Genomic DNA, 57,671 nt, shown 5'->3' with positions numbered 1-57,671 from the left:
TTCGATGAATTCGGGGAAGACCGGGCTACATTGCTGGCAAGCCTGGACGTCGCGATAAGCCATACTGAATTGGTCAATCCGGACGATGATCTATTCGATATGTTTTCGGATGGCGAATTTTCCCTCAAGCCTAAGTACAATCATGTCGACCCCATCCCGATCGAAGACAAACTGGCATTGGAAAAAAACGCATTGGGACTTTACCTATCGAATCATCCCGTGACCGGCTACAGGGAGCTTTTCCAATACTTCGGCTGTTTGAGCATAGATGAAGCGACCAATAAGAAGGAATCGAAAATCTTGCTTGGCGCCTATATTACATCGGTAAAAACGATAAGGACGAAAAAGGGCGATGTGATGGCATTTTTGAGCGTAAGTGATGAAGAGGGGGATATCGAAGCGGTCGCTTTCCCGAATGTGTATAAACTCCATTCTGCGGAATTGAGCCACGGACAAGTCATCATGCTGCAAGGAACGCTGGAAGAGCGTGATGGAAAAAACCAGCTTCTGATCAAAAGTGTATACCCGCTCGAAAAAGTGAAGCAAATGAAGGAAGAAAAAAATGGAACGATCTTCCTGAAGGTGGAAGCTGACAAGCAAACGAATGACACGCTGCAAAAAATAAAAAAAATTTTACTGCAGCACGGCGGCGAAACGAAGGTCATGCTTTTTTACGAAAGGGAAAACCGCTATGTACAGCTATCTTATTGGGATTGGGTCAATCCTACCGACAGTTTGTTGCAGGCATTAATTGACATGGTCGGAAAAGGGAATGTGGTTTACAAGAAAGAATAACTGTTTTACAACTTTAATAGATATGTTATATTGAAAACAGGCCGCTGTGGTCTGACCACTAGATTTCAGCATATAATATCCGGGTTGCCCAATTCGTTTTAGGAGTGAAAATATGTCATTAAGAGAAGAAGCTTTACATATGCATCGCTTGAATCAAGGGAAATTAGAAACAGTTTCGAAAGTGCCTGTTAGGAATGCAGTGGATTTAAGCCTCGCTTACTCTCCTGGCGTTGCAGAACCTTGTAAAGAAATTTACGATAAGCCGGAAACCGTTTATGATTACACGATGAAAGGGAATACCGTCGCAGTGATTTCCGATGGGACGGCTGTGCTGGGGCTTGGGAACATAGGTCCGGAGGCCGCTTTACCAGTCATGGAAGGTAAAGCCGTTTTATTTAAAAGCTTTGCGGGAGTGGACTCTTTTCCAATTTGTTTAAAAACGACGGATGTGGATAAAATTGTAGAGACCGTTAAATTACTCGAGCCAACATTCGGAGGAGTCAATCTAGAGGACATCGCTGCACCGAATTGCTTTGAAATCGAAGAACGGCTCAAGAAAGAAATGAACATCCCTGTTTTTCATGATGATCAGCACGGTACAGCGATTGTAACTGTTGCCGGTCTTGTAAATGCATTACGTCTTGTCAATAAATCGATATCAGAAATAAAAGTGGTGGCGAATGGGGCTGGAGCTGCCGGCATCGCCATCATTAAATTGCTTTATAGCTATGGCGTTCGTGACATCATCATGTGTGATACGAAAGGTGCCATTTATGAGGGCCGTTCGACAGGCATGAATGATATCAAGGAACAAGTGGCCAAAGTGACCAATCGAAATAAGGTTTCAGGACCTTTGGAAGCGGTCATCCATGACGCTGATGTGTTTATCGGCGTTTCTGCCGCAGGTGCATTGACTAAAGAAATGGTTTCAACGATGAACCGGGATGCGATCATCTTTGCGATGGCCAATCCGGATCCGGAAATCATGCCTGAAGATGCGAAAGCTGCAGGTGCAAGAGTGGTAGGTACGGGTCGTTCGGATTTCCCGAATCAGGTTAATAACGTTCTTGCATTCCCGGGGATTTTCCGCGGAGCATTGGATGTACGTGCGACACATATCAATGAAAAGATGAAGGTGGCGGCTGTAAAGGCTATTGCCGGTTTAATACAAGAACATGAGCTGAATGAAGATTATGTGATTCCTGCTCCTTTTGATGAGAGGGTGGCTCCTGCCGTTGCCTCTGCTGTTGCGAAGGCAGCAATGGAAACGGGAGTGGCCAGAATTCATGTCGATCCTGAGGAAATTAAAGAAAAAACAAGGAAATTAGCGATCATTGGAAAAAGTGAGGAATAATTAATTTGAAGGATCGTACTTCTTCATCCAAAATTTATCTCGATGTCGTTGAGAGCCTTCGTAGAATGATTGAAGCGGACAGCCTCTTGCCAGGGGATAAAATCCCCTCGGAAAGGGAGCTGTCGGATCGTTTGAATGTCGGCCGTTCCTCAGTCCGTGAGGCATTGCGTGCCTTGGAGCTATTAGGATTGATAGAGACGAGGCGTGGTGAAGGGACGTTTATCAGGGATTTCCAGGAGCATAAGCTAGTCGAGCTTCTGGGAACCTTTTTTTTGCAAGACAAAAAGGTACAAGAAGATTTGGCTGAGACGAAACGGTTGATTGAAATCGACTGTTTGAGGATCGTCGCTTTCTTCACAACGGCCGAAGAAATCAAGCGGCTGGTGAGCTGGGTCAAAGCGGAGGAGTTCCGTGATGACGACTTCTTCTTAAGAATTGCGATATTGAACCGAAACCGATTACTGGAAAGAATCTGGCGCATTGTCAACAGCTATGCTAGAACATCAGAGATGGTGCTGGGTAATGTGGAAAAAGAAGATTATCTGTCACTTCTTACATATTTGCTCGAACGGGATGAAGAAAAAGCTATCGAAACGTATCTTATTAGAATCAGAAATATGTCGAAGGACGAGTGACACCTTTTTACACGATACTGATTTCATTTCTGATATAGTTTGTACCAAGTATCATAAAACAGATAATTGGTGGTAAAGGGAGGATTAAGCTTGCTTAAAGAGCTATTTGCGAAGTCTAAGAAGAAATATGCAACGGTTCCTTTAGATCGGGAGAAACAAGATGTACCAGAAGGAATTATGACTAAATGCCCCGGCTGTAAAAAAATCATGTATACAAAAGAATTATTGAAAAACAAGAAAGTCTGCCTCCACTGCGGGTTCCATCATTCGATGTCTTCACATGAACGAATCGAATGTTTATTTGATGCCGGCAGTTTCAAGGAATTCGATAAAGAAATGATATCCGTCAATCCGCTTGGATTCCCGGATTACTTGGACAAATTGGAGAAGGATAAAAAGAAGGCCAAAATTAACGAGGCGGTCGTTACAGGAGTGGGGACCATCAATGGGTACCAAGTGTCGACAGCCATCATGGATTCCAATTTCCGGATGGGAAGCATGGGGTCGGTCGTTGGCGAAAAAATTACCCGTGCCATCGAACGCGCAGGTGAATTGAAGATCCCGTTCATCATATTTACAGCATCTGGCGGCGCCCGGATGCAGGAAGGCGTACTGAGCTTGATGCAGATGGCCAAGACAAGCGCTGCCCTCAAGATGTTCAGCAATGAAGGCGGCTTGATCGTATCGATGATGACCCACCCAACTACGGGCGGTGTTTCGGCAAGCTTCGCTTCACTTGGTGATATTAACCTAGCTGAACCGGGTGCCTTGATCGGTTTTGCCGGGCGCAGGATCATTGAACAGACGATCCATGAAGAACTTCCAGAAGACTTCCAAACGGCCGAGTTTCTGATGAAGCACGGCCAATTGGATGCGGTCGTTAAGCGTACTGAATTGAAAGAAACCTTGACGACGATCCTAAAAATCCATGCCCCGGGTGGTGAATGGTCATGATATATGAATTAGAGTTCGAGCGTCCCGTTACGGAACTGAGAAATAAAATTAAAGAGCTGAAGGCACTTACGAAAAATGCTGACGTGGATCTTACGGTTGAGATCGAAACCCTGGAAAAACGTTTGGAAAAGCTGGAAGCGGATATTTATGATCATTTAAAACCGTGGGATCGAGTGCAGATTGCCCGTCATCCGGCCCGCCCGACAACGCTTGATTACATCCCGTTATTATTCAATGACTTCATCGAGTTTCATGGTGACCGTTATTATGGGGACGATGAGGCGATTGTCGCTGGCATCGCCCAGTTCGATGGGCGGTCCGTGACCGTCATCGGTCATCAGCGCGGCAAGGATACGAAGGAGAATATCCGTCGTAACTTTGGCATGCCCCATCCAGAGGGCTATCGAAAAGCGCTGCGCTTGATGAAACAGGCGGAAAAATTCAATCGGCCGATCATTTGCTTCATCGACACGAAGGGAGCATTCCCTGGGAAGGCTGCAGAAGAACGCGGTCAAAGCGAAGCCATTGCTAAAAACCTTTTTGAAATGGCCGGGCTGAAGGTGCCGGTCATCAGCATCGTCATCGGCGAAGGCGGAAGTGGCGGTGCCTTGGCACTTGGAGTTGGAGATCGGATTTTCATGCTTGAGAATTCAACATACTCGGTCATTTCTCCTGAAGGGGCTGCTGCGTTATTATGGAAGGATGCTTCCCAGGCTAAAAGAGCTGCTGAATCGATGCAGATTACGGCTCCTGACCTGAATCGCTTAGGGGTCATCGATGAAATCATCCCGGAAGTAAAAGGCGGCGCCCACCGGAATGCAAATGTTCAGGCAGAAGCCATAAAGGAAACCTTGAAACGTTCATTTAATGAGCTCCTCCCATTGAAAAGTGAAGATCTCATCAACCAACGTTACATGAAATTCAAGAAAATCGGTGAATATGAATTCGCAAAACAATCTGAGGGGAAACCTGAGGACGTAAAACAGCATTCATAAACATCTGTAAAGGAAAAAACGTGCTGCCTGGGGCAACACGTTTTTTCAGCCTTTCCAACGGAGTGGTACGTCGGTGGCCAACCCTAAAGCTATGATTGTATGAAGAATGTAAAGATTTGCGCCATATTACTTCAATTTCTGAACAGAATCGGTTAGTCTAATAACATCAAGTGACCATAAGTTGAAATAGTTACTGCTTATTGAAGCTTGAAAAAGGGTACAATGGTATATAAGGGCTTAAATTTGATTAGTGTTGTAGAGAGGTGACATTTATGAAAAGAATAGGTGTATTGACAAGCGGAGGAGATTCTCCAGGCATGAATGCGGCAGTCCGAGCGGTTGTCCGGAAAGCCATTTTTCATGAAATGGAGGTCTTTGGGATTTATCATGGCTATCAGGGGCTGATTAATGGGGATATAAGGCAGCTTGAACTTGGATCTGTCGGTGATATCATCCATCGCGGGGGTACGATGCTACATACAGCTCGCTGTCTCGATTTCAAGACAGAGGAGGGCCAGCTAAAGGGAATAGAACAATTGAATAAATTTGGGATCGAGGGCCTTGTCGTAATAGGCGGCGATGGTTCTTACATGGGAGCCAAGGCATTGACTGAAAGGGGCTTTCCTTGTATAGGGGTTCCAGGAACGATTGATAATGACATACCTGGGACAGACTTTACGATCGGCTTCGATACGGCTCTGAATACCGTCATTGATGCCATCGATAAAATCCGTGATACGGCGACTTCTCATGAACGCACTTATGTCGTTGAAGTAATGGGAAGAAATGCTGGGGATATCGCACTTTGGGCCGGACTGGCCGGAGGGGCGGAAACGATCCTTTGCCCGGAGTATGATTACGATATGGATGATTTGGTCGGGAAGTTGAATCGCGGGCATGAACGCGGCAAAAAACATAGTATCATCATCGTTGCGGAAGGTGTCGGGAGTGCTGTCGATGTTTCCAGGAAAATTGAGGAAAAGGCAGGAGTCGAAACACGCGTGACGGTTCTTGGCCATGTTCAGCGGGGCGGATCTCCTTCCGCAAACGACCGTGTCCTGGCAAGCAGACTCGGTGCCAGAGCCGTGGAATTGCTTTTGGAGGGCAAAGGGGGCCGGGCTGTCGGGATAGAACAGAATCGACTTGTCGACCATGGTATCATCGATGTCCTAGGTAAACAGCATACAATCGACAAGAAAATGTATGATTTATCGTCCGAACTATCCATCTAGGCAATCAGTATCGTCCAATGAACAGATTGAAGAATTCCGTAAAAAAGTAGAGACACATTACACTACGCCCCTGTCTCCATAAGTTGGACAGGCGGCGAGTTTTCAAGGAGGAGCACACCATGCGAAAAACCAAGATTGTTTGTACGATCGGCCCCGCAAGTGAAAGCATCGAAAAGCTGGTTCAATTAATAGAAGCGGGGATGAATGTGGCTAGGCTTAACTTTTCTCATGGCAATCATGAAGAACATGCCGCCAGAATCAGCAACATAAGGGAAGCTAGCGAAAAATCAGGGAAACAGGTAGCGATCCTGCTGGACACAAAAGGACCTGAAATACGCACCAATAACATGGAGAACGATTCCATGGAGCTAGTAGCCGGTAACGAAGTCATCATTTCCATGACGGAAGTGCTTGGAACGCCAGAGAAATTTTCCATTACTTATGAAGGACTTCTTCATGATGTCCACACCGGATCGAAAATCCTGTTGGATGATGGATTGATCGGTCTTGAAGTATTGAAGATTGATGAAGCAAGAAAAGAAATCCATACAAAAATATTGAATAGCGGTACCCTGAAGAACAAAAAAGGTGTCAATGTGCCGGGTGTCTCGGTCAATCTGCCAGGCATCACGGAAAAAGACGAACAGGATATCTTGTTTGGGATAGGACAGGGTATCGATTTTGTCGCGGCATCATTTGTACGGAGAGCCTCCGACGTCCTTGAAGTGCGTGAATTACTGCAGCAAAATGGAGCGGAGCATATTCAAATCATCCCTAAAATCGAAAACCAGGAAGGCGTCGACCGTCTTGATGAAATCCTCGAAGTTTCAGATGGCTTGATGGTGGCTCGCGGAGACTTGGGTGTGGAAATTCCTGCTGAAGAAGTGCCGCTAGTCCAAAAGCAAATGATCAAAAAGTGCAACAACGCCGGAAAACCGGTCATTACGGCTACACAAATGCTTGATTCCATGCAGCGTAACCCAAGGCCGACACGGGCTGAAGCAAGTGACGTCGCCAACGCCATCTTTGATGGAACGGATGCCATCATGCTGTCAGGAGAAACAGCTGCGGGAACTTATCCTGTAGAAGCGGTGCAAACGATGCACAACATAGCATCACGTGCTGAATCAGCGCTTAATTATCGGGATATATTATCAATCAGAAGTAAAGTGAACCGTCATAATGTCACGGATGCCATCGGTCAGTCGGTTGCCCATACTGCACTTAATCTTAATGCCGGAGCGATCATCACGCCTACCGAAAGCGGTCATACGGCAAGGATGATTTCTAAATATCGCCCTAAAGCACCAATCATTGCGGTTACGTCCAATGACCATGTTTCTAGAAGCCTTGCGTTAGCTTGGGGAGTTTATCCGCAAATCGGACCTAAGGCGACAACTACGGATGAAATGCTTCAAACGGCGATCGATGAAAGCCTGCACTCAGGTTTAGTATCACATGGAGACTTAGTGGTCATAACTGCCGGCGTCCCTGTCGGTGAAACGGGTACGACTAACCTGATGAAGATTCATGTATTGGGAGAGGTTCTTTTGAAGGCGCAAGGAATCGGCAGGAAATCCGCAAAAGGCCAAGTGGTCATAGCGAAGAATGCCAAGGAAGCTTTGGAAAAAGTAACGGAAGGATCCGTATTGGTTACGATCGGTTCCGATCGGGATATGATGCCGGCCATTGAAAAATGTGCAGCATTGATTACCGAAGAAGGCGGATTGACAAGTCATGCCGCTGTCGTGGGCGTCACTCTGGGCATTCCTGTCATCGTGGGCGCTGAAGACGCGACCAAAGCCTTCAAGGATGGACAAAGAGTAACTGTCGATTCAGGCCGTGGCGTCATTTATGATGGACATGCCAACGTTTTATAGAATGAAATTTTTGGCTCATTCCAGCCGATGAGGTAAGATGGGTGTACCGTACCAGAAATGGGCTGTGCAGGAGGAAAGTAAATGAGATATTTTTTATTCTTTATCATTGCGATGCCGGTCGTTGAAATCATTGTCCTATTGCTGTCAGGAAAGGTGATTGGCTTTTGGCCTACGTTGTTCCTGATCATAGCCACTGGTTTAATCGGAGCCTATCTTGCTAAAAAGCAAGGGATGGAAACCTGGAGAAAGGCACAGGAACAGATCCGTTATGGAATGATGCCTGGAAATGAAATCATTGATGGGATCTGTATTTTTATCGGAGCTGCCCTGCTGCTGTCCCCAGGTCTCATCTCGGATATCATGGGATTGATCCTTGTGTTTCCGCCAACCCGGAATCTCCTCAAACCGATTGTTATCCGTTTTTTTATGAACAGGATGAACAAAGGAAAAGTCACCGTCATCCGGCATAAGTAATATAAGGCTGTTTAAGGGCTCACGCTTTTAAACAGCCTTTTTATTTTTGGGAAAGGAAATCAATGAAAGCATCCCGGAGTATCTCCAGGGATGTTTTTTTATTTCATGGGAGGAATCGCGCTCTGTTTTCACCGCTAAAGAATGACATGGAATGGCTGAATAGTGGGGAAACGCCTAGTGGAAACGTTGATAAAAGAGGCTTTTTTTACCTTGTTCTCATTTTTCTGAATTTTTTAGAAAAAACTGGTGACAAATTTATACAACGTGTTATATAATACAAACAGGAAATGAAACAACTGTATTATAACATAGGGGAATTGGAAAGGAAGTGGAGAGGCAACATGATTACGGAAGCAAAAGGCTTACAAATTACAGGCAACGTTAAGCCGGGATATGAACAAATACTTACAGCGGAAGCTCTACAATTCATTGAAAGGATCGAGCGGCATTTCGGTGAAAGAAGAAAGGAACTTCTAGAACGGCGCCTTAGCGTTCAAGAAGACTTGAATCAAGGCAAGCTCCCTGATTTCCTTGAAGAAACGAAGCATGTTCGCGAAAGTGATTGGACCATTGCCCCACTCCCGCACGACCTGCAAGACCGCAGGGTTGAAATTACCGGGCCAGTCGACCGTAAGATGATCATCAATGCGATGAATTCCGGTGCCAATGTTTTTATGGCCGACTTTGAAGACGCCAACTCACCCACTTGGGAAAATTGCCTGGATGGTCAGCTGAATTTGCGCGATGCAATCAGGGGTACCATTTCATTCGATAATCAAAATGGGAAAGTATATGAATTAAAGGGAAAAACAGCTGTACTGAAGATAAGGCCCCGCGGCTGGCATTTAGAAGAAAAACATGTTCTTTTGGATGGACAGCCAATATCAGCTAGCATTTTTGACTTTGGCCTTTACTTCTACCATAACGCTAAAGCATTGATGGAAAAACAAAGCGGCCCATATTTCTACCTGCCCAAAATGGAAAGCCATCTGGAAGCAAGACTATGGAATGATATTTTCGTATATGCACAGAACGATTTGAGAATCCCGCAAGGAACCATCAAGGCTACGGTGTTGATTGAAACGATTCTTGCCGCATTTGAAATGGACGAAATTCTGTACGAGCTGAAAGAGCATTCGGCTGGCCTGAACTGTGGACGCTGGGATTATATCTTTAGTTTCCTGAAAAAATTCCGTCACTCGGATGATGTCATATTCCCTGATCGCCTTCAGGTCACGATGACTGTACCGAACATGAGGGCATATTCTTTATTGGCTATCAAAACATGCCACACTCGAAATGCTCCGGCTATCGGCGGAATGGCCGCACAAATCCCGGTGAAAAATGATCCGGTCAAGAATGACGAGGCTTTTGCGAAAGTCCGTGCCGATAAGGAGCGCGAGGCAAGGGACGGGCACGATGGAACCTGGGTGGCGCATCCAGGTATGGTAAGTACGGCGAAAGAAGTATTTGACCTGCTTGTACCGAAACCGAACCAAATTTACCGGAAACGTGAAGATGTCCATGTAACGGCGCAAGAGTTACTCGCAGTACCCGAAGGAACCATCACTGAAGCAGGATTGAGGACGAACATTAATGTAGGCATCCAATATATTGCCTCTTGGTTAAGCGGCAGAGGGGCAGCTCCGATTAATAACTTAATGGAAGATGCAGCGACGGCTGAAATTTCAAGAGCTCAAGTTTGGCAATGGATCCGCCATCCAAAAGGGATTCTCGATGATGGCAGGAACATAGACGAGGCATTATTCCACCAAATCAAAGCAGAGGAATTGGCGGCCATTAAAACGGAGGTAGGGGAAGAAACCTTCCAAACAGGAAAGTTCGCAGAAGCTACTAAACTATTTGAAGAATTGATTGTAGCTGATGAGTTTGCTGATTTCTTAACCAATCCGGCATACGAGCAATTATCTTAATTTTTAAAATACTCATATAAAACAGGGGGAAATGACAATGACGAATGAAAGAGTGCAACAATTACAACAAAGCTGGGAAAACGACTCACGGTGGACTGGGATCAAACGACCTTATACGGCTGAAGAAGTGATTAAATTAAGAGGTTCGATCGATATCGAACAAACATTGGCCCGTCGTGGTTCCGAAAAATTATGGAATCTTTTGAAAACGGAGGATTTCATCAATGCATTGGGAGCGTTGACTGGCAACCAGGCCATGCAACAGGTGAAGGCCGGTTTAAAAGCGATTTACCTTAGTGGCTGGCAAGTGGCAGCCGATGCTAACATTGCCGGGCAAATGTACCCGGATCAAAGTCTATATCCGGCCAACTCCGTGCCGCAAGTGGTTAAACGCATTAATCAGACACTTCAGCGTGCAGATCAAATCAGCTTTGCTGAAGGGAAAAATGATATTGATTGGTTCGCTCCAATCGTGGCGGATGCTGAGGCTGGCTTTGGCGGCTCGCTTAATGTTTTTGAATTAATGAAAGGCATGATCGAAGCCGGAGCAGCTGGCGTTCACTTTGAAGACCAACTTTCCTCCGAGAAAAAATGCGGTCACTTAGGCGGCAAGGTTCTTCTTCCGACCCAAACGGCCGTGCGTAATTTGGTTTCCGCCCGTTTGGCAGCCGACGTAATGGGGACACCGACGATTTTGATTGCTCGTACGGATGCAGATGCTGCCGATTTGATTACCGATGATATCGATCCGGTGGATGCGCCTTTCATTACAGGTGAAAGGACTCCAGAAGGGTTCTACCGTACGAATGCAGGTCTGGACCAAGCCATTGCACGCGGTTTGGCATATGCACCGTATGCCGACCTGATCTGGTGCGAGACTTCGGAACCTAATCTGGCTGATGCCCGCCGTTTTGCGGAAGCGATCCATGCAGAGTTCCCTGGGAAACTGCTAGCTTACAATTGTTCACCATCATTCAACTGGAAAGCGAAATTAAGCGATGAAGAAATTGCCACCTACCAAGTCGAATTAGGTAAATTGGGTTACAAATTCCAATTCGTTACACTTGCAGGCTTCCACTCATTGAATCACAGCATGTTCAATCTTGCTCTAGGTTACAAAGAGCGCGGCATGGCTGCATACTCTGAACTGCAGCAGGCTGAGTTCGCCAGTGAAGCGGAAGGGTATACGGCAACACGTCATCAACGTGAAGTGGGAACGGGTTATTTCGATGAAGTGGCACAAGTCGTTTCAGGAGGAACCTCGTCCACGACGGCACTTGCCGGTTCTACTGAAGCAGAGCAATTCGAGACTTCGAAATAAGCTTGATATATAAAAAATCCGCCTCGATCCGAGGCGGATTTTTATATGATATCAGGAGAATGCTATCTATATATTGGTGATGTACTTATGTGGGTTTTTTTGTATCCGCGCCGATGATGAAGGTCCAAATGGCCTGGAAGACATGGGCCCGCTGAAGTGTATTGAAGATCACGAGTACGACAGGGCCCGCTATCAGTCCTAGGAACCCGATCAATTTGAAGCCGATGAACAGGGCGATGAGAGTGGCAAGCGGATCGAGTCCGATACTGGAAGAGAGGACCTTGGGCTCTATCAACTGACGTTGGACGACCACGATTATGTAAAGCACCGACAAACCGATTGCAAGACTCGTATTTCCGACGATGAACTCGAAAATGATCCATGGAATGAAGATCGTGCCCGTCCCTAAATAAGGAATGATATCGACCAAGCCGCAAATGAGGGCAATCGTAATTGAATAATTAACCCCTAAAATGAGAAACCCGATCAAAATCGTGACAGTCGTCAATGAGACAAGCGTGAATTGTGCACGGATGAAGCCGAATAAGGCCCGTTTCAAGTCCCTGAACAAACGCTTGGCACCTGAAAAAATCTTATCGGGCAGCACACTGCTGGTCATCCTGCCAAAGGTGTCCCAATCCTTGCTGATGAAGAAAGTGCCCAGCAGCGTAAAAAGGAGTGCTGTTGCAGTGGTTGGGAACCAGCCGATGATTGTGGGAATGTTCTTCAAGAACGCTTGAATGAACCCGCTTACTCCTGTAGTGATGGATTCGCCGATGTTTTGGATATTCTTGAGGACGGTATCCTGCTGGTCGACATCCAAATTATTGAACATCGCCGCGATTTGGTTGTATAAAGGGATGATGGTGGTGGCGATGTAGGACTCTACATAGTCCACGATCGTTTCGATATGTTCAGGGATGACTCCTGCAAGGTAATTGGTACCGGAGATGATTTCGGTTACCAGCAGGGTGATGAGCCCCGCAAATATCAGAAAAATGAGTAAGAGGGAAACGAATACGGCAAACCCCCGTGGTAACCTGCCTTTCTTTTCGAAGAAAGTGACAAGCGGATTCATCAAGAATGCAATTACCATGGCGATGATGAATGGATATGTATATTTGGATAAATAAAACAAGGCAATCCCACCTAAGATCACCCCGCCGATGACGAGCAAAGAACGAATGAAGCGATACATATAAACTGGATTCAAGACATATCCTCCTTCAATCATAAAGTTTGTATTATAATTGTAACGAGAATGGAAATGAAAGGAAAGATTCTTTCGTCCTTCGATGTAACTTTTTACACAAATTGTCCTCTCCATTAACAAGGAAAGAAGGAAATTTGCTATGTTAAAATAATAAAATATAAAAAAGAATGGAGTCGAAGGCATAATGGTAAACGGACCTATCGCATTTTTAATATTGCTTGCAGCGATCGGCTGGTTCGGGAAAAATACATCGCTGATCATGGCTGCAGGTTTTCTGCTGATCATGAAAGTGGTTGGTCTTGACGCTAAGGTTTTCCCCTATCTCGAGGCGAAAGGAATCAATTTGGGGGTCACGATCATCACCATTTCCGTACTGATACCGATCGCGAATGGGGCAATCGGGTTCAAGGAGCTCGGAGATGCGGTTAAATCCCCGTATGCCTGGATCGCGCTTGCATCCGGAATAGCGGTTGCGCTTATAGCAAAAAATGGGATTACACTATTATCACATGATCCCCACATCACCACGGCCCTTGTTTTTGGGACGATTCTTGCGGTAGCCTTATTCAAGGGCGTTGCCGTTGGTCCGTTAATCGGGGCTGGCATTGCTTATTTATGCATGCAAATCTTCAATTTTTTCAAATGAAGAAGGAGGCGGATGACCAATAACCGCGACCGTCATGGAAATGGAATTATTCTATTTAATGTTTCATTTATTCTGCTTTGTAACGGAATTCTGGAAAAAACGTTAGAGGCCTTCTTTGAAAATGCAAGAGAATATGTAGCTAATTCTTCTGATAAAATAATAATTTTTTCACATTTTAAGTGCTTTTCATTCCCAAAAAAGTGTTTATTGTTTATAATAATGTTGTAACTGCTCAGGATTATTAAAATTGGGATTCAGAATATCCATGATATTTTGAGGAATCTTAAAAAAGATGTAGTTATTGAGCAAGCGCTCACTAGGAATGGCTACAAGCATTAAATTTTTAGATCTTATCTTAAGGTTTAGCGTACATTTTACTATTGTGGGGTTTTATTTCTGTGAACGCTTCCAACATTAAGATGTATGTCTTCTGCTAAAAAATAGATGGTTGTATTCAATAGCTAATCTCTTGGAAGCGCTATATTTATACGCAATGAGCAAGGACATAGGGGAATATTCAGGAAAAGGAGAGATTTAGTATGACAGCAACAAAAGGTCTTGAAGGTGTGGTAGCAACAACTTCATCAGTAAGCTCCATCATCGATGATACATTAACGTATGTAGGTTATGACATCGACGATTTGGCTGTAAATGCATCATTCGAAGAAGTAATCTATCTATTATGGCACGGAGCTCTTCCGACCAAAAGCCAATTAGAAGAATTGACTAAACAACTTGCTGAAAATGCTGAAATTCCAGCTGAAGTGGTTAATCATTTCAAAACTTACCCAATTGATAAAGTGCACCCAATGGGAGCTCTTCGCACAGCCGTTTCCCTACTTGGTCTATATGATGAAGAGGCAGACGTAATGAGTGAAGAAGCTAACTATCGTAAAGCCATCCGCATCCAAGCTAAAATCCCTACATTGGTAACAACTTTCGCTCGTATCCGTCAAGGAAAAGAATCGATTGCACCGCGTACAGATTTAAGCTTTGCTGCTAACTTCTTATATATGTTAAGCGGCAATGAACCAACGGCAATCGAAGAAGAAGCATTCAACAAAGCGTTGGTCCTTCATGCTGACCATGAATTGAACGCTTCTACATTCACGGCACGTGTTTGTGTGGCTACATTATCCGATATCTATTCCGGTGTTACTTCTGCCCTTGGCGCTTTAAAAGGCCCACTTCACGGCGGAGCTAACGAACAAGTCATGAAAATGCTTACGGAAATCGGTTCCGTTGAAAATGTAGAGCCTTACATCAACGAAAAATTAGCCAATAAAGAAAAAATCATGGGCTTTGGCCACCGTGTATACCGTAAAGGCGATCCGCGTGCCAAGCACCTTAAGGAAATGTCCCAAAAATTGACGGAGCTTACTGGACAACCTCAATATTATGATATGTCCATTAAAATCAATGACATCGTAACGGGTCAAAAAAATCTTCCGCCAAACGTGGATTTCTATTCCGCTTCGGTATACCATAGTTTAGGTATCGAGCACGACCTATTTACACCAATCTTTGCTGTGAGCCGTGCTTCAGGCTGGATCGCTCATATCCTTGAGCAATATTCCAACAACCGTTTGATCCGTCCGCGTGCAGACTATGTTGGACCAGGTATGCAAAAATACGTACCGATTGAAAAACGCTAAGTAAAAGTTTTTCGAAACTTATTTTTATTTCAACGGATTTGTAGTAAATTAATAGATGTGAGTAAAATGGGTTAGTGGTGCTGCCTGCTTTAAAGGTGGACCATCTAACCTTTGAATTTGAATCGGAGGTAAGAGACATGACACAAAGCCAAAAAATCACAGTTACTAACGGTGCTCTTAACGTGCCAAACAACCCAATCGTTCCTTATATCGAGGGAGACGGAATCGGTCCTGATATCTGGGCAGCAGCTTCTCGCGTTTTGGACGCAGCAGTTGAAAAAGCCTACAATGGCGAAAAGAAAATCGAATGGAAAGAAGTTTTAGCTGGACAAAAAGCATTTGACCAAACAGGCGAATGGCTTCCGCAAGAAACTTTAGATGTCATTAACGAATATCTGATCGCGATTAAAGGACCTCTTACAACTCCAATCGGTGGCGGTATCCGTTCATTGAACGTTGCATTGCGTCAAGTATTGGACTTATTCGTATGTCTTCGCCCAGTACGTTACTTTGAAGGTGTACCTTCTCCAGTAAAACGTCCGGAAGACACTGATATGGTCATCTTCCGTGAAAACACTGAAGATATCTATGCAGGCATCGAGTATGCAAAAGGTTCTGATGAAGCGAAGAAATTAATCGATTTCCTACAAACTGAATTCGGTGTGACAAACATCCGTTTCCCAGAAACTTCTGGTATCGGGATCAAACCGATTTCCGAAGAAGGAACAAAACGTCTTGTTCGCTCTGCGCTTAACTATGCGATCAAAGAAGGCCGTAAATCATTAACGCTTGTTCATAAAGGCAACATCATGAAATTCACGGAAGGCGCATTCAAAACTTGGGGCTATGAAGTTGCTGAACAAGAATTCGCCGACAAAGTGTTCACATGGAACCAATATGACAAAATTAAAGACGCAGAAGGCACTGAAGCTGCTAACCAAGCACAATCTGCTGCTGAAGCTGAAGGCAAAATCATCGTTAAGGATTCCATTGCTGATATCTTCTTACAACAAATCCTGACTCGTCCTAAAGAGTTTGATGTTGTTGCAACAATGAACTTGAACGGAGATTACATCTCAGATGCATTGGCTGCACAAGTTGGCGGAATCGGTATCGCTCCAGGAGCAAACATCAACTACGAAACTGGACATGCCATCTTCGAAGCAACTCACGGAACGGCTCCGAAATATGCTGGCCTTGATAAAGTTAACCCATCTTCCGTTCTTCTTTCAGGCGTTCTTTTACTTGAACACCTTGGCTGGAACGAAGCTGCTAACAGCATCACGAAATCAGTTGAACAAACGATCGCTTCTAAAGTTGTTACATATGACTTTGCCCGCCTAATGGAAGGTGCAACAGAAGTTAAATGTTCCGAGTTCGCTGACGAGCTTATCAAAAACCTTAAATAATAATCTTTGCTTATGATGCTTTCCGGAAAAGTTCCTCTGCGGGTTCTTTTCCGGAAGGCTTATATGTGTACATGAGGACGTTGTGAGTATTCCGAAAATTTAGTCAATTCAAGGAGGAAATGATATGTCTAAGCGTAAAAAGATCACAGTGGTCGGTGCAGGCTTCACGGGTGCCACGGCAGCATTCCTGGCAGCCCAAAAAGAACTTGGCGATATCGTGTTAGTCGATATTCCGCAAGCTGAAGGCCCTACAAAGGGTAAAGCGCTTGATATGGCGGAAGCAGGTCCCGTCCTGGGCTTCGACGCTAACATCACCGGCACTTCCGATTATGCCGATTCAAAGGATTCCGACGTAGTCATCATCACTGCCGGTATTGCTCGTAAGCCAGGTATGAGCCGTGACGACTTAGTTCAAACCAACCAAAAAGTTATGATATCCGTAACCAAAGAAGTGGTTAAACATTCTCCGAATACAACCATCATCGTTTTGACCAACCCAGTAGATGCCATGACGTATACCGTTTATAAAGAATCAGGTTTCCCAAAGGAGCGTGTTATTGGGCAATCAGGTGTTCTTGATACAGCCCGATTCCGAACATTCGTAGCACAGGAATTGAACTTGTCCGTTAAGGACGTGACTGGTTTCGTACTTGGCGGACACGGGGATGATATGGTTCCCCTTGTACGTTATTCTTATGCTGGCGGTATTCCTTTGGAAACATTGATCCCCCAAGAACGTTTGGATGCAATCGTGGCACGTACCCGTACTGGCGGCGGGGAAATCGTGAACCTTCTTGGAAACGGCAGCGCCTATTATGCACCTGCTGCGTCCCTGGTGGAAATGGCTGAAGCGATCCTCAAAGACCAACGCCGTGTTCTTCCGTCAATCGCCTATCTTGAAGGTGAATACGGATTCGAAGGAATTTACCTCGGTGTGCCGGCTGTATTAGGTGCTAACGGCATTGAAAGAATCATTGAACTTGAATTGACTGACGACGAAAAAGCGGCGCTTTCCAAATCGGTTGACTCAGTTAAAGCAGTCATGCAAGTCCTTCAGTAAGGGAGACTTGTAGGTTCCCTTGATATCAAATGCCCGGACATGGGGGGTAGGCCAATGCCTATCTCCCCATATTCGGGCTGTTTTTTTACCCGACTGATTGGGGACAATGAAAAAGTGGAATCGGATCGATGATTTTTTTTATGTGTAAATTTCAGATAATATTCTTTATAATGGAATTGGATGAGTAGACTGAAGAATTTGGTCTATGGGGTAATACATATTGCAGGAGGATCTAATGTCAAAGAAAATTCTCGTAGTGGATGATGAACAATCAATCGTTACCTTACTTCAGTACAACCTAGAACAAGCAGGCTATTCGGTGATCACGGCTTTGGATGGAGAAGAAGGCCTTCAGGCTGCTGTGGATGTACGTCCCGATTTGGTCGTATTGGATTTGATGCTGCCGAAAATGGATGGGCTTGAGGTATGTAAACAGCTCCGCCAGCAGAAAATCAATATACCGATCCTGATGCTGACAGCCAAGGACGATGAATTTGACAAAGTGCTGGGACTTGAACTTGGAGCTGATGATTACTTAACCAAGCCATTTAGTCCACGTGAGGTTGTGGCAAGAATTAAAGCCATACTAAGAAGGTCGCAGCTGCAATCCAATGGAAGTGAGGCAGGTCAGGATCAGGAAGATGGTCTCTTGGAGTTGGGGGAATTGAAAGTGTTTCCTGATCGATACGAAGCATTCTTTGATGAACAGCAATTGGAATTGACACCAAAGGAATTTGAATTACTATTATATTTGGCGAAGAATAAAGGAAGGGTATTAACGAGGGACCAGCTGCTCAGTGCAGTATGGAATTATGATTTTGCGGGGGATTCCCGGATCGTCGATGTGCATATTAGCCACCTTCGTGAAAAAATCGAGAAAGATACAAAAAAACCTTTATATATCAAAACGATCAGGGGCTTGGGCTATAAGCTTGAGGAGCCGAAAAAGGAATGACAACCTATCGTAAAAAGCTCCTGTTTACCCTCATCACGCTTGTGATGGTCGTCCTGATGGCCGTGGGCTTTTTATTGGGACATTTGTTCAAAAGCTATTATATTAAAACTTTTAATGAGCGTATACAGAATGAAACATTTTTCATATCTACATATATTCAAGAACATGGGGGGATCGACTCCTTTTTGGAAAAAGGGAAAACGGCAAAGCTGACGCCCCTCCTGGATTCGAACTTAACCATTCTCTCAACGAACGGGGAGATATTATACGATTCGACTTCATCCAATGAGATACTCAAGAACCACGCAAATGTCCTTCGTGAAATTACGTTGGAAAAAGGGCGTAAGCATGGGGAAGGGTATGAAGTGGTTGAAGGGGACTCGGACCTTCATTATTATTGGAAGACGATTGAAAAGGATGGCAAGATTGAAGGTTTTGTCGTACATAGCAACGAAATCGAAGCCATTCATCAGGTGAATAAGCAAATGTGGCAAATTTTGATCATTTGTTTAGGTGTGGCCTTGATCATCATTCTCATGCTTGCCAGTAAAATCACTTCTTATTATACCCGGCCGATCGAGGAAGCGACGATGGCAGCCATTGAATTGGCCAAAGGGAATTATGGGACTCGGACATTGGAACGGCATTCGGATGAAACGGGGATGCTGACGACGTCCTTGAACATATTGGCAAGGAACCTGCAAGAAACCGAGATAGCGAGGGAAATGAATCAGGATCGCTTGGAAACGCTTGTTGAAAATATCGGAAGCGGCGTCCTGCTTATAGACAGTAAGGGCTATACCACCGTAATCAACCGAGAATTCAAAAAAAGCTTCCGTGTGGATGCCGCTACGTTTTTGTTTCAGGAATATTATTCGGTCATTAAAGATCAGGAAGTCATCTCGATCATCGAAGAGATTTTCCGAACCGAAAAAACGATAAAACGCCAGGTGAAGATACCGCTTGCCATCGAGCGCAAGCACTTTGAAATATATGGGGCGCCTATCATCGGGAATCATGACGAATGGAAGGGGATCCTGCTCATTTTCCATGATATCACCGAATTGAAGCGGCTCGAGCAAATGCGCAAGGATTTCGTCGCCAACGTTTCCCATGAATTGAGGACTCCGATCACTTCCATCAAAGGCTTTTCGGAAACCTTATTGGATGGGGCCCTAAAAGACGAAAAAACCTTGAAGCACTTTTTATCGATCATCTTGAAAGAAAGCGACCGGCTGCAGGAACTCATTCAGGAGCTTTTGAATTTATCCAAGATGGAGCAGCAGGAATTCGTTCTGAAAGCAGGCGTCGTTGACATGACGAAAGTCCTTGGTGAAATACAGGAGATGCTTATAGGAAAGCTGAAGCAAAAAGAAGTAATGCTTCAGATCAATTCATCACAGAACCCGGTATTCGTTGAAGGGGAATCGGACAGGATCAAACAGGTGTTCATTAATTTGATAACGAATGCACTGACCTACACGCCAAATGGCGGAAGGGTATCCGTCAATGTCATTGAACATGAACAGACTGTGGACATCACCGTTCAAGATAATGGAATCGGAATCGACGAAAAGGAATTGCCGAGGATTTTTGAACGGTTTTACCGCATTGATAAGGCGAGGAGCCGTGATTCGGGCGGAACGGGAATTGGGCTGGCGATCGTCAAGCATATCATTGAAGTCCATAAAGGGAAAATCAAAGTGGAAAGCACACCTGGCGCGGGAACGACATTTACGGTTACGCTAAATAAAAGCTTAAAAGGAAAAATGTAATTCGCGGTAATTTACATAGCGTTTACAATTCCTTAAAATGGACTTCATAATGGCGGGGTACAATGATTGTACAACCCCTCATCCAAGGAGTTAAGCACGGACAGAGACAAAGCGTCTCTGTCTTTTATTTTGGGCATTTGCGACTGGAGTTATCTCACGGCAATTTAATTAGGCAAATATTTCATTTTCATGAAACTTTAGACCCTTCTTTGCGTAAATAAGATATAACGGCAAAGAAGGGGTGATACCTATCATTAGCTTAAAAAGGATCTATACGATCACAGGACTTGTTTTTCTTATTATAATTTTGGGGGTTGTTGCGATAACGACCTGGTACACGGTTGATGAGTCCGATCAAGCTGTCATCATGACGTTCGGTAAGGTGGAGGAGACGATCACGGAACCAGGTCTTCACGTTAAACTGCCTTGGCCGATCCAATCGGTTGAGAAGCTATCGAAAGAAACATTCAGCCTTAAGTTCGGATATAAGGAAGAGGACGGAGAAGTGAAGGACTACCCGAGTGAGACGAAAATGATTACGGGTGATGAAAACATCGTGCTGGCCGACCTGGTTGTTCAGTGGAAAATCACCGACCCTCCAAAATATCTATACAATGCAGATGATCCGGAAAAAATATTGTATGACACCACTTCCGCTGCATTAAGGAGCATCATCGGCAGCACGAAAATCGATGATGCACTCACTTCCGGGAAAGCGAAAATCGAAGCGGATGTACGGGAATTATTGACCCAGCTAATGGAGAAGTATGATGTTGGGATTTCCATTTCAGCAGTTAAGCTCCAGGATGTGGAGTTACCGAATGAAGAAGTGCGGAAAGCGTTTACGAATGTGACGGATGCCCGTGAAACGGCCAATACGAAAAGAAACGAAGCCGATAAATATGAAAATAAACGGATGAATGAAGCGGTAGGGGAAAAAGACGCCATCCTTTCGCAGGCCAATGGGGATAAAGCTGCCCGTACCGAGGCCGCTCGCGGGGATGTGGCGGTTTTTGAAAAACTATATAGTGAGTATAAAGGCAATAAGGGAATTACGAAGGACCGTCTTATTATTGAGACCCTAGAGGGAGTATTGCCGAATGCCGAGATTTATATCATGAATGATGATGGAAATACGATGAAATATTTACCGCTTCGTTCCCTTGAAAAAGAGGAAACGAAAAAAGCGCCGGCTCCTGAAGAGGATGCTGCCGATATGGAAGCGAAGAAGGAGAATCCATCGGAGGAAAAAGCGACAGCGGAAGGGGGCGCACAACGATGAGCGGGAAAATAATCGATTTCACTGAGCTGAAAAAAGGCGATTTTCATTGGAGGGGCTATTTCAGGATCGGCATCTTCCTCATTATCTTCATCGTCCTGCTGCTGATCGTCTTCACCAATGTCTATATCGTCAAAGAAGGGGAATATAAAGTCGTCCGTCAATTCGGTGAGGTTGTTAGGATCGATAAGACCCCGGGATTAAAGGCGAAAGTGCCATTCATCCAAAGTGTCATGACCTTGCCGAAGTACCAAATGAGTTCGGATGTATCCGAGGCGGAAATCAATACGAAAGATAAAAAACGGATGCTGATCGATAACTATGCAGTTTGGAGAATCGAAGACCCGAAGAAGCTGATTACAAATGCAAGGACGTTTGAAAATGCGGAAACGAAAATGGAGGAGTTCATCTATTCAGCCGTTCGTTCAGAGCTGGGCCAATTGAATTATGATGAAATCATCAATGATGAGAAGTCGTCCAGAGGAAGTTTAAATGACCGCATAACGGAAAAGGTCAACGAGCTGCTCCAAAATGACAATTATGGCATCAGCTTGACGGATGTCCGGATAAAAAGGACGGATTTGCCTGCTGAAAATGAAGCGTCCGTTTTCAAGAGAATGATTTCCGAACGTGAATCGAAAGCGCAAGAGTACCTTTCCAAAGGTGACGCGACGAAGAACCGGATCGTTGCGGATACGGATCGGAAGGTGAAGGAGTTGCTCTCGACTGCGGAGGCGAATGCCGAAGTGATCAGGGCAGAAGGAGAAGGGGAAGCAGCGAAAATCTATAATAAATCATTTTCCAAGGATCCGGAATTCTATAAACTATACCGGACTCTTGAATCCTACAAAAAGACGATTGGCGATCAAACGGTCATCGTTCTCCCCTCGGATTCCCCCTATGCAAGCTTGTTAATGGGAAATACAAAATAACCGCATAGCCGTCATTTTTCTTTCCGCTTCTACTCATGGTAGAATAGAGGGAGAAAATGAACGGCTTTTTTTGCGATATAAATAGAAGCTGAAAATACATAAACCTGTTGGTCTGGAGGTAGACGGATATGGATAAAAAATTAGTACTCATAGATGGAAACAGCATTGCTTACCGTGCATTTTTTGCGCTTCCGCTCCTGAATAATGATAAAGGGGTGCATACGAATTCCGTTTACGGATTCACGATGATGCTCAACCGCATACTCGCAGAGGAAAAACCAACGCACATACTGGTAGCCTTTGATGCGGGCAAGACGACATTCAGACATGCGACATTCAAGGAATATAAGGGCGGACGCCAAAAAACGCCCCCGGAATTGTCCGAGCAATTCCCCTTCATTCGCGAGCTGCTCGATTGTTTTCAAATAAAAAGGTATGAGCTGGAGAATTATGAGGCAGATGATATCATCGGTACACTGTCGTTACAAGCAGAAAAAGACGGCTTCGAGGTCAAGGTCATTTCCGGTGATAAGGATTTGACGCAACTATCCTCCCCTAGTACGACGGTTTCGATCACGAAAAAGGGAATTACTGAAATCGAGGAATATACACCAAAGCATATACACGAAAAATACGGACTATCCCCATTGCAGATCATAGATTTAAAGGGGCTGATGGGAGACGCTTCCGACAATATCCCCGGGATACCGGGCGTTGGCGAGAAAACCGCACTTAAGCTCTTGCATCAATTTGAAACGGTAGAAAACCTTCTTCAGTCGATTGAAGAGGTAAGCGGACAAAAATTGAAAGAGAAGATAGAAGAACATAAAGATCTGGCCCTTTTAAGCAAGGAGCTTGCCACGATAACGAGGGAAGCGCCGATTGAAGTTTCCCTGAACGAGACCGAGTACAGCGGGATCGATCAGGATCGGGTCATTTCATTTTATAAAGAGCTGGGCTTTTCGACCTTGCTCGATAAATTGGATGTTGCGGAAACTGTCCCGCTTGAGCAGGAAAAGATCGAGGTCAAGACGGCGGAAATGACGGAAGGCATGTATGCGGATGAAAGTGCTCTATATGTGGAAATTCTAGAGGATAATTATCATCGTGCCGACATCATCGGGATTGCCATCAGTAATGAGCTTGGTCATTTCTATTTCCATGGTGATAGTGCTTTGAACTCCGCGGCATTCAAATCCTGGGCCGAGGATGGAACGAAAAAGAAAACGGTTTTCGATGCGAAACGAACTGTCGTGGCACTCCGCCATCGGGGAGTCGAAATAAAGGGCATCGATTTTGATGTATTTTTGGCCTCTTACATCCTGGATCCTGCGGAGTCAGTGGATGAAGTGGCGGAAATCACGAAAACCCAAGGCGCGATCCGTCTTGAAACCGATGACGTGTTCTATGGAAAAGGCGCAAAACGCATGATTCCTGGTGAAGCTGAATTAAGCGAGCATATTGCCAGAAAATCGAAGGCGATCCTTTCTTTGAAAGGACCGATGATTGATAGGCTTCATGATTTTGAGCAATTTCATTTATTGACGGACCTTGAGCTGCCATTATCGATCATCCTGGCAAACATGGAATGGCAAGGCATAAAGGTGGATATTGGCCGTCTGAAAAATATGGGGCAGGAATTGGCTGGACGCTTAAGAACGATCGAAGCGAGGATTTTTGATTTGGCTGGCGAAGCTTTCAATATCAATTCACCTAAACAGCTTGGAGCCATCCTTTTTGAAAAATTGGAGCTCCCGGTCATGAAGAAAACGAAAACAGGCTACTCCACTTCCGCTGATGTGCTGGAAAAACTGGAGAGCAAGCATGATATCGTGAAGGAAATATTGCTGTACCGCCAGCTTGGGAAGCTTCAATCCACATATATCGAAGGCTTGCTTAAAGTGGTCAATGGCAAATCGGATAAGGTGCACACCCGTTTCAACCAAGCCTTGACCCAGACAGGCCGCTTAAGCTCGACAGATCCCAACCTGCAAAATATCCCGATCAGGCTGGAAGAAGGCAGGAAAATCAGGCAGGCCTTCATTCCTTCCGAGAAGGATTGGATCATTTTCGCGGCTGACTATTCGCAAATCGAATTACGCGTGCTGGCACACATCGCCAATGACAGCGGACTTGTGGAAGCATTCCAGGCTGGGATGGACATCCATACAAGAACGGCGATGGATGTCTTCCATGTATCGGCGGAGGAAGTCACATCGAACATGAGACGCCAAGCCAAAGCGGTCAACTTCGGAATTGTTTATGGAATAAGCGATTACGGGTTATCACAAAGCCTGGGCATTACGAGAAAAGAAGCTGGGGAGTTCATCGAGAAGTATTTAAGAAGCTTTCCAGGTGTACAGGAATATATGGAAGAAAGCATCCATGAAGCCCGCCAAAAAGGATATAGCACCACCCTCATGCAAAGAAGGCGCTATATACCGGAGATTACGAGCAGGAACTTCAACATCAGGAGCTTTGCGGAACGTACGGCGATGAACACGCCGATCCAGGGAAGTGCCGCGGATATCATCAAGCTTGCGATGATCAACATGAACAAGCGCCTGATCAAGGAGGGGCTCAAGACGAGGATGCTCTTACAGGTGCATGATGAATTGATTTTTGAAGCTCCGCCGGAGGAGCTCGAAATCCTGAAGGTGATCGTTCCAGAGGAAATGGAAAATGCCATCGGATTGAACGTGCCTCTTAAAGTGGATTATGCCTTCGGGCCAACATGGTTTGATGCCAAATAAGAAAAGATAGGTGATAGTAATGCCAGAACTTCCAGAAGTGGAAACAGTCAGAAGAACGTTAGAGCAGCTTGTCCTTGGAAAAGAAATCAAGGAAGTCTCCGTCTTCTGGCCAAAAATCATTAAAGCACCCGAGCCGATCGAACAGTTTCAGCATGCCTTAAAGGGACAGACGATTCATCAAATCGGCAGGCGGGGCAAATTCCTGATTTTCACCTTGGATGAATATTCGATGGTTTCGCATTTAAGGATGGAAGGCAAATACGGGGTGCATCAAAAGGAAGAACCTTATGATAAGCATACACATGTGATTTTCACGTTCACCGACGACAGTGAGCTTCGCTACCGCGATGTTCGTAAATTCGGCACGATGCACCTGTTTGCCAAAGGCGAGGAATTGGAGCGGTTGCCTTTGCTGCATTTGGGGCCTGAACCGTTATCCGAGGATTTCACCGTCGAGGGACTTCGGGCTAAATTGGCCAGGACGAACAGGAAAATCAAGCCTGTGCTCCTTGACCAAACGGTTGTCGTGGGAATCGGGAATATATATGTGGACGAGTCGTTATTCCGTTCCGGCATCCATCCGGAGAGGATAGCCTCCTCACTCTCCTTGGAAGAAATCGAAAAACTGCATGCTGAAATCATTGCCACACTTGGTGAAGCTGTCGAAAAGGGAGGAAGCACGATTCGTTCATATGTCAATTCCCAAGGGCAAATCGGCATGTTTCAGTTGGAATTGAATGTCTACGGGCGAAAGGGCGAGGACTGCAAAACATGCGGCACACCGCTTGAAAAGCTGGTTGTAGCAGGGCGCGGCACACATATTTGCCCACGATGCCAGCCGTTAATTTAGCTCATGCATTTCACACACATCGGATGGGCTCCTTCCATATACTAGGGTAGCAACGAGTAAGGAAGGAGTAATATTCCGATGTGGCTACAAATTATCTTTCTTGCATTTGCAGTTAGTATCGACGGTTTTGGTGTAGGCATGACATTTGGTATGCGGAAAATGAAAATCCCGCTTAAGTCAATAGCGGTCATCTCATTTTGTTCTGCTTTAAGTTTAGGCATAGCGATGGTCATCGGGCAATTCATCAGTCAGCTCATATCCATAGATGCGGCTGAAAAAACGGGGGGCATCATTCTCATTTTCCTTGGTGCCTGGATGGTATACCAATATTTCAAGCCTGATAAAGATCAGAAGGATGATAGATATCACGAAAAGATCATCTTCAATTTTGAAATTAAATCACTTGGGGTCGTCATCAATATTTTACAAAAACCCTTGAATGCCGATTTTGATAAATCAGGTACGATCACCGGTGTCGAAGCGCTCGTATTGGGGTTTGCGTTATCATTGGATGCATTCGGGGCTGGTGTCGGCGCGGCCATGATCGGGATTTCCCCCATCATCCTCGCCGCATGCATCGCCGTCATGAGTTCAATCTTCATATGGAGCGGGATTCAAAGCGGAAAATTACTTTCAAATAATAAAGTGGTTCAGCATTTGACCTTTCTTCCGGGTGTGCTCTTGATATTAATCGGATTATTCAAGTTATGAAATAGGATGTGAGAGGGGGAGCTTATGGGACAAATCATCGGAATCACCGGGGGCATCGCCAGCGGGAAAAGCAGTGTCAGCCTCTACTTACAGGAGCTCGGTTTCACGATCATAGATGCAGATCTGGCTTCCCGTGCTGTCGTTGAGCCTGGTGAAGAAGCCTTTCATCAAGTGGTTCGTGCATTTGGTGAAGATATTTTATTAGCGGATGGGACCATCGATCGTGCCAAGTTAGGATCGATAATCTTTCATGATCAGGAAAAAAGACTGCTGTTGAATAGCATCGTGCATCCAGCGGTAAGGAAGTGGATGCGCCTCAAAACGGAAGAGGCGCTTGCTGCAGGCAAAGAAACGGTATTCATGGACATTCCGCTATTATTCGAGAGTAAGCTGACCTACATGGTCGAAAAAACGCTTTTGATCTATGCGGATGAACGGGTTCAATTGGAGCGCTTGATGAACAGGAACGGTCTATCGGAGGCGGAGGCCCTGGCCCGAATCCATTCACAGATGCCTTTAGCTGATAAGAAAGCTCTAGCGGATGCGATCATTGATAATAATGGAGAACTGAGGGAAACGAAGAAGCAAGTCAGGGCCATACTCAACGAGTGGCACGTCATATAGTTGTCATTAAAGGAAGGAACCAGTAGGTTTCTTCCTTTTGTGTTGAAAAAACAGGATTAATCCGCATTTTTATTAGCACAATTAATCTTAATTATGTTATACTAATTACATAAGAGGGGTAATAAGTATAACATTAATATTTTTCAGGAGGGTCCGAACAATGAATTCAAGAATAGCGATTAACGGATTTGGGAGAATCGGGAGAATGGTTTTCCGAAAGGCCATATTAGATGAGAGTTTGGACATTATTGCAATCAATGCAAGCTATCCTGCTGAAACGTTAGCCCATTTACTAAAGTATGATACGATACATGGTAAATTCGACGGAATCATTGTAGCGGAGGATGATTCACTTGTTGTGAATGGCCGCCGGGTACAACTTATCAATAACCGCGATCCAAAGCAATTGCCTTGGAAAGAGATGAACATAGATATCGTAATCGAAGCTACAGGCAAATTCAATGAACGTTCCAAAGCGGCTCTTCATTTGGAGGCAGGGGCAAAACGGGTGATCTTATCTGCACCGGGGAAAAATGAAGACGTTACCATTGTCATGGGCGTCAATGAGGAAGTGCTCGAAATCGACAAGCATTTTATCATATCCAATGCATCCTGTACGACTAATTGTCTTGGGCCTGTTGCAAAAGTGCTTGATGAGAAATTCGGCATAAATAACGGTTTGATGACGACGATCCATTCTTATACAAATGATCAAAATAATATCGATAACCCGCATAAAGACTTAAGACGCGCCCGTGCCGCTGCGGAAAGCATCATTCCTACGACGACAGGAGCTGCAAAAGCCATCTCCCTCGTGCTGCCTCAATTAAAAGGCAAGCTTCACGGAATGGCCATCCGCGTACCTACACCTAACGTGTCCTTGGTCGACCTTGTTGTGGACTTAAACCAAGATGTCACCATCGATGACGTGAACCAAGCATTCATCGATGCCTCGGAAAATGAACTGAAAGGGATTTTGGAGTTCACGACGGAACCACTGGTTTCCTGTGACTTCAAAACCAATCCGCATTCCGCCATCATCGATGGGCTGACAACGATGATGATCGGCGATAGGAAAGTGAAGGTCCTAGCTTGGTATGACAATGAATGGGGTTACTCCAACCGCGTAGTCGACCTGGTGAAATTGGTGGCATCCGAATTGAAAAAAACAGCGGAAGTTGAATTATCCGTAAAATGATCCTGCTCGGATATTATCGTGTACCTTTTGTGAAGGACCTATAAAATGGGCTAAGCAACTTGAAGGAGGTGCTGTCTGCAATTTGCAGGCGGCATCTTTTTTTAGGTTCCGCTGTCTTTCGATCATGGATGGAACGATCGAGGTACAGTTACTCCCGAGTTTATTCCTTGCATTGAATTTGAACCGGAGTTTTCATCTAGAGTGGGAGGGGGAGCGATACTCCTGCGGCTACATAGTCAAGGGGAGATGCCGAAAGCGTAAACGCCGAAGATAGGGAGCGCCTGCGGTGTAATGGGACGTTCTTAAGCGATAGGTAATAGAGGTTTTACTTAACGTTACGGTCCCCATTAGTACTCTCCATGATCGACTTTTTTTGCCCTTTTTTCTCAACAGTTTCATGGATTTCCTAGCAGCTATGAGCAACAGCAATAAACGGGAGTGAAGGCAATCTGGCTTTCTTGAACTTCGATTTGGCCATTCGGAAAAGCAGTTTATCTTTCCAAAACTTCAAATTTGCAGTTGCAAAAAAAATTCAAACCATATATACTATGAATCGTGAACTTCTTCAAATGCGGTTTGCATGATGGCTACTTAAAGGGTTAGGACCTCTTTGGACTAACTTTCCCCCGTGGTAGTTATCAGAACTAATTTTAACTATTGTAAGGGGGAAGCTTAATATGGAAACAGCTTACACTATGGAAACAATGGGTAGACATGTCATTTCTGAACTTTGGGGTTGTGACTTTGAAAAACTGAACAATATCGATTTGATTGAAAAGATTTTTGTTGATGCTGCTTTGAAATCAGGTGCAGAGGTACGTGAAGTTGCCTTTCACAAGTTTGCTCCACAAGGAGTCAGCGGGGTTGTCATCATTTCTGAATCACATTTGACGATTCACAGTTTTCCAGAACACGGCTATGCGAGCATCGATGTCTATACATGCGGTAACTTGGATCCGAATATTGCAGCAGATTATATTGCAGAAGCTTTAAATGCGCAAACACGTGAAAATATCGAATTACCACGTGGATTAGGTCCGGTACAAATTAAAAAAACCAATATAAGTGCCCTATAAAAAACACGTATACACAGAGATGCCATGGGTGCATCTCTTTTTTAATTGCCATGATCCAGCCGTTTCTGACGGTGTGAAAAATAAAGGCAAGAAGTGGCTGCAGCCTTCAAGTTACACTTTTTACTTGTACTGGCCGTTCCTTTTAATATAAGATTGAGCTAGAAGATAATTTTACTTGGGGAACATTTAGATAGGGGAGTCCTACATAAAATACGGAGCTGATAATGATGAAATGCCCATCATGTCAATATAACGGAACAAGAGTGCTCGATTCCAGGCCTGTCGATGAAAGCAAATCGATTCGACGTCGCCGTGAATGCGAGGCATGCGGTTTTCGATTCACGACATTTGAAAAGGTGGAGGAAACACCGCTTATTGTAGTCAAAAAGGGCGGGACACGGGAAGAGTTCAGTCGTGATAAAATCCTGCGTGGCTTGATCAGGGCTTGCGAAAAACGGCCGGTTCCCTTGAAAGAGCTAGAGCAAATTACCAGTTATGTAGAGAAGGAACTACGCAACCAGGGCATATCGGAAGTGAAGAGCGACAATGTCGGCGAAATGGTGATGGACAAGCTGGCTGAAGTCGATGAGGTTGCCTATGTAAGGTTCGCATCCGTCTATCGGCAATTTAAAGATATCAATGTCTTTATCGATGAACTGAAGGATTTGATTAATAAAGAAAGAAAGCAGAGCTGAAGATTCACTTTGGCTCTTTTTTCACTACATCTTTTGAAAGGTTTGAATGGAGATGTCAATGCATTGGCAAGAATTGCTCCCAGCGGATTCATACTTGGTCTCATCTGCGGGGCTGCTTCATGATTATGATCGGAAAATACTGACCCGACTATATCAACCTCTTATTGGACCTATTTGCATTAGCCTATACATGACGCTGTGGAGTGAGCTGGAGGAAAACAGGCTATGGGCGGAAACCTCCTCTCATTATCAATTGATGAATACCACCGGACTGAAGTTAGGTGACATTTACGAAGCGCGTTTATTACTTGAGGGAATCGGTTTGCTGAATGTATATAAGCAAACGAAAAACGATTCGAAGGAATTCATCTATGAATTGAACCCGCCGCTGTCCCCGCAGCAGTTTTTCACGGACGGGATGCTGAATATCTACCTATACAAAAAAATCGGCAAAGCGCAATTCAATCGGTTAAAGCGATTCTTTTGTGATGATCAGATCCTGACAGATCAATATGACAGGGTGACAAAGTCTTTTGCGGAGGTCTTCTCATCGGATCATTTGGACTCTTTATATGTAACGGATGAAGCGAAAAATGAATGGAAACCGATGCCCGAACAGCGTTTCATCGACCGGGCGGAGGGGGTCGAGCCTTCGGGGTTCGATAGCCTATTTGATTTTGAGCTGTTATTTGCCGGGATGAAATCCTCGATCGTGCCCAAAAAGGCCTTTACGCCGAAAATTAAAAGCACGATTGCCAAACTTGCTTTTTTATATGGCATCGATCCGCTCGAAATGCAAAAACTAGTGATGGATGCCGTTTCATTGGATGATGAGATCGATGAGGAGAGTCTCCGAAAAGCGGCAAGGGATTGGTATCAAATCGAACGGCAGGCTGATATGCCATCCCTTGTCAATCGGGTGCAGCCGGTTCGTGAACGGACGCAAAAAGCGGAACCGAAAACGCAGGAACAAGAGCTGATCCGCCATTTGGAAACCATTTCACCACGCGAGCGCCTTATGCAATTGTCCGGCGGTGCGGAACCATCAAGCGGGGATTTGAAGGTGGTGGAAGGCGTGATGATCAATCAAAAGCTCAATCCGGGTGTCGTCAATGTCCTGATTGAATATGTCATGCTCAAAACGGATATGAAATTCACGAAGGGCTATGTGGAAAAGCTGGCTGGCCATTGGGCGCGGCTGAAGGTTTCCACCGTCATCGAGGCGATGGAGTTAGCCAAAAATGAACATCGGAAATATCAGGACTGGGCGCAAGGCAGCAGGAATGCGGCCAAAGGCGGACGGAAAAAGACGATTCGGGAAGAAGTGGTTCCGGAATGGCTGGAGAAAAAGGAAGAAGCTGTGCAGGAGCAGAAAGCCGATCAGCCTGAATTGGATGCCCAAAAACGTGATCTTCAGGAGAAATGGAAACAGTGGAAAGCAGGAGGTGAAATGAACGATGGAAAAGATTAATAGATCCCTTAACAAATTGGCGAATACGAACCAATTTCAACAGCGGTACGAAAAGCTGAAACAGGAGATTTTTGAAGACGAGCAGGTGCGATTATTCTTGAATGCCCACAGTTCGACTGTCACGGAGGAAATGATTGATAAAAACCTGGGAAAGCTTTATGAATTCACTTCACAAAGCAATAAGTGCGACAAATGTCCAAGCTTGGATGGATGCATCAATATGATGCATGGGTATTATCCGAAATTGGTCGTTCAAGGGAAGGCATTGAATCTGCATTATGAAGTCTGCCCGCGGAAGCTCGCGGAGGATGAAAAGCGGAAAAGGGAGAAGTTGATTCGCAGCCTATACGTGCCGAAGGATATTTTAAGGGCATCGATCGAGGATTTTACCCAAACGGATGATGACAACAAACGCTTGGATGTTTTAAGTAAAGCGATGTCGTTCATTATGGAGTATGAACCGGGAAAAAGGCAAAAGGGCTTATATATATATGGGAAGTTCGGCGTTGGCAAAACGTACTTGTTAGGTGCGATTGCCAATGAGCTTGCGGAAAGGCAAATTGCCTCCCTTATTGTTTATGTACCCGATTATTTAAGGGAACTTAAGGGGTCGATCGGTGATAATACGGTCAATGAGAAAATTGAGATGGTTAAAACGGCACCGGTCCTCATGCTGGATGATATTGGGGCCGAGTCGATGACGAGCTGGGGGCGCGATGAAGTCTTCGGCCCGATCTTGCAATTCAGGATGCTGGAAAACCTGCCCACGTTTTTCACTTCGAATTTTGATATGAATGGCCTGGAGAATCACCTGACCTTTTCACAGCGCGGTGAGAAGGAGGAAGTGAAGGCGGCCCGGGTCTTGGAAAGAATTCAATATTTAGCGGAGCCTGTAAGACTTGATGGAGTGAACCGCAGAAGATAAAGGAAAGTGATCTCTGATTAGAGGTCACTTTTTTCTTTAATACAGCCCCCATCCACTTCTAAACCTGTCCCCGCCTCCATATACTTGAAAAAAGGAGCAAGGGGGAAGGGGGGATGTCGTAGTGCAAATTTCGTTTCAAAATGATTCAGAGGCATTGAAATTGCTGGATTTCGTTTCTGTCCATCCATTAGGGGCAGAATTTCGACCATACATTCGATTTCTTCCGCAGCAAGGCATGCATGTGGACATGACAGAGTCTTCAGGTGAAAAGTGGCTGATCCTGCTTCGTGACTCATTCCATTCATTTTTATTGGAAGAAAAGACGCTATCCGTACTTGAGCAAATCATCGTCGGGAAGTTTTTCTATAGGGAGCGGGAAGAAATCGAAGCAATCATTGAAATTGCCTCATCCATCATTGAAGGGGAAAGGTCCGCGAAGGGGGATGCGGCATTCAGAACGGAGAAACGCTCGATCGAGCAGGGACTGCAAAGCATTTTGGAGGGGAGGGTATCTTTTTCATTCGATTCCTTCACGACCTTCCGATTGAAGTCATTCCAGCACACGTTGGAGAAGTATGTAGTCAAGGCGATTGATGAATATAAATTGGAACAGGACTATCAAAATTTCATCGCTACGCTCCGTGATTGCCTTTTTGGCCAAGAGCCGAAATTAACAAAGCTTCACCTCGTCAACCGTGATGGTTTTCATTTCTATGATCAAGGATTCACCAAGCTCGACCGCCCGAAAATCAATAGTTTAATCGATAGGAGACTGCTTGCCAAAAGTTCACTTTTTCTCGACACGGTGATACTGGCCCCGCTGTTATCGATCGCACCCGTTAACTTATACATCTATACGGATGACAAGGAAGAGGGGCTGATTCAAACGATCTCAAGGATTTTTGAAGAGCGGGCGACCGTTCTGCCACTTTCGTCATTTTCCCGTGCAAATGAATAACTTTCTTCGGAAAGAGAAAATTAACCTTGATTTTCCCCGTATAACAACTTATAATTTCCTACATACTATTAAAAAACAAAAGTTATGATGAGGACAAGGGTATTCTGATATTCGATTTGCAGAGAGGGAAGCCATCAGGCTGAAAGCTTCCTATTCGCATGGAACACTTACCACCTTTAAACTTCGGCTCGGAAAGCAGGCATTCTTGCGAATATGAGCTGACGGGAAGCTGCCGTTACCAAGTTACAAGTGCCGTTTTGCCTTGAAAAGCAAAATGGAACGAGGGTGGAACCGCGGGTTAATGATTACTATTACTAAGCTCGTCCCTGTATTTATACAGGGGCGGGCTTTTTGTGTTGGATTGGAATCAGCCGCCTGCAAGGAATTTGTCTGAACAATTAGAGGGAGTGAAACTGAATGTCTGAATTATTGAAAATATCTTTTCCTGACGGAGCGGTTAAGGAGTTTGCCAAAGGCACAACAACTGAAGAAATCGCGCAATCGATCAGTCCTGGCTTAAGGAAAAAATCCATTGCCGGAAAATTCAATGGGGAATTATATGACTTGAAACGTCCGCTTTTAGAGGACGGGACGATTGAAATCGTCACACAGGACGCACAGGATGCACTTGAAGTGCTGCGTCACAGTACAGCTCATTTAATGGCCCAAGCCATCAAGCGCTTGTACAAACATGCTAAATTCGGTGTGGGACCAGTCATCGAGGGCGGTTTTTACTATGATATCGATTTAGAGGAATCATTGACTCCCGAAGATCTTCCATTGATTGAAAAAGAAATGAAGAAAATCGTTAATGAGAACTTGGAAATCTCCCGTATCGAGGTCAGTCGTGATGAAGCCATTTCCCGTTTTAAAGAAATTGGCGATGAGTATAAATTGGAGCTGATCGATGCGATTCCTGCCGATCAGCAAGTAACGCTCTATGAGCAAGGGGAATTCTTTGACCTTTGCCGCGGAATTCACGTTCCATCAACTGGGAAGATCAAGGAATTCAAGCTTTTGAGCATCGCTGGTGCTTATTGGAGAGGCGATAGCAAAAACAAAATGCTTCAGCGTATATACGGAACGGCGTTCTATAAGAAAGAAGAATTGGCCGAGCATCTGCGCTTCCTCGAAGAAGCCAAGGAACGGGATCACCGGAAAATCGGCAAGGAACTGGACTTGTTCATGAGCTCACAAAAAGTCGGGCAAGGGCTGCCGATGTGGCTGCCGAAAGGCGCGACCATTCGCCGGACGATCGAAAGGTATATCGTCGATAAGGAAGAACGTCTGGGATATGACCATGTCTACACACCTGTAATGGGAAGCGTGGACCTATATAAAACATCCGGACACTGGGATCATTACCAGGACGGCATGTTCCCGGTCATGGAGATGGAAAACGAACAGCTCGTTTTACGTCCGATGAACTGCCCGCATCACATGATGGTATATAAAAACAGTATCCACAGTTACCGCGAACTGCCAATCCGGATCGCCGAGCTTGGCTTGATGCACCGCTATGAAATGTCAGGTGCGCTTTCCGGCCTTCAGCGTGTACGCGGGATGACATTGAATGATGCGCACATATTCGTCCGTCCCGATCAAATCAAAGAAGAGTTCAAGCGTGTTGTCAACCTTGTCCTCGAGGTATATAAAGATTTCGATATCAAGGATTATTCATTCCGTTTGTCTTATCGCGATCCGCAAGATACAGAAAAATATTTTGATGATGATGCGATGTGGGAAAAAGCGCAGGGCATGTTAAAAGATGCCATGGACGAGCTTGGATTGGATTATTTCGAAGCGGAAGGTGAAGCGGCATTCTACGGTCCTAAGCTTGATGTTCAAGTGCGTACAGCCTTAGGAAAGGACGAAACGCTTTCCACTGTTCAGCTTGATTTCTTGCTTCCTGAGCGTTTTGATCTTAACTATGTCGGGGAAGATGGCAAGCAGCACCGTCCGGTCGTCATCCACCGCGGTGTCGTTTCGACAATGGAACGCTTCGTCGCATACTTGATCGAAGAATATAAGGGAGCATTCCCGACTTGGCTGGCGCCTATCCAGGCACAAGTGATTCCGGTCTCTCCTGAAGTGCATTTGGATTATGCGAAAGATGTGCAGGAAAAACTTAAAGCGCAAGGCATTCGGGTTGATCTGGATACACGTGACGAGAAAATCGGTTACAAGATCCGTGAAGCGCAAATGCAAAAAATCCCTTACATGCTGGTTGTTGGCGACAATGAGGCCAAAGAAGGCAGTGTGAATGTGCGCAAATACGGTGAACAAAAATCGGAAACGATCGCTTTTGAAGATTTCGTTGCAGCGATTAAAGCGGAAGTAAGCCGCTAATGGCAAAAGAGGGGCACATAAGTTGTGTCCCTCTTTTCATTCAGTCATGATAAAAGGAGACCACCACAACATTGAAAAGGAGGGTCAGAATGAAGAAGAAATTCTCATATCTATTCGGGCCAACATTTCTTGCCATCATCATTTTATTGGTGTTGGACGATTACCGCCAGTATGCGATCGTCCCGGTCCTGCTTTTTTGGATCATCCTCTTTTCTTGGGACTCGATCGAGAAAAAGAAGAAAGCAAAAGAAAACTCGTAACATTTGACTAACTCGTTATCAAGCAAAGGGGGAGCGGCGGCAAATGGAAATCAGAAAGGCTTCGCGGAAAGATGCGGAGGAGTTGGCAGCTTTGTTCAATCATGTTGAAGATTCAGGGTTTATGCTGTTCAACCCCGGTGAAAGAAAAGCGACGAACATCCAAATGGAAAAACAAATCGAGCAAATCGAAAAAAATCCCCATTCCGTATTCCTTGTTGCTGCAAGCGGCCATGATTTGCATGGTTATTTACTGTTAGTCGGGAACGGGCTCGAAAGAACGAGGCATTCAGCCAAGATCGTCAACGGCATTAAGGAAGGTGAGCGGGGGAAAGGCATCGGGTCGAGTCTATTCCAGGAAATGGAGGAGTTTGCCCGCCTAAACGGAATCCGGCGCCTTGAATTGTCCGTCATCGCAAATAATGTTCATGCCCTCTCGCTGTATGCTAAGATGGAGTTTGAACAAGAAGGCGTAAAGCGTGAATCGCTGTTTTTTGATGGAAAGTATCATGATGAATATGTTTTGTCCAAATTACTTTGAAAAAACGTATTGTCAAATAACAGAATGTCTGATAATATTAATTTTGTTGTGAAAAACGAATAAAATTAGCATTTGACAAGTCATCAGTGTTTATGATATATTTCTAAAGTGAATTGAATACGTGTTTGAGGAAAAGAAGAAGCACCCGCTTCTCACCTGGTTGACGCAAGCAATGCAGTTAACAGGTCATGATTTGATTATTTGGATCTTTCTGAATGAGTCTATCAGTGTGGGTGCAGCATGCATCCACACTTTTTTATTATGATTATATCCTGTAAGCGAGTTGTGAGCGTGACCGAATTGATTCAAATATTCGTATTCGCCAATATCTTTGGAGGTGGCTAACTATTAGTAAAGACGCGATGGTAAACGAGGGCATCCGAGCCCGTGAAGTTCGTCTTATTGACCAAAACGGAGAACAACTTGGAATTAAAACGAAATTCGAAGCATTGGAAATTGCCGCTCGTGTAAATCTTGATCTAGTTTTAGTTGCTGCAAATGCAAAGCCTCCGGTAGCCCGGATTATGGACTACGGAAAACACCGCTTCGAGCAGCAAAAGAAAGACAAGGAAGCACGTAAGAATCAAAAGGTCATCAGTCTGAAAGAGGTTCGCTTGAGCCCGACGATTGAAGAGCATGATTTCAATACGAAGCTTCGCAACGGTATTAAATTCCTTGAAAAAGGCGATAAAGTAAAAGCTTCTATCCGATTCAAAGGACGTGCCATTACGCATAAGGAAATTGGTCAACGTGTACTCGTTCGTTTTTCTGAAGCATGTAAAGAAGTGGCTACAATCGAGCAACATCCAAAAATGGATGGACGCAGCATGTTCATCATCTTAGCACCAAAAGCTGAAAAGTAATTGTAAAGTAATTTGTAATGAGGAGGAATACCTTATGCCTAAAATGAAAACTCACCGCGGGTCTGCTAAACGTTTCAAAAAGACTGGATCCGGCAAACTTAAGCGTTCTAACGCTTACACAAGCCATTTATTTGCTAACAAATCTACTAAGCAAAAGCGTAAGCTTCGCAAAGCTAGCCTTGTAAGCAAAGGTGACTTCAAACGTATTCGTCATATGTTAGACAACATTAAATAAGTTCGATTTATCGAGTTAAATAGGAGGGAAATAACATGCCACGTGTAAAAGGCGGTACTGTTACTCGCAAACGTCGTAAAAAGGTAATAAAATTAGCTAAAGGTTACTATGGCGCGAAACATATTCTTTTCAAAGTAGCTAACCAACAAGTAATGAAGTCAGGAAACTATGCTTTCCGTGACCGTCGTCAAAAGAAACGTGATTTCCGCAAACTTTGGATCACTCGTATCAACGCAGCTGCACGCATCAACGGTCTTTCTTACAGCCGTTTAATGCATGGTCTAAAGCTTGCTGGTATCGAAGTGAACCGCAAAATGCTTGCTGATCTTGCTGTTGCTGACGAACAAGCTTTTGCTCAATTAGCAACTGCTGCTAAACAACAATTAGACAAATAAGTCTGACTGATATCAGCCACTCTCTATTCTAGAGGGTGGCTTTTTACATAGAAAAGGAGGAAATCGGGATGCAGGGAGTTTGGATCATCGTGGCGTATATGGTCATCACAAACATCATCGGATTTGCGATAATGGGAATCGACAAAAGGAAAGCGCGTGCCCGTGAATACCGGATCAGTGAAAAGACACTATGGTTTTGGGCGTTCATCGGCGGAGGGACAGGATCATTTTTGGGGATGAGGCATTTTCGCCATAAGACGAAGCATGCTGCATTCAAATGGGGCCTGCCCCTGTTGATGGTCATCCAGTTAGGCTTAATCATCAAGATATTCATTCAATAGTCATATGAAGCCCATTTAATGTATATGCTTGAAGGAAGCAGCAAAGAGTAGCTGGAGGGAGAACATGAATGATAAACTGACACTTGTGATGAGCTACGTCCAATCCGGCAGTGTGTTCGCACCATTGATTTTTATCACGTTTCATTTGTTACGGCAATTTTTATTCATTCCCGTCATTGTCGTCTGCATATCAGGCGGGGTGTTATTCGGGGCAGCTTTCGGAACCATTTATTCGATAATCGGCTTGACGTTATCGAGCATGGTCTTTTATTTCGTGATAGGCAAATTTCCAAAAACCAAGGATAAGCTTCTGCGGCTTAAGAATAAGCTATTCGGAAACCGGAAGCTGAACAGCCGGCAGATTGCCGTGCTGCGGCTCATCCCGTTCATCCATTTCTATTTATTGTCGCTATGCTTATTGGAATCGAATAAAGGGTTGAAAAATTATTTTTACCTATCCTTCATGACCAATATCCCCGTTGCCTTCGTCTACACGGTATTTGGCCACTATATTGCAGATTTCAGCCCGACGCTGATCGTCATCATTTTATTATCCCTAACCGTCTTGCTCTATTTATTGAGGGAGAAGCAAACCGTCGTCCCCTGGAAGGAATTCTTCCGATCACATGAATAGATGAAGAGCCTTGAGTGCATTTCCCTCAAGGCTCTTCATGCGTGCCTGTCATTCTTTTTTCAAAAATTCCTTAACCGGACTTTTCCAATCGATAACCGCATCTGGATATTGTTTTTTTATCGCTGTCTCGATTTTCAAGAAGTCATTTCTCTTCAAGCCTTTCAATCCGGCGACCGTTTTAGGCCATATGAAGATCGATATGATCTCGAAGGAGCGTTCCGTCGTTCCCAAATACTTTTCCCCTTCAAACATGACCCCGTTATACGTCAACAAAAAATTCTTGCGGATATTGGCTGTATCGTCGAGAAGAAAATACTTTTTCTGTTCATGTGCCAGCTCTAATTTTCTTTTCGGGTTCGATAGGTATTTGATGACTGTGTATATGAAGAAGATGATAAGAGCCAAAAGAACGAACCGCATGATCAATACCATGGAGCTACCTCCCTAAACAGAGTGATTCCCTTCATTTACGTATGGGTTTTTAATAAGTTTCATTTATTTGTTATAATTTAATGGATGATGACAGAAAGTAGTGATGAAAATGAACATAGGAAAATTATTGGACATGCAGGCGGGTTTGGATGAACATATTCAAGCGAAGCATGATTTGGGTGCTGAAAACTTGATTGAACGGAAGGTCCTCGCCCTTCTGGTGGAGCTTGGGGAGCTGGCCAATGAAACGAGATGCTTTAAATTCTGGAGCCTTAAAGGTCCTGCCGAGAAAGAGACGATATTGGCTGAATACGTGGATGGCATTCATTTCATTCTGTCACTCGGGATCGAACTTGGTTTCGTACCGGAAATCCGATCGGACTCCAAAAAGCACGAGGCCGATCTGACGGCTCAATTCATTGCGATTTATGGCTATATCAGTGAATTCCGTACAAAGTTGACCGAATCATCGTATCAAAAGGTATTTGCGGAGTATCTATCTTTAGGGGAGATGCTCGGATTTTCCGCAGCGGATGTGGAACAGGCATACGTGAGCAAGAATGAAGTGAACTATGAACGCCAAAAGCAAGGCTACTGATTGTTTATGCAATCGATTTTTTGTATAATTATCCTTGTGATGTAAGGAATAGGGAGGTAAAAGGATGGCTCAATTGGATGAAACGTTACGAATGCTGCGGGACTTAACGGATGCCAAAGGCATTGCAGGCAATGAAAGTGAAGTAAGAAACGTGATGGCTGAATACATAACACCTTATGCCGATGAAATTTCCAGTGATGGGTTGGGAAGCCTGATTGCCATGAAGACGGGTGACGCAAACGGTCCGAAGATCGTGGTCACTGGCCATATGGACGAAGTTGGCTTCATGATCACCCAAATCGATGAAAAAGGATTTTTGCGCTTTCAGCCTGTAGGAGGCTGGTGGTCGCAGGTGATGCTTGCCCAACGCGTGACGATCGTGACGGGTAAAGGCGATGTAACCGGCATCATCGGTTCCAAACCGCCGCATATCCTGTCAGCCGAGGCGAGGAAAAAGCCAATCGATATTAAGGATATGTTCATTGATATAGGGGCATCAAGCAAGGAAGAAGTTAAAGAATGGGGCGTCAAGCCAGGGGACATGGTCGTGCCATATTTTGAGTTCACGGTCATGAATAATGAAAAGATGCTGCTTGCCAAAGCTTGGGATAATCGCATTGGCTGTGCCATCGCCATAGATGTGCTGAAGCAGCTGAAGGATAGCGAACATCCCAATGTCGTCTACGGGATCGGTGCGGTGCAGGAAGAAGTGGGACTGCGCGGCTCGAAAACATCGACATTCAAGATCCAGCCGGATATCGGTTTTGCCGTCGATGTCGGCATTGCTGGTGATACACCGGGGATATCCGATAAAGAAGCGATGAGTAAAATGGGGGACGGCCCGCAAATCGTCATATATGATGCATCGATGGTGGCACATAAGGGGTTGCGCGATTTCGTCACCGACACGGCCGATGAAATGAATATTCCTTATCAATATGAATCGATTCCAGGCGGTGGGACAGATGCCGGCTCCATCCACTTGACGGCGAATGGAGTGCCTGCATTGGCGATCACGATTGCAACCCGCTACATTCATTCGCATGCAGCCATGCTGCACCGGGACGATTACGAGAATGCGGTCAAGCTCATTGTCGAAGTGATCAAACGCTTGGACCGTGAAGCCGTAGATCGAATCATTTACGAATAATATCGGGAAAAATAGTAAGGGAGTGGACGTGAAAAAAGTCCACTCCCTTTTCTATTACTAACATCTATTTATCTTCGATGACGATATAGACTGCCTTGATGGGCCCGTGGACGCCAACGACAAGATCCATTTCGATATCGGCCGAATTGCTCGGTCCCGTTATGAAATTAATGCAGGAAGGAACGACTTCACCACGGGCGACTTTTGAACGGATGGCCGCTGCAGCTTGGGTCATTCGCGCAATGATTGTGCTTTTCGGGATGATCGAAATATGGCAGGAGGGAAGGAAGCTGATGGATCGGCCATGATCTTTGCTACTGAACAAGACAACGGTCGCTGATTCTGCCAGCGTCATTTCACTGAATGTGATTCCGATGTTTGCACGCTCGGCTTTTTCGATGTTTTTTCTGCCTGCGTGATGGTCCCATACAAACGTGTCTTTTTCCAATAATAATTCATCCAATTCATACTCTGAAAATCGATCGTCGTTCGGGATGATCAAGGGGCCGTTACCAAGCTGCTCGATCACCTGATTCAACCGATGCTTCACTTGCGTTGTATCGGTCAGGTGAAAATCGGTATGGACCCGTTTGCATTGTTCCTGCAATTCCTCGACAAGATCATTTGGTGTCGCATGTTTCAAAACCTCCCTTTGAGGGGCGTTCTTCCAAACGGGCGGTGAAATCCCTTCGGTTATAAGAGGCCTTCCTAGTTTTTTGGCAATATTGGCTAAGAACGTCCCTTCATTATGGATGGTCCCCTTCATGATGGGTTTCCCCCCTTCTCACGATGTTTGAACCAGTCCCGAAAGCTCTCTTTACCTGGCGCAGGAAACTCACGGCTTTCCGTCCAATTTTTCAGCGGTCCCGGCCCTTTTGAGATGCTGTCTCCCGTTTTGAAAGGAGACATGGCAGAAGGGACCATTTTGGAACCGAACTTATAAAGCATGGGGGAAGCTGCCCCGATCCCGAATGCCTTCATCGCCATCTTTTCTGAAAATGGAGCCATTTTTTCCTTTTCCACTATGACTTCACGATGCTTTCTTAGTAGATCGTGAAGCGGAATCTTAACCGGACAGGCATCTGTGCAGGCTGCACAGAGAGTCGACGCATATGGAAGCTCCTTGAAATCATCATATCCTCCGAGCAAGGGGGATAGCACGGCCCCGATTGGCCCTGGATAAATGGATCCGTATGAATGGCCGCCAACCTGGCGATAAACCGGGCATACATTAATGCAGGCAGCACAGCGGATGCATTGCAGGACGGATTGAAACTCGGTTCCTAATATGGAGGAACGTCCGTTATCGACGATCACCAGATGGAATTCCTCGGGGCCGTCGACATCGCCTTCATCTCGCGGTCCGGTGAGAGCAGTGATGTAGCTGGTCAATCGTTGACCGACGGCGCTTCTTGTCAAGAGGCTGACAAGGACCTCGAATTCATCGAAAGTGGGGACGAGCCGTTCCATTCCCATCACGGTAATTTGCGTTTTGGGAAGGGCGGTGACCAAATCGGCATTCCCTTCATTCGTCACCAAACCGATCGAGCCCGTTTCCGCTATTGCAAAATTACAGCCCGTAATCCCCACATCGGCGCTTAGGAAATCCTTTCGGAGGATGCCTCTGACATGGGCAGTTAGTTCTTCCGGTTTTTCGGTTTGGGTATAGGCAAGCTTCTCTTTGAAAACATCCCTAATTTGTTCTTTATTTTTATGAAGGGCAGGTGCGACGATATGGGAAGGGGGATCATGATCATCCACCTGTAATATGTATTCGCCAAGATCCGTTTCCACGACATCGAGGCCAATCGCTTCAAGGGAAGCATTCAAATTGATCTCTTCCGTGACCATCGATTTGGATTTCACGATTTTCTTGGCCTTCTTATCCACAATCACATCCTTGATGTAACCGCTTGCTTCTTCAGCCGTCTCCGCGAAAAAAACGTGACCGCCCCGTTTCGAAACATTTGCTGCAAGCTGGTGCAAATAGAAGTCAAGGTTGGCGAGGACATGCTGCCGGATTTCTTGCCCAAGGGAACGCCAATCCTCCCAATTGCCCAATTCATCAACCGCCGTCAGCCTCCGTCCATGCAATCGTTCTTGGGCACTCGATACGGCCATGCGCATAAAATCATTATGTATTCCTTCATCCACCCGTTCTTTAAACTTGGCCGAGCTCGTTTTCATTGCCATCGTTTTTCCCTCCTTGCTTTCTTTATTTACTATTCAGCACTTCCGCAATATGAAGCACCCGAATCGGTTCCCCTTTCCTTTGGATGCGTCCGCCGATATTCATCAAGCATCCTGCATCGCCGCCTATTAAAAAATCGGCCCCGGTGTCTTGAATATTGCACACCTTCTCCTCCACCATTTGACCGGAAATATCGCCCATCTTAACCGAAAACGTGCCGCCGAATCCGCAGCAGTTTTGGGCATCTGGAAGAGGGGTCATCTCAAGGCCATTTACATGGCTTAATAAAATCGCAGGGGCCTCCTTCACGTTAAGCAGCCTTGTCATATGGCATGAAGTATGATAAGTCGCCCTTCCCTTGAAGGTTGCCCCGACATCGGTGACCTTCAAGACATCGACGATGAACTGGGTCAATTCATAGGTTTTCGCCGCTAAAGAGACAGCTTTCTTTTCCCATTCAACATCGCCTTGAAAAAGAACCGGATATTCCTTGAACATCGCCGCACAGGAGCCGGAAGGAGTGACGATGTATTCAGCGTCTGCGAAGGTTTTGATCATTTTTTTCATCGCTTCCTTCGAATCCTTTGTATACCCGCTATTATATGCCGGCTGTCCGCAGCATATCTGGGATTCCGGGAAGTCGATCTCACAGCCCAATCTCTCTAGCAGCTCCACCGTCGCTTTACCGACATTGGCATGAAACAGATCAACTAAGCATGTCGCAAAGAGAGTCACTTTCAATTTGTACTCCTCCTTTAACAAATAGGTTAACAGGTCATCTGATGACTGGAAAATAGAAAAAGGAAATGGTGAATACCAATTTCCAATGTTTTTGCATGAAGCAATCATTTTCAAAATAATATATCAATTTTATCTCCGTTTGTATAGAGTATTTTTGAAAATTCAGGAAAAATCAGTGATTCCCTTGTTGATTTTTTTTGATGACCCCATCCAATGATTCCTCGACACTTTGCAGATGAAACAGCATGGCATCACGCGCTCCGGCTTCATCTTGGTCAACGATGGCCTCATAAATCCGCGCATGTTGCTGATAGAGCTGATTAAGCGACATTTCCTCGGAATATAAGGCATACCTGCGGATATCCCGCATCTTTTCCGTCATTAATTCTGAAACGTGGTTCATCAAGGAAATCAGCAACTCATTTTGTGAAGCGTTTGCGACGGCAACATGAAAAGCGATATCGGCTTTATCACTCAATTCTTCATCGTCGGAGACATTTTTCATATGGGAAAGCCTTTTCTTCAGTTCGGTAAGGTTATCATTCGTTCGTTTCTTCGCAGCAACTTCTGCCGTACCGGATTCGAGGATTTTTCGAACCTCGAGCAAATGCTTGATATTATCTTGATCCATCAAAAGCGCAGCAGTCAAGGGATGATTCATGATGGCTGGGTCGAAGGTTTTCACGAATGTGCCTTCCCCTTGCTTGATTTCGATGAGGCCCATTGAGCTTAATGCACTTAGTGCCTCACGGATGGCCGGGCGCCCGACTTGGAAATTTTCCGCAAGCTGCTGGATGGAATCCAATTGTTCACCTGGCTTCAGGGTACCAGACCGAATCATTTCATAAAGTTCATCGCTGACGACTTCATAAATTTTTTTCGGCTTTATTTTTTTGTATACCAAGTTAGTAGCACCTCTATTTTCTATGAGTTTCTCTAGTTAATAGTATATAACACAAATGTTCTTTCACCCTCATTGAAGGTTGGAAAATCCAATGAAAAATAAAAAAATCTTGATTTTATATTTTTAATCATTTAATTTTAATGAATACTCATCAAGTCATCAGATGACTTTGGGTTTTTTGGTTTGTAAGGGTTTTCATCTAGAGGTTGATTTCAGAATTTTTTAAAAAATTTATCGTAAATGGAGTCGAAATGAATGACCTGGACACAAAACTTTACCCCGATCACTGATCATTTAATTTTATCTTCTCTTGTTGCACTCATCCCCATCCTTTACTTTTTCTGGGCTCTTGCCATCAGAAGGATGAAGGGCTACTTGGCTGGATTAACGACGTTACTTGTAGCTCTTGCGGTGGCTGTATCGGTCTATGGAATGCCTGCAGGAAAGGCGTTGATGTCCGCTTCACAAGGAGCGGTCTACGGACTGCTGCCAATCGGATGGATCATCATCACCTCCGTATTTTTGTACAAAATGACGGTGAAAAGCGGCCAATTCAATATTATTCGGTCTTCGGTCCTTTCACTTACCGAAGACCGGCGCCTGCAAGCATTATTGGTGGCCTTTTCCTTCGGGGCCTTTTTGGAAGGCGCCGCTGGATTTGGCGCGCCTGTGGCAATTTCGGCCGCCCTTTTAGTCGGACTCGGGTTTAACCCGCTATATGCCGCCGGTATTTGCTTGATCGCAAACACGGCGCCGGTTGCTTTCGGCGCCGTTGGCATACCGATCATCGCGATGGAAGGGCCAACTGGCATTGCGGCGATGGAGATATCGAAAATGGTCGGCCGTCAGCTGCCATTCCTTTCGGCTTTCATCCCGCTTTACCTGATTTTGATCATGGCTGGATGGAAAAGATCGCTGGAGGTCTTGCCGGCCATTTTGGTTTCCGGCTCTTCCTTTGCCATCACCCAGTATGTAAGCTCGAATTTCCTCGGCCCTGAGCTGCCGGATATCCTTTCTGCGTTAGTGTCACTCTTTGCCTTAGCGATCTTTCTTAAATTCTGGAAGCCTAAAACGATCTTTCGCTTTGCATCCGAGGAAACGGCTGCATCTGCCGAACCGCTGAATGAGTCGTCCGAGAAAGAACCAGTGTACACGAAAGGGCAGATCGTCCATGCGTGGTCGCCATTCCTGCTATTGACATTTTTCATAACCATTTGGGGGATAAGCCCGGTAAAACTGGCGCTGACTGGCCATTATGAAGGCCATAACTTTCTGCTGGGGGGAATCAATGAACTTGGAAAACTAGTAACCTTCCAAGTGGAAGTGCCGGGGCTGCATAATGCAATTATCGGAGGAAACGGCCAGCCGATAGCCGCTTTCTTTAAATTGGAGCTGATTGGTGCGGCGGGAACGGCGATTTTACTGGCTGCCATCGTTACGAAGTTCCTGGTCCATATGCCGGTAAAAGATTTTTTCACCACCTTTGCCGAAGCGATGGGCGAGTTGGCGAAACCGATCTTGATGATTTCTTCCGTTGTCGCCTTTGCCTACGTTACGAATGCCTCGGGCATGTCGACAACTTTAGGGATGACCCTTGCGAAATCGGGGGATTTGTTTCCGTTCTTCGCACCGGTTCTTGGCTGGCTAGGTGTGTTCATAACCGGCTCGGATACATCAGCCAATCTCTTGTTTGGCAGTCTTCAGAAGGTGACGGCGCTTAAGGTCGGAATGGAACCGGTCCTGGCGCTTGCAGCAAACTCTTCCGGAGGGGTGACGGGGAAGATGATTTCACCTCAATCGATCGCGATTGCTTGTGCCGCCGTTGGACTGGCCGGCAGGGAATCGGAGTTATTGAGATTCACGATCAAACATAGTTTATTCTTATTGCTGCTCGTTTGCATGATTACCTTCTTGCAAAATGGCGTCCTTTCCTGGATGATACCATAAGGAGAATGGCCTTATGCAGAAGAGACTCAAAAATACGCCAAGACCAATGGGGAAGGAGGAAGGACCATGCAATTGTCAGCCGTTGCTGAGAAATTGGTGCATGAGGTCCGGAAATTGATCGATGAGGAAATCATCATCATCGATCATGCAGGCACGATCATTGCAAGCACCGATGACAGCCGGATCGGCTCCTATCATGAAGGGGCGATACATGCTTTTAAAAACCGCGAGAAACTGATCATAAATAAACAGGATGAACGAAATTGGAAAGGGGTGAAGGCGGGAATCAACCTGCCGATTTTCTTTAATCAGGAAGCCGTTTGCGTGATTGGGATCACTGGGGAACCCAATCTTGTTTCCCCATATGCAGAACTATTAAAAAAGATGACGGAATTGTTCATTCAGGAAAGCTATCACCTCGAACAGGAGGAATCCCGATCACGCCTGATGGAATTCTTCGTCTTTGAATGGCATCAACTGGAAACATTCAATGAGCCATTCCTTCAGAAGGCAAAGATGCTTGGCATCGATGTTCATGTGGACAGGGTCATCATCCTTGGTGAATTCAAGACTGAAAAAGTCATCGAACCTCATGTATGGAGGGCGCTTCAGATTTACGTAAGGCAGCAGCATCCATCGGACATCGTCGTCCGATGGGGCCGGAATCAGTTCGTCCTTCTCTCAGCAGCCGATTTTTTTGGATCAAAAGATCAACAATTAATGAAATTACGTAAACTGCAAAGAAAGCTCGAAGATAGCACCGGTTATAAAATGTGTGCAGGGGTTAGCCCGAGTATGTCTGGCTCCGCCTTCAGAAAGGCTTTTTATAAAGCGGAGCGCTCGTTGAAGATTGCGTTTCCAGCAGCGGGAATCGTCTTTGATGAGGATTTGAAACTTGAAGTCCTGCTTGATGAGGTCACCCGGGAAACAAGACAGGAATATGTAACCCGTACGATAGAGGATTTGCTTCCCAATGAGGAGTTGCTTAAAACCCTTTCCATGTATTTTGCCTGTGATCTGTCCATGAAGGACACATCTGCAGCCCTTCATATACATATCAATACCCTCCATTATAGACTCAAGCGGATCGAAGACATGACCGAATTGAATCCAAGGAACCTAGCAGATTTGGTCACACTCTATCTAGCGTTGAAGGTATTGGATAAACATACAAAATATTTGTAAATGAAACGTGAAATTCTGTGTTTTCATACATAGAAGTTGGCGTTGTTTTTTCCTTATACTTAAATCATATCGATGCTATCAAATAGGATTGTAAATATGAGGGGGAAATACATACATGATAACGGAGCAGATCAAGCAGTTACTCCTTGTCATCGTTGGAGCGGAAAACTACGATGATTCAAAGGTGGAGTGCCTGGTTCATTCATATGATGCGACACCAGGGTATCAAGCGATGCCTGATGCGGTCATTAAACCTGGTTGTACAGCTGAAGTGTCAGACATCGTCAAGGTATGCAACGCGTACAAGATTCCCATCATTCCACGCGGATCCGGAACGAATTTGAGCGGCGGCACCTGTCCGATGGAGGGCGGGCTTGTTCTATTATTCAATCGAATGAATGCTTTGCTGGAAATAGATGAGGAGAACTTAACGGCAACGGTGCAGCCCGGTCTCATCACATTGGACTTGATTTCAGCGGTTGAAGCGAAGGGGTTATTTTATCCGCCCGATCCAAGTTCGATGAAAATCTCCACGATCGGAGGCAACATTAATGAAAACTCCGGTGGCTTGCGGGGGTTGAAATATGGAGTCACGCGCGATTATGTCATCGGGCTTGAGGTGGTCCTTCCGAATGGGGATATCATTCACACAGGAGGCAAGCTTGCGAAGGATGTAGCGGGGTACGATTTAACGAAGCTGATGGTCGGTTCAGAGGGGACGCTAGGAATCGTTACGGAAGCGATCTTAAAACTGATTCCCACCCCGGAAACGACAAAGACGATGCTGGCCTTGTATCAAGACTTGGATGCCGCAGCCCAGTCCGTGGCAAAAATCATTTCGAATAAAATCATTCCGGTCACCCTTGAATTTCTTGACCGGCCGACATTGGCCGTCGTTGAGGATTTTGCAAAGATCGGGTTGCCGACCGATGTGGAAGCGGTTCTTTTGATTGAACAGGATGGTCCTTTAGAAGTGGTGGAACGTGATATGAAAAGGATGGCTGATATCTGTCTCGAGGAAAAGGCAGTTTCCGTGGAAATTGCCGAGACGGAGGCTGATGCAGCTGCGCTGAAAACGGCAAGACGTACTGCGCTCTCTGCACTGGCACGTCTGAAGCCGACGACCATTTTGGAAGACGCCACCGTTCCCCGTTCGGAAATTGCCAAGATGGTTCGAGCGATCAATCAAATCGCAAAGCAGCATGACGTGAACATTTGTACTTTCGGTCATGCCGGGGATGGGAACCTTCACCCTACCTGCATTACGGACGCTCGTGATCATGATGAAATGGAGCGTGTGGAGCTCGCATTTGCTGACATTTTTGCTGCGGCCATCGATCTTGGCGGGACGATCACCGGTGAACATGGAGTGGGTGCGATGAAGGCGCCTTACCTTGAATGGAAGCTAAAGAAGGAAGGGGTTGCCGCCATGAGGGCGATAAAGCAAGCATTCGATCCCCATGGCATCATGAATCCCGGAAAAGTCTTTGCCAAGGAAAGCAGGAAAAGAGTGGTGGTTTCGTCATGACGACCGTTCAGGAAAGAGAAGCGATTGCCAATCAATTCGCGGAAAGAATGAATGAAGATGAATTGCTGAATTGCATGCGATGTGGTTTTTGCCTGCCCCATTGTCCAACATACATCGAATCCGGATCAAAGGAATCCCATTCGCCGAGGGGGAGAATTGCCCTGATGAAAGCGGTGACGGATGGGTTGATAGAGCCCGATGAAGATGTGGAACGCTCTTTAAGTCTATGCCTGGGCTGCAGGGCTTGTGAGCCCGTTTGCCCTTCCGGTGTGAAATATGGACATCTTCTGGAAGAAGCAAGAGATATCATCCATCAAAATAAGGAGCATAGCTTTCCTGTGAAAACGATCCGCAAGGCCGTTTTCAGCGGATTATTCCCACATCAGGAGCGAATGCAGAACATGACGAGCTTACTTGGCTTTTATCAGAGATCCGGCCTGCAATATATCGCCCGTAAAACAGGGGTACTCAGCATGCTGCCCGATAATTTGGCGACCATGGAAAAGGTGCTGCCAAAGGTCCCGACAAAATCGGAAATGAAAAAAAGGCCAACCGGTCTGCCTTCGATTGGCCCAGTCCTTAAAAAGGTGGCCTTCTTTTCCGGCTGCTTGATGGATACGATGTTTCTGGAAACGAACAAGGCAACACTAAAGCTCCTTCAGGTCGCCGGATGTGAAATCGTGATTCCAAAATCCCAAGCTTGCTGTGGGGCGCTCCATGGGCACAGTGGCGAAAAAGAAGGAGCTAAGCAGCTGGCCAAGCGTAATATTGAAGCGTTTGAAGCGGACGGGGTGGATTATATCATTACGAATGCCGGTGGTTGTGGAGCTTTTCTCATTGATTATGACCATTTGCTCCAAGAAGACCCAGTTTGGCATGAACGGGCAATGGCCTTCAAAGGTAAGTTGAAGGACATTAGCGAAATTCTGGTCGATTTACGCTTTCATGAAAAAACTCGCCTGAAATTGCCAGCTCAAACCATCACATTCCAGGATTCCTGTCACTTACGAAATGTGATGAATACATCCATTGCTCCACGTATTCTACTTCAAGCGATAGAAGGAATCGATTTCAGGGAAATGAAGGATGCTGATCGCTGCTGCGGCTCTGCCGGAATTTATAATATTGTGGAATCAGAGATGTCCATGAAAATCCTTGACTCGAAAATGGAGCACACCAAATCGACGCAGGCGGATATTGTTGTGACGGCGAACCCTGGCTGTTTGTTGCAAATGCAGCTCGGAATCGAGCGCGAAAAGATGGGGGATTGCACGAAAGCGGTACATATTGCCGACCTACTCTTGGAAGCTGCGGCATTATAATAGAAGAAAACGGCAGGAAAATTGAACGCCGACCCTAGGCTGCAACTGTTCGGATGGTATTATATGTCTAAACATTACGTTTTAAATAATGAGCAAACCATTGAAAAACCTAGTTTTCCGTGAAATGATCGTTCTATTCTGAGAACAAATCGTCATGTTTTAACATAAATGAAATGTGGATTCCTCGTTTACTTAGGTGACAAGCGGGTACAAATTATATATGAGCTACCATATAGCACAACAAACCCTAAGGAGGAATGTACAATGAATAAAACAGTTTATGGAGTATATGAATCGAATGCAGAAGTGATCCAAGCGATTAATGCACTCAAGGCCAAAGGCTTTGAAGGGGACGATATCACGGTTGTGGCTGATAAGGAAGAAACATTGGATTTTACCCATCACCAACGTGAAACGGATGTTCATACAATGACGAATGTTTCTAACGACGAATCTTTCATGGACAAGGTGGCCCGCTTCTTCATGCCGGACGATACAGCTGACCTATCAACAAGATTGGCGAATGCAGGCCTTTCCAATAGTGACGCAGCTGAGCATGTCTTTGATGTGGAAAACGGAAAGGTTCTCGTCCTAGTTGAAGAAGGGGAAGGACATCTTGGAACGGCAAAAGATCAATTCACGACCGCAAGAACGGACACGGCTGGAACAAGGCTGGATGCGAACACCACGCCCCCTCTTTATAACAATGCCGAAAAAACCGATGCCTTAAATAAGGAAGATGTATATGGAATGAACGGACAAGGTCGTGAATTGCCGGAAGATGAACAGACGCTCAAGCTTCGTGAAGAGCAGCTGAATATCGATAAAGAAAGAGTTCAGACCGGTGAAGTTGTCATCAATAAAGAAGTGAAAGAACAACATAAAACGATCAATGTCCCTGTTGAGCATGAAGAGGTGACTGTCGAGCATCGATCCGTTTCAGGACGTGAAGCGAATCTCGAACCTGGCAGCAGCATTCAAGATGGGGAAACGATACGTATTCCTGTCGTCGAGGAAAAATTGGAAGTATCAAAAAAACCAATCGTAACAGACGAAATCGTCATCAAAAAACATGCTGTTCAAGAAACCGAACAGGTTAAAGATACCCTGAAAAAGGAAGAAATTCAGCTTGATAGTACAGATGACTCGATCGTAAATGAAAAAAACGCAGCTGAACGAAGAGGCGACCGCTTCTAAGTGTAAAAAAATAAGCTGCAGCATGAAAAAAGGGCTTCGGAATGTTCCCCATTCCAAAGCCCTTTTTCATTTAACTTGATCACAGCATTACTTGATGAATCGCAAGAGTATGCGAAACCAGCCATTGTTTAAAAAGCAGCCCTTGGGGTATACCTACAAATAAGAAACGTTTCAGAAAATAAGGAGGAAGAGATGCATGGTTAAAGCATTATATGGTGTGTACGATACTAAAACAGAAGTATATCAGGCTATACAATCCTTAAAGGAAACAAGAAGACATGAAGGGGAAATAACCGTAATCGCCAATAAAAAGGAAGATTTCGATTTTGGCAATGAAGGAAGAAATCCGGATGTGGACGTCGTAACGAATGCCAATGAAGATTCCTTCTTGGATAAGATGAAGCATTTTTTCCTGAACGAAGGCTCTCGGGACATTAGGAACAGGCTGGGTGAATTGGGGCTTGCCGATAGCGAAGCGACCGCTTATATAAATGAGGTGGAGTCAGGGAAATTCTTGATCCTTACAGATGACCAGGCAGCCGCTTCCAAAGACATGCATGATGACGAATCCCTTATAGAAGATCCGCTAAAAACAGGAGTGGTGAACAACCCGGACCCGAATCTTTTTCCTGAGACGACTGCCAATGCCTATCAAACAAGGGAAGTTGAGGCACAGCCAGGGAGAAGCACAGAACTGCACGGAAATTCTTCCGATATTTTTGAAAATCAACAAGAGCTGGAAACGAAGCGGTCTCAAGAAAGGGAAATCAGGGCTAATTCCACTGAAAAATTTAAACAACAGGAGAAAATGGACCATGAAGGCACATTGACTAGCGACCCCCATGCCGACCCATTTTCAGCCGATGCCCAAAAAGAACGGAATGCAGAAAGATCTGTAAACCGTGATGTTAAAGAGGAAGAAGATCCGTTGGAGGACGATTACATCAAAAATAGAATCAATACCGATCATCTGTAAAGGCGCAAACTAACAGCCGGCCAAAGGCTGTTAGTTTTTGAATTTGAATGGAAACTCCTTTAGGCAAAGGAGTTTTTCGGCCAGGTACTAGCATTTCCCATTGCATTATTTGCTTGTTTATTGATAAAGCGACAAGGTATAATTACAGAGGAATTCTATTTCAAGTGAAGGAACAAGGAGGAAGAAAACATGGACAAAAACGTTTATGGTGTTTTTGACTCTAATCCGGAATTACTTGCTGCAATTCATGATTTACAAGCAAAAGGCGTGACCGGCATACAAATGACAGTCGCAGCTGATATAAAAAATGATGTGCAGCTCGGAAACGACCATACGGATATATTGATCATCGCCAATCAGGATAAGGATACTTTTTTAGAGAAAATCATCCATTTCTTCACAGAAGAAGGTTCAGGGGATTTGCGTACCTTTTTCACGAAATACGGGTACTCCGTAACCGAGACGAATGAGATCCTCGAAGAAGTGAAAGCAAAAAAATACATTCTGCTTCTTGATGAAGAAGTATCTGTTGCAGAAATGATGGCTGACCCAGATAAAGTGGTGCCGATGACGAAGTAAGCGAATCAAAAAAATAACAGCCTCCGAGGGCTGTTATTTTTTTAATCCTGATTCAAGGGCATTGATCATTTCCTGTTTTTCTTGATCAGATGAATTTTGCCAGATGACCTCGAATAATACTCCCAAGCCAGGCAGCATTTTTTCCTCGCCGTTTTGTATCGCATCGACAATCGTGTCTTCCAGCTGCTCCTGCGAATTTCCAGATACATTTTGGATGATCGCATTACGTAGGTTTAAATTCACAATTATTCCTCCTCTAACACATAATGACTGACATTAATAGCATTTCACAAACGGGCATGCAATATGTATGCGATTTGCGTTATAATAGGAAAATCAGTGTGAAGTCAAAGGAGCGTTTACCCTTGAAATATATCGAATCCGTAAAAAACCCGCAAGTCAAGCAATGGAAGAAGCTATTGACGAAAAAAGAGCGCGATAAGACAGGCAAATATTTAGTCGAGGGCTTCCACCTTGTTGAAGAAGCCTTAAAAGAAGAAATCGTCATGGAAGTCATCGTAAATGAAGAAACGGAAATGCCCGCCCATTTTAAATTGGAAGGCACGGAAGTCATTTATGTGAAACATGATATTATGAAAGCAATATGCGACACCGAGGCCCCGCAAGGAATTGCTGCGGTGTGTGAACAAAAAGTAATGAGCATGGAGTCCATCAATCCGGATAAACTATTATTGATTGATGCTGTTCAGGATCCGGGGAATATAGGTACGATGATCAGGACAGCGGATGCAGCTGGTATGGATGCAGTCATCGTTGGCGAAGGCTGTGCAGATTTATACAACCCGAAAGTGGTCCGTTCGACACAGGGAAGTCTATTCCGTATGCCAGTCATCAAAGCAAACCTATCCGAGGTCATCGAAGAGCTGAAACAGAAGGGGACGCCGGTTTATGGCACGGCTTTGGAAGGCGCTTCACCATTTGAAGAAGTCGAAAAAACATCCCGATTCGCCCTGCTTGTCGGTAATGAAGGCCAAGGTGTTTCGAAAGAATTATTGGCAAAAACGACTCAAAATCTCTATATTCCCATTTATGGAAAAAGCGAATCGCTTAATGTAGGGATCGCAGCCGGGATTTTAATGTATCATTTGCGAAAATGAATTTGAAACGGCCGCCGAATTATAATATAATGAAACAGAATTTTATAATGCAAACAACGATGACAAAGAGTAGTACCTTAAGTTATCCATATCCAGGGAAAAAATGCCTCGACTGAAAGCATTTTTATGGCGCTGCTTAAGTGAATTCACCTTTCGAGTTGGCATTGGGAAGACACATCGTCCGAAAAATGTTCCGGTGAAAAGCCGTTATTTTCATGAAGTGAGTGCAGGAGTTTTTTGTCCTTGCACTAATAAGGGTGGTACCGCGATACATAAACCTCGTCCCTTTAGGGATAGGGGTTTTTTTGTGTTCATTTTTACAAAAGGAAAATAAAGGAGGAAAACATGATGCAGGAACGATTACTAGAACTGCAGGAAGAAGCGTTGCAAAAAGTAACCGCCGCTTCCGAACTTAAGGAACTGAATGAAGTCCGGGTTGCTTATTTAGGGAAAAAAGGCCCGATCACTGAGGTATTGCGTGGCATGGGGAAGCTGTCAGCAGAGGAACGCCCGAAAATCGGGGCGCTTGCCAATGACGTCCGTGAGGCGATCGCTTCAAAAATCGAGGAAAAACAAAAGGCTCTTGAAACGGCAGCTGTCAATGCTAAGCTAGCAACGGAAACGATTGACGTGACATTGCCAGGACGTCCCGTAAACAGGGGGAACCATCATCCGTTAACACGTGTTGTGGAAGAAATTGAAGATTTATTCATCGGAATGGGATACACCGTTGCGGAAGGTCCGGAAGTCGAAAGCGACTACTACAACTTCGAGGCACTTAACCTGCCAAAAAGCCATCCGGCACGTGATATGCAGGACTCCTTCTACATCACGGAGGAAATCCTGATGCGGACGCACACTTCACCTGTTCAAGCAAGGACGATGAAAAAACATAAAGGTCAAGGCCCTGTTAAAATCATTTGCCCTGGGAAAGTATATCGCCGCGATAACGATGATGCGACACACTCCCATCAATTCCAGCAAATCGAGGGCTTGGTCATCGATGAGAACATCAGCATGAGCGATCTAAAAGGAACGCTTGACGTATTTGCCAAAAAAGTATTCGGGCAAGATCGTGAAATCCGTCTTCGTCCAAGTTTCTTCCCATTCACGGAGCCATCCGTCGAAGTCGATATTTCCTGTAAAATCTGCGGTGGTAAAGGGTGCAGCGTATGTAAAAAAACAGGCTGGATCGAAGTGCTTGGCGCCGGGATCGTTCATCCGAACGTCCTTGAAATGGCTGGGTTCGATTCCAAAAAATACTCTGGGTTCGCATTTGGAATGGGCGTGGAACGGATCGCGATGCTGAAATACGGTGTGGACGATATTCGCCATTTCTATACGAATGATGTTCGATTCTTAAAGCAATTCAACCATCACGAAGCATAAATTTTATTTTTATAAAGGAGGACCTACCATGTTTGTCTCATATAAATGGTTACAAGATTATGTTGACCTTTCAGGCATCAATGCGATGGAGCTAGCTGACAAAATCACGAAAAGCGGCATTGAGGTTGAAGGGGTGGAAAAGAAAAGTGAAGGGCTAAAAGGTGTCGTCATCGGCCACGTCATTGAACGTGAACAGCATCCAAATGCCGATAAATTGAATAAGTGCCAAGTTGATATCGGGGCAGAACATCCCGTTCAGATCATCTGTGGGGCACCGAATGTCGATAAAGGCCAAAAAGTCGCAGTCGCCACTGTTGGCGCAGTCCTTCCAGGTAATTTCAAAATCAAGAAAGCGAAGCTGCGCGGAGAAGAATCACACGGGATGATTTGCTCCCTCCAAGAATTGGGGTTTGAATCCAAGCTCGTTTCCAAGGATTATGCTACAGGCATCTTCGTCTTCCCCAATGATGTGGAAGTAGGAAAAGATGCATTGGAGGAGCTTGGTTTAAGTGATGAAGTGCTGGAACTCGGGCTGACTCCAAACCGTTCGGATGCTTTGAGCATGCTCGGTGTAGCCTACGAAGTGGGGGCTATCCTCGGCCGGGAAGTGAAATGGCCGGTCATCGAGAAAGAAGAAGCAGCTGAAAAAGCGACGGATTACATCAGTGTCAAAGTGGAAGCGAAAGAAGATAACCCGGTATACATCGCTAAAATCATCAAAGATGTAAAAATTGGTCCTTCACCGCTTTGGATGCAAACACGACTAATGTCGGCAGGTATCCGGCCGCATAATAATGTCGTCGATATCACGAATTACATCTTACTTGAATACGGCCAGCCGCTGCATGCCTTTGATTATGACCGTTTCGGTTCAAAAGAAATCGTCATCCGCAGGGCGAAGGATGCTGAAAAAATCGTAACGCTTGATGAAGCAGAACGCACATTGACACCGAATCATTTAGTGATCACAAACGGCAGCGAGCCTGTTGCGATAGCTGGTGTGATGGGCGGAGCCGATTCTGAGGTGAAAAACGATACGA

55 protein-coding genes and 2 other annotated features (2 of these 57 cut by a window edge) are annotated in these 57,671 nt (G+C 45.2%); of the genes, 48 read left to right on the top strand and 7 right to left on the bottom strand.

Annotated features, from left to right (window positions below):
* The 10 genes from dnaE to aceA form a co-directional block, all read left to right on the top strand.
* Positions 1-795 carry the 3' end of a DNA polymerase III subunit alpha gene (dnaE, locus tag MHI53_RS17620; protein ID WP_311316476.1) on the top strand. It extends 2,565 nt beyond the left edge of the window, so 795 of the gene's 3,360 nt are visible here — the last part of the coding sequence; its start codon lies beyond the left edge, outside the window; the stop codon is at positions 793-795.
* A 112-nt stretch (positions 796-907) separates the two neighbouring features.
* A complete protein-coding gene (locus MHI53_RS17615; protein ID WP_061142229.1) occupies positions 908-2,149 on the top strand; it encodes a malic enzyme-like NAD(P)-binding protein in 1,242 nt (413 codons plus the stop codon).
* A 5-nt stretch (positions 2,150-2,154) separates the two neighbouring features.
* A complete protein-coding gene (locus MHI53_RS17610; RefSeq protein WP_081092399.1) occupies positions 2,155-2,784 on the top strand; it encodes a GntR family transcriptional regulator in 630 nt (209 codons plus the stop codon).
* 90 nt (positions 2,785-2,874) lie between these two features.
* Positions 2,875-3,738 (top strand): acetyl-CoA carboxylase, carboxyltransferase subunit beta, encoded by an 864-nt coding sequence (gene accD / locus MHI53_RS17605; protein WP_340371835.1) that lies wholly within the window; start codon positions 2,875-2,877, stop codon positions 3,736-3,738.
* Positions 3,735-4,733 (top strand): acetyl-CoA carboxylase carboxyl transferase subunit alpha, encoded by a 999-nt coding sequence (accA, locus tag MHI53_RS17600; protein WP_061142227.1) that lies wholly within the window; start codon positions 3,735-3,737, stop codon positions 4,731-4,733. The genes accD and accA overlap by 4 nt, the downstream gene beginning before the upstream one ends.
* A gap of 272 nt (positions 4,734-5,005) precedes the next feature.
* Entirely contained in the window at positions 5,006-5,965 is a 960-nt protein-coding gene (pfkA, locus tag MHI53_RS17595) for a 6-phosphofructokinase (protein WP_061142226.1), read from the top strand.
* A gap of 119 nt (positions 5,966-6,084) precedes the next feature.
* The gene (pyk, locus tag MHI53_RS17590) at positions 6,085-7,845 is read left to right on the top strand and encodes a pyruvate kinase (protein WP_061142225.1); all 1,761 of its coding nucleotides are present in this window, start codon (positions 6,085-6,087) and stop codon (positions 7,843-7,845) included.
* A gap of 81 nt (positions 7,846-7,926) precedes the next feature.
* Positions 7,927-8,319: an FxsA family protein gene (locus tag MHI53_RS17585; protein ID WP_061142224.1), complete on the top strand. Its 393-nt coding sequence runs from the start codon at positions 7,927-7,929 to the stop codon at positions 8,317-8,319.
* Between the two features lie 341 nt (positions 8,320-8,660).
* A complete protein-coding gene (gene aceB, locus MHI53_RS17580) occupies positions 8,661-10,253 on the top strand; it encodes a malate synthase A (protein WP_340371834.1) in 1,593 nt (530 codons plus the stop codon).
* A gap of 37 nt (positions 10,254-10,290) precedes the next feature.
* Positions 10,291-11,574 carry an isocitrate lyase gene (aceA, locus tag MHI53_RS17575; protein ID WP_061142221.1) on the top strand — a complete coding sequence of 428 codons (1,284 nt, stop codon included), beginning with the start codon at positions 10,291-10,293 and terminating at the stop codon, positions 11,572-11,574.
* Positions 11,575-11,659: 85 nt separating this feature from the next.
* Here the strand turns inward: aceA and ytvI are convergent, their stop codons facing one another.
* Positions 11,660-12,787 carry a sporulation integral membrane protein YtvI gene (ytvI, locus tag MHI53_RS17570; protein WP_340371833.1) on the bottom strand — a complete coding sequence of 376 codons (1,128 nt, stop codon included), beginning with the start codon at positions 12,785-12,787 and terminating at the stop codon, positions 11,660-11,662.
* 184 nt (positions 12,788-12,971) lie between these two features.
* Here ytvI and MHI53_RS17565 point away from each other — a divergent pair, with 184 nt between their 5' ends.
* The 26 genes from MHI53_RS17565 (at position 12,972) to MHI53_RS17440 (ending at position 39,374) form a co-directional block, all read left to right on the top strand.
* Positions 12,972-13,433: a DUF441 domain-containing protein gene (locus MHI53_RS17565; protein ID WP_061142219.1), complete on the top strand. Its 462-nt coding sequence runs from the start codon at positions 12,972-12,974 to the stop codon at positions 13,431-13,433.
* A 539-nt stretch (positions 13,434-13,972) separates the two neighbouring features.
* Positions 13,973-15,088, top strand: a complete 1,116-nt coding sequence (gene citZ / locus MHI53_RS17560) for a citrate synthase (protein ID WP_061142217.1) — start codon at positions 13,973-13,975, stop codon at positions 15,086-15,088.
* Positions 15,089-15,183: 95 nt separating this feature from the next.
* Complete coding sequence (gene icd, locus MHI53_RS17555) at positions 15,184-16,497, top strand: NADP-dependent isocitrate dehydrogenase (protein ID WP_260320185.1); 1,314 nt, start codon at positions 15,184-15,186, stop codon at positions 16,495-16,497.
* A 124-nt stretch (positions 16,498-16,621) separates the two neighbouring features.
* Positions 16,622-17,557, top strand: coding sequence for a malate dehydrogenase (gene mdh, locus MHI53_RS17550; protein WP_061142215.1), 936 nt, complete (start codon positions 16,622-16,624; stop codon positions 17,555-17,557).
* 235 nt (positions 17,558-17,792) lie between these two features.
* Positions 17,793-18,512 carry a response regulator transcription factor gene (locus MHI53_RS17545; RefSeq protein WP_061142214.1) on the top strand — a complete coding sequence of 240 codons (720 nt, stop codon included), beginning with the start codon at positions 17,793-17,795 and terminating at the stop codon, positions 18,510-18,512.
* Positions 18,509-20,287, top strand: a complete 1,779-nt coding sequence (locus MHI53_RS17540) for an ATP-binding protein (RefSeq protein ID WP_061142213.1) — start codon at positions 18,509-18,511, stop codon at positions 20,285-20,287. The genes MHI53_RS17545 and MHI53_RS17540 overlap by 4 nt, the downstream gene beginning before the upstream one ends.
* Positions 20,288-20,537: 250 nt before the next feature.
* Positions 20,538-21,569 carry an FtsH protease activity modulator HflK gene (gene hflK / locus MHI53_RS17535; RefSeq protein WP_061142320.1) on the top strand — a complete coding sequence of 344 codons (1,032 nt, stop codon included), beginning with the start codon at positions 20,538-20,540 and terminating at the stop codon, positions 21,567-21,569.
* The gene (locus tag MHI53_RS17530) at positions 21,566-22,498 is read left to right on the top strand and encodes a protease modulator HflC (RefSeq protein ID WP_061142212.1); all 933 of its coding nucleotides are present in this window, start codon (positions 21,566-21,568) and stop codon (positions 22,496-22,498) included. The genes hflK and MHI53_RS17530 overlap by 4 nt, the downstream gene beginning before the upstream one ends.
* A gap of 128 nt (positions 22,499-22,626) precedes the next feature.
* Complete coding sequence (polA, locus tag MHI53_RS17525) at positions 22,627-25,251, top strand: DNA polymerase I (protein ID WP_340371832.1); 2,625 nt, start codon at positions 22,627-22,629, stop codon at positions 25,249-25,251.
* A gap of 19 nt (positions 25,252-25,270) precedes the next feature.
* Complete coding sequence (gene mutM, locus MHI53_RS17520; protein ID WP_061142210.1) at positions 25,271-26,101, top strand: DNA-formamidopyrimidine glycosylase; 831 nt, start codon at positions 25,271-25,273, stop codon at positions 26,099-26,101.
* A 78-nt stretch (positions 26,102-26,179) separates the two neighbouring features.
* Complete coding sequence (gene ytaF, locus MHI53_RS17515) at positions 26,180-26,812, top strand: sporulation membrane protein YtaF (protein ID WP_061142209.1); 633 nt, start codon at positions 26,180-26,182, stop codon at positions 26,810-26,812.
* 24 nt (positions 26,813-26,836) lie between these two features.
* Positions 26,837-27,436: a dephospho-CoA kinase gene (coaE, locus tag MHI53_RS17510; RefSeq protein ID WP_061142208.1), complete on the top strand. Its 600-nt coding sequence runs from the start codon at positions 26,837-26,839 to the stop codon at positions 27,434-27,436.
* Between the two features lie 160 nt (positions 27,437-27,596).
* A complete protein-coding gene (locus MHI53_RS17505) occupies positions 27,597-28,634 on the top strand; it encodes a glyceraldehyde-3-phosphate dehydrogenase (protein WP_061142207.1) in 1,038 nt (345 codons plus the stop codon).
* Positions 28,635-29,329: 695 nt separating this feature from the next.
* Positions 29,330-29,710, top strand: coding sequence for an adenosylmethionine decarboxylase (gene speD / locus MHI53_RS17500; RefSeq protein WP_340373700.1), 381 nt, complete (start codon positions 29,330-29,332; stop codon positions 29,708-29,710).
* 227 nt (positions 29,711-29,937) lie between these two features.
* The gene (gene nrdR / locus MHI53_RS17495; protein WP_061142318.1) at positions 29,938-30,405 is read left to right on the top strand and encodes a transcriptional regulator NrdR; all 468 of its coding nucleotides are present in this window, start codon (positions 29,938-29,940) and stop codon (positions 30,403-30,405) included.
* Between the two features lie 58 nt (positions 30,406-30,463).
* Positions 30,464-31,876, top strand: a complete 1,413-nt coding sequence (locus tag MHI53_RS17490) for a replication initiation and membrane attachment family protein (protein WP_340371831.1) — start codon at positions 30,464-30,466, stop codon at positions 31,874-31,876.
* Entirely contained in the window at positions 31,863-32,801 is a 939-nt protein-coding gene (dnaI, locus tag MHI53_RS17485; RefSeq protein ID WP_061142204.1) for a primosomal protein DnaI, read from the top strand. Before MHI53_RS17490 ends, dnaI begins: the two co-directional genes overlap by 14 nt.
* A 121-nt stretch (positions 32,802-32,922) precedes the next feature.
* Complete coding sequence (ytxC, locus tag MHI53_RS17480) at positions 32,923-33,759, top strand: sporulation protein YtxC (protein ID WP_340371830.1); 837 nt, start codon at positions 32,923-32,925, stop codon at positions 33,757-33,759.
* 417 nt (positions 33,760-34,176) lie between these two features.
* Positions 34,177-36,108 (top strand): threonine--tRNA ligase, encoded by a 1,932-nt coding sequence (gene thrS / locus MHI53_RS17475; protein ID WP_340371829.1) that lies wholly within the window; start codon positions 34,177-34,179, stop codon positions 36,106-36,108.
* 89 nt (positions 36,109-36,197) lie between these two features.
* Positions 36,198-36,368, top strand: a complete 171-nt coding sequence (locus MHI53_RS17470) for a hypothetical protein (RefSeq protein ID WP_155645463.1) — start codon at positions 36,198-36,200, stop codon at positions 36,366-36,368.
* A 43-nt stretch (positions 36,369-36,411) separates the two neighbouring features.
* The gene (locus tag MHI53_RS17465; protein WP_340371828.1) at positions 36,412-36,906 is read left to right on the top strand and encodes a GNAT family N-acetyltransferase; all 495 of its coding nucleotides are present in this window, start codon (positions 36,412-36,414) and stop codon (positions 36,904-36,906) included.
* Positions 36,907-37,033: 127 nt separating this feature from the next.
* Positions 37,034-37,170: a sequence feature (ribosomal protein L20 leader region), on the top strand.
* A 98-nt stretch (positions 37,171-37,268) separates the two neighbouring features.
* Positions 37,269-37,769 (top strand): translation initiation factor IF-3, encoded by a 501-nt coding sequence (gene infC, locus MHI53_RS17460; RefSeq protein WP_057911473.1) that lies wholly within the window; start codon positions 37,269-37,271, stop codon positions 37,767-37,769.
* Between the two features lie 34 nt (positions 37,770-37,803).
* Positions 37,804-38,004, top strand: a complete 201-nt coding sequence (gene rpmI / locus MHI53_RS17455) for a 50S ribosomal protein L35 (RefSeq protein WP_034309070.1) — start codon at positions 37,804-37,806, stop codon at positions 38,002-38,004.
* Between the two features lie 35 nt (positions 38,005-38,039).
* Positions 38,040-38,399: a 50S ribosomal protein L20 gene (gene rplT / locus MHI53_RS17450; RefSeq protein WP_034309067.1), complete on the top strand. Its 360-nt coding sequence runs from the start codon at positions 38,040-38,042 to the stop codon at positions 38,397-38,399.
* Between the two features lie 68 nt (positions 38,400-38,467).
* Positions 38,468-38,740, top strand: a complete 273-nt coding sequence (locus tag MHI53_RS17445) for a DUF1294 domain-containing protein (RefSeq protein WP_340371827.1) — start codon at positions 38,468-38,470, stop codon at positions 38,738-38,740.
* A 64-nt stretch (positions 38,741-38,804) separates the two neighbouring features.
* Positions 38,805-39,374, top strand: coding sequence for a VTT domain-containing protein (locus tag MHI53_RS17440; RefSeq protein WP_061142199.1), 570 nt, complete (start codon positions 38,805-38,807; stop codon positions 39,372-39,374).
* A 48-nt stretch (positions 39,375-39,422) separates the two neighbouring features.
* Here the strand turns inward: MHI53_RS17440 and MHI53_RS17435 are convergent, their stop codons facing one another.
* Positions 39,423-39,806: a sigma-w pathway protein ysdB gene (locus tag MHI53_RS17435; protein ID WP_100532933.1), complete on the bottom strand. Its 384-nt coding sequence runs from the start codon at positions 39,804-39,806 to the stop codon at positions 39,423-39,425.
* Between the two features lie 109 nt (positions 39,807-39,915).
* Here MHI53_RS17435 and MHI53_RS17430 point away from each other — a divergent pair, with 109 nt between their 5' ends.
* Together MHI53_RS17430 and MHI53_RS17425 are read left to right on the top strand one after the other, a co-directional pair.
* Complete coding sequence (locus tag MHI53_RS17430) at positions 39,916-40,404, top strand: dUTP diphosphatase (RefSeq protein WP_340371826.1); 489 nt, start codon at positions 39,916-39,918, stop codon at positions 40,402-40,404.
* A 64-nt stretch (positions 40,405-40,468) separates the two neighbouring features.
* Positions 40,469-41,554, top strand: a complete 1,086-nt coding sequence (locus tag MHI53_RS17425) for a M42 family metallopeptidase (protein WP_061142197.1) — start codon at positions 40,469-40,471, stop codon at positions 41,552-41,554.
* 64 nt (positions 41,555-41,618) lie between these two features.
* Here MHI53_RS17425 and MHI53_RS17420 read toward each other — a convergent pair whose 3' ends face one another.
* The 4 genes from MHI53_RS17420 to MHI53_RS17405 form a co-directional block, all read right to left on the bottom strand.
* Positions 41,619-42,323 (bottom strand): lactate utilization protein C, encoded by a 705-nt coding sequence (locus tag MHI53_RS17420; protein ID WP_340373699.1) that lies wholly within the window; start codon positions 42,321-42,323, stop codon positions 41,619-41,621.
* Positions 42,317-43,747, bottom strand: coding sequence for a LutB/LldF family L-lactate oxidation iron-sulfur protein (locus MHI53_RS17415; protein WP_340371825.1), 1,431 nt, complete (start codon positions 43,745-43,747; stop codon positions 42,317-42,319). Before MHI53_RS17415 ends, MHI53_RS17420 begins: the two co-directional genes overlap by 7 nt.
* 22 nt (positions 43,748-43,769) lie before the next feature.
* Entirely contained in the window at positions 43,770-44,486 is a 717-nt protein-coding gene (locus MHI53_RS17410; RefSeq protein WP_061142194.1) for a (Fe-S)-binding protein, read from the bottom strand.
* Positions 44,487-44,658: 172 nt separating this feature from the next.
* Positions 44,659-45,390 carry a FadR/GntR family transcriptional regulator gene (locus MHI53_RS17405; protein ID WP_061142193.1) on the bottom strand — a complete coding sequence of 244 codons (732 nt, stop codon included), beginning with the start codon at positions 45,388-45,390 and terminating at the stop codon, positions 44,659-44,661.
* 255 nt (positions 45,391-45,645) lie between these two features.
* Between MHI53_RS17405 and MHI53_RS17400 the strand changes: the two genes are divergently transcribed.
* The 7 genes from MHI53_RS17400 to MHI53_RS17370 all read left to right on the top strand — a co-directional run bounded on the left by MHI53_RS17400 (position 45,646) and on the right by MHI53_RS17370 (position 54,124).
* Positions 45,646-47,337 carry a lactate permease LctP family transporter gene (locus MHI53_RS17400; RefSeq protein ID WP_340371824.1) on the top strand — a complete coding sequence of 564 codons (1,692 nt, stop codon included), beginning with the start codon at positions 45,646-45,648 and terminating at the stop codon, positions 47,335-47,337.
* Between the two features lie 66 nt (positions 47,338-47,403).
* Entirely contained in the window at positions 47,404-48,522 is a 1,119-nt protein-coding gene (locus MHI53_RS17395) for a sugar diacid recognition domain-containing protein (RefSeq protein ID WP_340371823.1), read from the top strand.
* Between the two features lie 115 nt (positions 48,523-48,637).
* Positions 48,638-50,050: a glycolate oxidase subunit GlcD gene (gene glcD, locus MHI53_RS17390; RefSeq protein WP_340371822.1), complete on the top strand. Its 1,413-nt coding sequence runs from the start codon at positions 48,638-48,640 to the stop codon at positions 50,048-50,050.
* On the top strand, positions 50,047-51,372 hold the full coding sequence (locus MHI53_RS17385) for a (Fe-S)-binding protein (RefSeq protein ID WP_340371821.1): 1,326 nt from the start codon (positions 50,047-50,049) through the stop codon (positions 51,370-51,372). The genes glcD and MHI53_RS17385 overlap by 4 nt, the downstream gene beginning before the upstream one ends.
* Positions 51,373-51,636: 264 nt before the next feature.
* Positions 51,637-52,569: a YsnF/AvaK domain-containing protein gene (locus MHI53_RS17380; protein ID WP_061142188.1), complete on the top strand. Its 933-nt coding sequence runs from the start codon at positions 51,637-51,639 to the stop codon at positions 52,567-52,569.
* A gap of 196 nt (positions 52,570-52,765) precedes the next feature.
* The gene (locus tag MHI53_RS17375) at positions 52,766-53,545 is read left to right on the top strand and encodes a general stress protein (protein WP_340371820.1); all 780 of its coding nucleotides are present in this window, start codon (positions 52,766-52,768) and stop codon (positions 53,543-53,545) included.
* A 189-nt stretch (positions 53,546-53,734) separates the two neighbouring features.
* Positions 53,735-54,124 (top strand): general stress protein, encoded by a 390-nt coding sequence (locus MHI53_RS17370; protein WP_061142186.1) that lies wholly within the window; start codon positions 53,735-53,737, stop codon positions 54,122-54,124.
* Positions 54,125-54,157: 33 nt separating this feature from the next.
* On the opposite strand, the gene sspI is transcribed toward MHI53_RS17370, so the two are convergent.
* A complete protein-coding gene (gene sspI, locus MHI53_RS17365; protein ID WP_061142185.1) occupies positions 54,158-54,367 on the bottom strand; it encodes a small acid-soluble spore protein SspI in 210 nt (69 codons plus the stop codon).
* 122 nt (positions 54,368-54,489) lie between these two features.
* Between sspI and MHI53_RS17360 the strand changes: the two genes are divergently transcribed.
* The 3 genes from MHI53_RS17360 to pheT form a co-directional block, all read left to right on the top strand.
* Positions 54,490-55,242 carry an RNA methyltransferase gene (locus MHI53_RS17360; protein WP_340371819.1) on the top strand — a complete coding sequence of 251 codons (753 nt, stop codon included), beginning with the start codon at positions 54,490-54,492 and terminating at the stop codon, positions 55,240-55,242.
* A 50-nt stretch (positions 55,243-55,292) separates the two neighbouring features.
* Positions 55,293-55,532 (top strand) — a binding site (T-box leader).
* A gap of 58 nt (positions 55,533-55,590) precedes the next feature.
* Positions 55,591-56,631 carry a phenylalanine--tRNA ligase subunit alpha gene (gene pheS / locus MHI53_RS17355; RefSeq protein ID WP_340371818.1) on the top strand — a complete coding sequence of 347 codons (1,041 nt, stop codon included), beginning with the start codon at positions 55,591-55,593 and terminating at the stop codon, positions 56,629-56,631.
* A gap of 28 nt (positions 56,632-56,659) precedes the next feature.
* On the top strand, positions 56,660-57,671 hold the 5' portion of the coding sequence (gene pheT, locus MHI53_RS17350; RefSeq protein ID WP_340371817.1) for a phenylalanine--tRNA ligase subunit beta. It continues 1,403 nt past the right edge of the window; only the first 1,012 of its 2,415 coding nucleotides appear in the window; the start codon lies at positions 56,660-56,662; the stop codon falls past the right edge of the window.

This window comes from Peribacillus sp. FSL E2-0218 (genome assembly GCF_037992945.1).
Taxonomy (GTDB): Bacteria; Bacillota; Bacilli; order Bacillales; family DSM-1321; genus Peribacillus; species Peribacillus simplex_B.
Note: the sequence above shows the minus strand (reverse complement) of the source record. Positions and strands in the feature narration are given on the sequence as shown.

Excerpts from the sequence above, each read along its gene's own strand:
- ytaF (WP_061142209.1), top strand. The coding sequence starts at position 26,180 with ATGTGGCTACAAATTATCTTTCTTGCATTTGCAGTTAGTATCGACGGT.
- pfkA (WP_061142226.1), top strand. The coding sequence starts at position 5,006 with ATGAAAAGAATAGGTGTATTGACAAGCGGAGGAGATTCTCCAGGCATG.
- MHI53_RS17430 (WP_340371826.1), top strand. The coding sequence starts at position 39,916 with ATGAACATAGGAAAATTATTGGACATGCAGGCGGGTTTGGATGAACAT.
- MHI53_RS17445 (WP_340371827.1), top strand. The coding sequence starts at position 38,468 with ATGCAGGGAGTTTGGATCATCGTGGCGTATATGGTCATCACAAACATC.
- MHI53_RS17490 (WP_340371831.1), top strand. The coding sequence starts at position 30,464 with ATGCATTGGCAAGAATTGCTCCCAGCGGATTCATACTTGGTCTCATCT.
- MHI53_RS17380 (WP_061142188.1), top strand. The coding sequence starts at position 51,637 with ATGAATAAAACAGTTTATGGAGTATATGAATCGAATGCAGAAGTGATC.
- MHI53_RS17385 (WP_340371821.1), top strand. The coding sequence starts at position 50,047 with ATGACGACCGTTCAGGAAAGAGAAGCGATTGCCAATCAATTCGCGGAA.
- dnaI (WP_061142204.1), top strand. The coding sequence starts at position 31,863 with ATGGAAAAGATTAATAGATCCCTTAACAAATTGGCGAATACGAACCAA.
- MHI53_RS17505 (WP_061142207.1), top strand. The coding sequence starts at position 27,597 with ATGAATTCAAGAATAGCGATTAACGGATTTGGGAGAATCGGGAGAATG.
- thrS (WP_340371829.1), top strand. The coding sequence starts at position 34,177 with ATGTCTGAATTATTGAAAATATCTTTTCCTGACGGAGCGGTTAAGGAG.
- accA (WP_061142227.1), top strand. The coding sequence starts at position 3,735 with ATGATATATGAATTAGAGTTCGAGCGTCCCGTTACGGAACTGAGAAAT.
- MHI53_RS17470 (WP_155645463.1), top strand. The coding sequence starts at position 36,198 with ATGAAGAAGAAATTCTCATATCTATTCGGGCCAACATTTCTTGCCATC.
- aceA (WP_061142221.1), top strand. The coding sequence starts at position 10,291 with ATGACGAATGAAAGAGTGCAACAATTACAACAAAGCTGGGAAAACGAC.
- MHI53_RS17530 (WP_061142212.1), top strand. The coding sequence starts at position 21,566 with ATGAGCGGGAAAATAATCGATTTCACTGAGCTGAAAAAAGGCGATTTT.
- MHI53_RS17615 (WP_061142229.1), top strand. The coding sequence starts at position 908 with ATGTCATTAAGAGAAGAAGCTTTACATATGCATCGCTTGAATCAAGGG.
- glcD (WP_340371822.1), top strand. The coding sequence starts at position 48,638 with ATGATAACGGAGCAGATCAAGCAGTTACTCCTTGTCATCGTTGGAGCG.
- mutM (WP_061142210.1), top strand. The coding sequence starts at position 25,271 with ATGCCAGAACTTCCAGAAGTGGAAACAGTCAGAAGAACGTTAGAGCAG.
- rpmI (WP_034309070.1), top strand. The coding sequence starts at position 37,804 with ATGCCTAAAATGAAAACTCACCGCGGGTCTGCTAAACGTTTCAAAAAG.
- MHI53_RS17545 (WP_061142214.1), top strand. The coding sequence starts at position 17,793 with ATGTCAAAGAAAATTCTCGTAGTGGATGATGAACAATCAATCGTTACC.
- infC (WP_057911473.1), top strand. The coding sequence starts at position 37,269 with ATGGTAAACGAGGGCATCCGAGCCCGTGAAGTTCGTCTTATTGACCAA.
- MHI53_RS17585 (WP_061142224.1), top strand. The coding sequence starts at position 7,927 with ATGAGATATTTTTTATTCTTTATCATTGCGATGCCGGTCGTTGAAATC.
- pyk (WP_061142225.1), top strand. The coding sequence starts at position 6,085 with ATGCGAAAAACCAAGATTGTTTGTACGATCGGCCCCGCAAGTGAAAGC.
- MHI53_RS17565 (WP_061142219.1), top strand. The coding sequence starts at position 12,972 with ATGGTAAACGGACCTATCGCATTTTTAATATTGCTTGCAGCGATCGGC.
- aceB (WP_340371834.1), top strand. The coding sequence starts at position 8,661 with ATGATTACGGAAGCAAAAGGCTTACAAATTACAGGCAACGTTAAGCCG.
- MHI53_RS17370 (WP_061142186.1), top strand. The coding sequence starts at position 53,735 with ATGGACAAAAACGTTTATGGTGTTTTTGACTCTAATCCGGAATTACTT.
- speD (WP_340373700.1), top strand. The coding sequence starts at position 29,330 with ATGGAAACAATGGGTAGACATGTCATTTCTGAACTTTGGGGTTGTGAC.
- MHI53_RS17435 (WP_100532933.1), bottom strand. The coding sequence starts at position 39,806 with ATGGTATTGATCATGCGGTTCGTTCTTTTGGCTCTTATCATCTTCTTC.
- MHI53_RS17425 (WP_061142197.1), top strand. The coding sequence starts at position 40,469 with ATGGCTCAATTGGATGAAACGTTACGAATGCTGCGGGACTTAACGGAT.
- MHI53_RS17540 (WP_061142213.1), top strand. The coding sequence starts at position 18,509 with ATGACAACCTATCGTAAAAAGCTCCTGTTTACCCTCATCACGCTTGTG.
- MHI53_RS17415 (WP_340371825.1), bottom strand. The coding sequence starts at position 43,747 with ATGGCAATGAAAACGAGCTCGGCCAAGTTTAAAGAACGGGTGGATGAA.
- nrdR (WP_061142318.1), top strand. The coding sequence starts at position 29,938 with ATGAAATGCCCATCATGTCAATATAACGGAACAAGAGTGCTCGATTCC.
- MHI53_RS17400 (WP_340371824.1), top strand. The coding sequence starts at position 45,646 with ATGACCTGGACACAAAACTTTACCCCGATCACTGATCATTTAATTTTA.
- rplT (WP_034309067.1), top strand. The coding sequence starts at position 38,040 with ATGCCACGTGTAAAAGGCGGTACTGTTACTCGCAAACGTCGTAAAAAG.
- MHI53_RS17440 (WP_061142199.1), top strand. The coding sequence starts at position 38,805 with ATGAATGATAAACTGACACTTGTGATGAGCTACGTCCAATCCGGCAGT.
- mdh (WP_061142215.1), top strand. The coding sequence starts at position 16,622 with ATGTCTAAGCGTAAAAAGATCACAGTGGTCGGTGCAGGCTTCACGGGT.
- coaE (WP_061142208.1), top strand. The coding sequence starts at position 26,837 with ATGGGACAAATCATCGGAATCACCGGGGGCATCGCCAGCGGGAAAAGC.
- MHI53_RS17395 (WP_340371823.1), top strand. The coding sequence starts at position 47,404 with ATGCAATTGTCAGCCGTTGCTGAGAAATTGGTGCATGAGGTCCGGAAA.
- MHI53_RS17375 (WP_340371820.1), top strand. The coding sequence starts at position 52,766 with ATGGTTAAAGCATTATATGGTGTGTACGATACTAAAACAGAAGTATAT.
- MHI53_RS17465 (WP_340371828.1), top strand. The coding sequence starts at position 36,412 with ATGGAAATCAGAAAGGCTTCGCGGAAAGATGCGGAGGAGTTGGCAGCT.
- polA (WP_340371832.1), top strand. The coding sequence starts at position 22,627 with ATGGATAAAAAATTAGTACTCATAGATGGAAACAGCATTGCTTACCGT.
- citZ (WP_061142217.1), top strand. The coding sequence starts at position 13,973 with ATGACAGCAACAAAAGGTCTTGAAGGTGTGGTAGCAACAACTTCATCA.
- pheS (WP_340371818.1), top strand. The coding sequence starts at position 55,591 with ATGCAGGAACGATTACTAGAACTGCAGGAAGAAGCGTTGCAAAAAGTA.